This window comes from Cupriavidus sp. H39 (assembly GCF_050271075.1).
Lineage (GTDB): Bacteria > Pseudomonadota > Gammaproteobacteria > Burkholderiales > Burkholderiaceae > Cupriavidus > Cupriavidus necator_B.
Genome location: NZ_CP189848.1, coordinates 56,315 through 110,157 on the forward strand (window position 1 = coordinate 56,315; position 53,843 = coordinate 110,157).

General features: G+C 68.8%; 56 protein-coding genes, 1 tRNA gene and 2 riboswitches (2 of these 59 running past the window's edge). Of the genes, 25 read left to right on the forward strand and 32 right to left on the reverse strand.

Translation table 11 applies throughout. The features are described from left to right. From soxB to ACOCMH_RS15830, 17 genes are all read right to left on the reverse strand, one after another. Positions 1 to 699 carry the 5' portion of a thiosulfohydrolase SoxB gene (gene soxB / locus ACOCMH_RS15750; RefSeq protein WP_427311767.1) on the reverse strand. 1,023 nt of this gene lie to the left of the window's left edge, so the window shows 699 of its 1,722 coding nt (coding positions 1-699); the start codon lies at positions 697 to 699; the stop codon falls past the left edge of the window. Positions 700 to 756: 57 nt separating this feature from the next. Then, entirely contained in the window at positions 757 to 1,251 is a 495-nt protein-coding gene (locus ACOCMH_RS15755; protein ID WP_427311769.1) for a TlpA family protein disulfide reductase, read from the reverse strand. Between the two features lie 5 nt (positions 1,252 to 1,256). Further along, positions 1,257 to 1,919, reverse strand: coding sequence for a sulfur oxidation c-type cytochrome SoxX (gene soxX, locus ACOCMH_RS15760; RefSeq protein WP_427311771.1), 663 nt, complete (start codon positions 1,917 to 1,919; stop codon positions 1,257 to 1,259). Between the two features lie 19 nt (positions 1,920 to 1,938). After that, positions 1,939 to 2,775, reverse strand: a complete 837-nt coding sequence (soxA, locus tag ACOCMH_RS15765) for a sulfur oxidation c-type cytochrome SoxA (protein ID WP_427311772.1) — start codon at positions 2,773 to 2,775, stop codon at positions 1,939 to 1,941. An 86-nt stretch (positions 2,776 to 2,861) separates the two neighbouring features. Beyond that, positions 2,862 to 3,323, reverse strand: coding sequence for a DsrE family protein (locus tag ACOCMH_RS15770; RefSeq protein WP_427311774.1), 462 nt, complete (start codon positions 3,321 to 3,323; stop codon positions 2,862 to 2,864). 107 nt (positions 3,324 to 3,430) lie between these two features. Further along, on the reverse strand, positions 3,431 to 3,742 hold the full coding sequence (gene soxZ, locus ACOCMH_RS15775; RefSeq protein WP_171516174.1) for a thiosulfate oxidation carrier complex protein SoxZ: 312 nt from the start codon (positions 3,740 to 3,742) through the stop codon (positions 3,431 to 3,433). A 51-nt stretch (positions 3,743 to 3,793) separates the two neighbouring features. Further along, entirely contained in the window at positions 3,794 to 4,249 is a 456-nt protein-coding gene (gene soxY / locus ACOCMH_RS15780; RefSeq protein ID WP_018006136.1) for a thiosulfate oxidation carrier protein SoxY, read from the reverse strand. A gap of 156 nt (positions 4,250 to 4,405) precedes the next feature. Beyond that, positions 4,406 to 4,732: a c-type cytochrome gene (locus ACOCMH_RS15785; protein ID WP_116338130.1), complete on the reverse strand. Its 327-nt coding sequence runs from the start codon at positions 4,730 to 4,732 to the stop codon at positions 4,406 to 4,408. Positions 4,733 to 4,849: 117 nt separating this feature from the next. Beyond that, complete coding sequence (locus tag ACOCMH_RS15790) at positions 4,850 to 5,887, reverse strand: c-type cytochrome (protein WP_427311776.1); 1,038 nt, start codon at positions 5,885 to 5,887, stop codon at positions 4,850 to 4,852. Further along, positions 5,871 to 7,220: a sulfite dehydrogenase gene (gene soxC / locus ACOCMH_RS15795; protein WP_427311778.1), complete on the reverse strand. Its 1,350-nt coding sequence runs from the start codon at positions 7,218 to 7,220 to the stop codon at positions 5,871 to 5,873. Before soxC ends, ACOCMH_RS15790 begins: the two co-directional genes overlap by 17 nt. 113 nt (positions 7,221 to 7,333) lie before the next feature. Next, on the reverse strand, positions 7,334 to 7,753 hold the full coding sequence (locus tag ACOCMH_RS15800; protein WP_171516177.1) for an ArsR/SmtB family transcription factor: 420 nt from the start codon (positions 7,751 to 7,753) through the stop codon (positions 7,334 to 7,336). Positions 7,754 to 7,807: 54 nt separating this feature from the next. Next, positions 7,808 to 8,710: an EamA family transporter gene (locus tag ACOCMH_RS15805; protein ID WP_427311781.1), complete on the reverse strand. Its 903-nt coding sequence runs from the start codon at positions 8,708 to 8,710 to the stop codon at positions 7,808 to 7,810. 125 nt (positions 8,711 to 8,835) lie between these two features. Next, on the reverse strand, positions 8,836 to 10,101 hold the full coding sequence (locus tag ACOCMH_RS15810; protein WP_427311783.1) for an FCSD flavin-binding domain-containing protein: 1,266 nt from the start codon (positions 10,099 to 10,101) through the stop codon (positions 8,836 to 8,838). A gap of 11 nt (positions 10,102 to 10,112) precedes the next feature. Beyond that, positions 10,113 to 10,490, reverse strand: a complete 378-nt coding sequence (locus tag ACOCMH_RS15815; RefSeq protein WP_427311785.1) for a c-type cytochrome — start codon at positions 10,488 to 10,490, stop codon at positions 10,113 to 10,115. Positions 10,491 to 10,654: 164 nt separating this feature from the next. Beyond that, positions 10,655 to 11,521: a BON domain-containing protein gene (locus ACOCMH_RS15820; RefSeq protein WP_427311787.1), complete on the reverse strand. Its 867-nt coding sequence runs from the start codon at positions 11,519 to 11,521 to the stop codon at positions 10,655 to 10,657. A gap of 55 nt (positions 11,522 to 11,576) precedes the next feature. Further along, positions 11,577 to 12,164 (reverse strand): phosphoheptose isomerase, encoded by a 588-nt coding sequence (locus tag ACOCMH_RS15825; RefSeq protein ID WP_427311789.1) that lies wholly within the window; start codon positions 12,162 to 12,164, stop codon positions 11,577 to 11,579. A 61-nt stretch (positions 12,165 to 12,225) separates the two neighbouring features. Continuing rightward, the gene (locus ACOCMH_RS15830) at positions 12,226 to 12,618 is read right to left on the reverse strand and encodes a YraN family protein (RefSeq protein WP_427311791.1); all 393 of its coding nucleotides are present in this window, start codon (positions 12,616 to 12,618) and stop codon (positions 12,226 to 12,228) included. Positions 12,619 to 12,636: 18 nt separating this feature from the next. Here ACOCMH_RS15830 and rsmI point away from each other — a divergent pair, with 18 nt between their 5' ends. Further along, complete coding sequence (gene rsmI / locus ACOCMH_RS15835; protein WP_427311793.1) at positions 12,637 to 13,545, forward strand: 16S rRNA (cytidine(1402)-2'-O)-methyltransferase; 909 nt, start codon at positions 12,637 to 12,639, stop codon at positions 13,543 to 13,545. A 90-nt stretch (positions 13,546 to 13,635) separates the two neighbouring features. On the opposite strand, the gene ACOCMH_RS15840 is transcribed toward rsmI, so the two are convergent. Next, positions 13,636 to 14,394, reverse strand: a complete 759-nt coding sequence (locus tag ACOCMH_RS15840; RefSeq protein WP_427311795.1) for a septal ring lytic transglycosylase RlpA family protein — start codon at positions 14,392 to 14,394, stop codon at positions 13,636 to 13,638. 272 nt (positions 14,395 to 14,666) lie between these two features. Between ACOCMH_RS15840 and ACOCMH_RS15845 the strand changes: the two genes are divergently transcribed. The 3 genes from ACOCMH_RS15845 (at position 14,667) to ACOCMH_RS15855 (ending at position 16,412) form a co-directional block, all read left to right on the forward strand. Then, positions 14,667 to 15,317, forward strand: a complete 651-nt coding sequence (locus tag ACOCMH_RS15845; RefSeq protein ID WP_427311797.1) for an MBL fold metallo-hydrolase — start codon at positions 14,667 to 14,669, stop codon at positions 15,315 to 15,317. Positions 15,318 to 15,321: 4 nt separating this feature from the next. Further along, positions 15,322 to 15,978, forward strand: coding sequence for an exonuclease (locus ACOCMH_RS15850; RefSeq protein ID WP_427311799.1), 657 nt, complete (start codon positions 15,322 to 15,324; stop codon positions 15,976 to 15,978). Positions 15,979 to 16,184: 206 nt separating this feature from the next. Beyond that, positions 16,185 to 16,412, forward strand: coding sequence for a hypothetical protein (locus ACOCMH_RS15855; protein ID WP_427311801.1), 228 nt, complete (start codon positions 16,185 to 16,187; stop codon positions 16,410 to 16,412). 68 nt (positions 16,413 to 16,480) lie between these two features. On the opposite strand, the gene arsC is transcribed toward ACOCMH_RS15855, so the two are convergent. After that, entirely contained in the window at positions 16,481 to 16,840 is a 360-nt protein-coding gene (gene arsC, locus ACOCMH_RS15860) for an arsenate reductase (glutaredoxin) (protein ID WP_427311803.1), read from the reverse strand. A gap of 174 nt (positions 16,841 to 17,014) precedes the next feature. On the opposite strand from arsC, the gene ACOCMH_RS15865 reads away from it, so the two are divergent. From ACOCMH_RS15865 to ACOCMH_RS15875, 3 genes are all read left to right on the forward strand, one after another. Then, on the forward strand, positions 17,015 to 17,599 hold the full coding sequence (locus ACOCMH_RS15865) for an N-acetyltransferase family protein (RefSeq protein WP_427311804.1): 585 nt from the start codon (positions 17,015 to 17,017) through the stop codon (positions 17,597 to 17,599). Between the two features lie 97 nt (positions 17,600 to 17,696). Next, positions 17,697 to 17,981: a ribbon-helix-helix protein, CopG family gene (locus ACOCMH_RS15870; protein WP_427311806.1), complete on the forward strand. Its 285-nt coding sequence runs from the start codon at positions 17,697 to 17,699 to the stop codon at positions 17,979 to 17,981. Further along, positions 17,978 to 18,268, forward strand: a complete 291-nt coding sequence (locus ACOCMH_RS15875; RefSeq protein WP_427311808.1) for a type II toxin-antitoxin system RelE/ParE family toxin — start codon at positions 17,978 to 17,980, stop codon at positions 18,266 to 18,268. Before ACOCMH_RS15870 ends, ACOCMH_RS15875 begins: the two co-directional genes overlap by 4 nt. An 81-nt stretch (positions 18,269 to 18,349) precedes the next feature. On the opposite strand, the gene ACOCMH_RS15880 is transcribed toward ACOCMH_RS15875, so the two are convergent. Beyond that, complete coding sequence (locus tag ACOCMH_RS15880) at positions 18,350 to 19,618, reverse strand: M20/M25/M40 family metallo-hydrolase (protein WP_427311810.1); 1,269 nt, start codon at positions 19,616 to 19,618, stop codon at positions 18,350 to 18,352. A 53-nt stretch (positions 19,619 to 19,671) separates the two neighbouring features. Next, positions 19,672 to 20,928 (reverse strand): allantoate amidohydrolase, encoded by a 1,257-nt coding sequence (locus ACOCMH_RS15885; RefSeq protein WP_427311812.1) that lies wholly within the window; start codon positions 20,926 to 20,928, stop codon positions 19,672 to 19,674. A gap of 394 nt (positions 20,929 to 21,322) precedes the next feature. Here ACOCMH_RS15885 and ACOCMH_RS15890 point away from each other — a divergent pair, with 394 nt between their 5' ends. The 5 genes from ACOCMH_RS15890 to ACOCMH_RS15910 all read left to right on the forward strand — a co-directional run bounded on the left by ACOCMH_RS15890 (position 21,323) and on the right by ACOCMH_RS15910 (position 26,567). Then, positions 21,323 to 22,729 (forward strand): C4-dicarboxylate transporter DctA, encoded by a 1,407-nt coding sequence (locus ACOCMH_RS15890; protein WP_427311814.1) that lies wholly within the window; start codon positions 21,323 to 21,325, stop codon positions 22,727 to 22,729. A gap of 47 nt (positions 22,730 to 22,776) precedes the next feature. Then, complete coding sequence (locus ACOCMH_RS15895) at positions 22,777 to 23,469, forward strand: GntR family transcriptional regulator (protein ID WP_171516195.1); 693 nt, start codon at positions 22,777 to 22,779, stop codon at positions 23,467 to 23,469. A gap of 583 nt (positions 23,470 to 24,052) precedes the next feature. Next, a complete protein-coding gene (locus ACOCMH_RS15900) occupies positions 24,053 to 24,856 on the forward strand; it encodes an SDR family oxidoreductase (RefSeq protein WP_427311816.1) in 804 nt (267 codons plus the stop codon). Positions 24,857 to 24,910: 54 nt separating this feature from the next. After that, entirely contained in the window at positions 24,911 to 25,690 is a 780-nt protein-coding gene (locus tag ACOCMH_RS15905; RefSeq protein WP_427311818.1) for an enoyl-CoA hydratase-related protein, read from the forward strand. A gap of 40 nt (positions 25,691 to 25,730) precedes the next feature. Next, positions 25,731 to 26,567 carry a crotonase/enoyl-CoA hydratase family protein gene (locus tag ACOCMH_RS15910; RefSeq protein ID WP_427311820.1) on the forward strand — a complete coding sequence of 279 codons (837 nt, stop codon included), beginning with the start codon at positions 25,731 to 25,733 and terminating at the stop codon, positions 26,565 to 26,567. A 10-nt stretch (positions 26,568 to 26,577) separates the two neighbouring features. Here the strand turns inward: ACOCMH_RS15910 and ACOCMH_RS15915 are convergent, their stop codons facing one another. The 3 genes from ACOCMH_RS15915 to ACOCMH_RS15925 all read right to left on the reverse strand — a co-directional run bounded on the left by ACOCMH_RS15915 (position 26,578) and on the right by ACOCMH_RS15925 (position 28,731). Beyond that, positions 26,578 to 26,952 carry a DUF2784 domain-containing protein gene (locus tag ACOCMH_RS15915; RefSeq protein ID WP_427311822.1) on the reverse strand — a complete coding sequence of 125 codons (375 nt, stop codon included), beginning with the start codon at positions 26,950 to 26,952 and terminating at the stop codon, positions 26,578 to 26,580. Between the two features lie 14 nt (positions 26,953 to 26,966). Then, positions 26,967 to 27,887, reverse strand: coding sequence for a LysR family transcriptional regulator (locus ACOCMH_RS15920; protein ID WP_306854808.1), 921 nt, complete (start codon positions 27,885 to 27,887; stop codon positions 26,967 to 26,969). A 148-nt stretch (positions 27,888 to 28,035) separates the two neighbouring features. Next, on the reverse strand, positions 28,036 to 28,731 hold the full coding sequence (locus ACOCMH_RS15925) for a hypothetical protein (RefSeq protein WP_427311824.1): 696 nt from the start codon (positions 28,729 to 28,731) through the stop codon (positions 28,036 to 28,038). 284 nt (positions 28,732 to 29,015) lie between these two features. Between ACOCMH_RS15925 and gcl the strand changes: the two genes are divergently transcribed. From gcl to ACOCMH_RS15960, 7 genes are all read left to right on the forward strand, one after another. After that, positions 29,016 to 30,800: a glyoxylate carboligase gene (gcl, locus tag ACOCMH_RS15930; RefSeq protein WP_427311826.1), complete on the forward strand. Its 1,785-nt coding sequence runs from the start codon at positions 29,016 to 29,018 to the stop codon at positions 30,798 to 30,800. 88 nt (positions 30,801 to 30,888) lie between these two features. Continuing rightward, positions 30,889 to 31,671, forward strand: coding sequence for a hydroxypyruvate isomerase (gene hyi, locus ACOCMH_RS15935; protein WP_427311828.1), 783 nt, complete (start codon positions 30,889 to 30,891; stop codon positions 31,669 to 31,671). 266 nt (positions 31,672 to 31,937) lie between these two features. Continuing rightward, positions 31,938 to 32,858: a 2-hydroxy-3-oxopropionate reductase gene (locus tag ACOCMH_RS15940; RefSeq protein WP_171516202.1), complete on the forward strand. Its 921-nt coding sequence runs from the start codon at positions 31,938 to 31,940 to the stop codon at positions 32,856 to 32,858. 101 nt (positions 32,859 to 32,959) lie between these two features. Further along, positions 32,960 to 34,273, forward strand: a complete 1,314-nt coding sequence (locus ACOCMH_RS15945; RefSeq protein ID WP_427311830.1) for a glycerate kinase type-2 family protein — start codon at positions 32,960 to 32,962, stop codon at positions 34,271 to 34,273. 75 nt (positions 34,274 to 34,348) lie between these two features. Further along, positions 34,349 to 35,812, forward strand: coding sequence for a pyruvate kinase (pyk, locus tag ACOCMH_RS15950; protein WP_427311832.1), 1,464 nt, complete (start codon positions 34,349 to 34,351; stop codon positions 35,810 to 35,812). Between the two features lie 248 nt (positions 35,813 to 36,060). Beyond that, positions 36,061 to 36,927, forward strand: coding sequence for a KPN_02809 family neutral zinc metallopeptidase (ypfJ, locus tag ACOCMH_RS15955; protein WP_427311834.1), 867 nt, complete (start codon positions 36,061 to 36,063; stop codon positions 36,925 to 36,927). Between the two features lie 300 nt (positions 36,928 to 37,227). Then, complete coding sequence (locus tag ACOCMH_RS15960; RefSeq protein WP_427311836.1) at positions 37,228 to 40,374, forward strand: multidrug efflux RND transporter permease subunit; 3,147 nt, start codon at positions 37,228 to 37,230, stop codon at positions 40,372 to 40,374. A gap of 157 nt (positions 40,375 to 40,531) precedes the next feature. On the opposite strand, the gene ACOCMH_RS15965 is transcribed toward ACOCMH_RS15960, so the two are convergent. The 3 genes from ACOCMH_RS15965 to ACOCMH_RS15975 form a co-directional block, all read right to left on the reverse strand. Further along, positions 40,532 to 40,945 (reverse strand): hypothetical protein, encoded by a 414-nt coding sequence (locus ACOCMH_RS15965; protein WP_171516207.1) that lies wholly within the window; start codon positions 40,943 to 40,945, stop codon positions 40,532 to 40,534. A 261-nt stretch (positions 40,946 to 41,206) separates the two neighbouring features. After that, positions 41,207 to 41,623, reverse strand: coding sequence for a nucleoside diphosphate kinase regulator (gene rnk, locus ACOCMH_RS15970; protein ID WP_427311839.1), 417 nt, complete (start codon positions 41,621 to 41,623; stop codon positions 41,207 to 41,209). 492 nt (positions 41,624 to 42,115) lie between these two features. Beyond that, positions 42,116 to 42,595: a Cd(II)/Pb(II)-responsive transcriptional regulator gene (locus ACOCMH_RS15975; RefSeq protein WP_427311841.1), complete on the reverse strand. Its 480-nt coding sequence runs from the start codon at positions 42,593 to 42,595 to the stop codon at positions 42,116 to 42,118. 191 nt (positions 42,596 to 42,786) lie between these two features. Between ACOCMH_RS15975 and ACOCMH_RS15980 the strand changes: the two genes are divergently transcribed. Then, on the forward strand, positions 42,787 to 43,125 hold the full coding sequence (locus tag ACOCMH_RS15980) for a hypothetical protein (protein ID WP_427311843.1): 339 nt from the start codon (positions 42,787 to 42,789) through the stop codon (positions 43,123 to 43,125). A 125-nt stretch (positions 43,126 to 43,250) separates the two neighbouring features. Next, entirely contained in the window at positions 43,251 to 44,129 is an 879-nt protein-coding gene (gene htpX, locus ACOCMH_RS15985; RefSeq protein WP_427311845.1) for a protease HtpX, read from the forward strand. Positions 44,130 to 44,139: 10 nt separating this feature from the next. Here the strand turns inward: htpX and arfB are convergent, their stop codons facing one another. From arfB to ACOCMH_RS16000, 3 genes are all read right to left on the reverse strand, one after another. After that, complete coding sequence (gene arfB / locus ACOCMH_RS15990; RefSeq protein WP_427311847.1) at positions 44,140 to 44,544, reverse strand: alternative ribosome rescue aminoacyl-tRNA hydrolase ArfB; 405 nt, start codon at positions 44,542 to 44,544, stop codon at positions 44,140 to 44,142. Positions 44,545 to 44,572: 28 nt separating this feature from the next. Beyond that, positions 44,573 to 45,388 carry a MipA/OmpV family protein gene (locus tag ACOCMH_RS15995; RefSeq protein ID WP_427311849.1) on the reverse strand — a complete coding sequence of 272 codons (816 nt, stop codon included), beginning with the start codon at positions 45,386 to 45,388 and terminating at the stop codon, positions 44,573 to 44,575. A 162-nt stretch (positions 45,389 to 45,550) separates the two neighbouring features. Then, positions 45,551 to 45,626 (reverse strand) — tRNA-Arg (locus ACOCMH_RS16000). Positions 45,627 to 46,090: 464 nt separating this feature from the next. Here ACOCMH_RS16000 and ACOCMH_RS16005 point away from each other — a divergent pair. Further along, on the forward strand, positions 46,091 to 46,999 hold the full coding sequence (locus tag ACOCMH_RS16005) for a c-type cytochrome (RefSeq protein WP_427311851.1): 909 nt from the start codon (positions 46,091 to 46,093) through the stop codon (positions 46,997 to 46,999). 86 nt (positions 47,000 to 47,085) lie between these two features. On the opposite strand, the gene hemN is transcribed toward ACOCMH_RS16005, so the two are convergent. Then, the gene (gene hemN / locus ACOCMH_RS16010) at positions 47,086 to 48,543 is read right to left on the reverse strand and encodes an oxygen-independent coproporphyrinogen III oxidase (RefSeq protein WP_427311853.1); all 1,458 of its coding nucleotides are present in this window, start codon (positions 48,541 to 48,543) and stop codon (positions 47,086 to 47,088) included. A gap of 210 nt (positions 48,544 to 48,753) precedes the next feature. Between hemN and ACOCMH_RS16015 the strand changes: the two genes are divergently transcribed. Then, positions 48,754 to 49,881: an ABC transporter substrate-binding protein gene (locus ACOCMH_RS16015; protein ID WP_427311855.1), complete on the forward strand. Its 1,128-nt coding sequence runs from the start codon at positions 48,754 to 48,756 to the stop codon at positions 49,879 to 49,881. A gap of 22 nt (positions 49,882 to 49,903) precedes the next feature. On the opposite strand, the gene ACOCMH_RS16020 is transcribed toward ACOCMH_RS16015, so the two are convergent. After that, complete coding sequence (locus tag ACOCMH_RS16020; protein ID WP_427311857.1) at positions 49,904 to 52,009, reverse strand: UvrD-helicase domain-containing protein; 2,106 nt, start codon at positions 52,007 to 52,009, stop codon at positions 49,904 to 49,906. A gap of 286 nt (positions 52,010 to 52,295) precedes the next feature. Between ACOCMH_RS16020 and ACOCMH_RS16025 the strand changes: the two genes are divergently transcribed. Continuing rightward, on the forward strand, positions 52,296 to 52,523 hold the full coding sequence (locus ACOCMH_RS16025; protein WP_171516216.1) for a glycine zipper 2TM domain-containing protein: 228 nt from the start codon (positions 52,296 to 52,298) through the stop codon (positions 52,521 to 52,523). Positions 52,524 to 52,598: 75 nt separating this feature from the next. Then, a riboswitch (glycine riboswitch) is annotated at positions 52,599 to 52,685 on the forward strand. A 21-nt stretch (positions 52,686 to 52,706) separates the two neighbouring features. Further along, a riboswitch (glycine riboswitch) is annotated at positions 52,707 to 52,831 on the forward strand. 95 nt (positions 52,832 to 52,926) lie between these two features. Next, positions 52,927 to 53,843, forward strand: the 5' portion of a protein-coding gene (gene gcvT, locus ACOCMH_RS16030) for a glycine cleavage system aminomethyltransferase GcvT (protein WP_427311859.1). Its footprint extends 223 nt past the window's final position; only the first 917 of its 1,140 coding nucleotides appear in the window; the start codon lies at positions 52,927 to 52,929; the stop codon falls past the right edge of the window.

Consider the following 53,843-nt stretch of genomic DNA (forward strand, 5'->3'; position numbering starts at 1 on the left):
CGGGAAGGCCTGGCCGATGATCGCCACCGGCACGCCGTTGATCTCGCGGATCACGTACGGCTCGAACACCGGGTCGCCGAAGTCGTTGGTCTTGATGTTCTGCGCCAGGAAGGCGACCTTGCCCTTGAAGTCCTTGTCGACGATCTCCCTGACGCGCTCGGCGCCCAGCGTCATCTCCCAGTGTGGCGTCATCACGTCGACGCCCAGCGCCAGCGCGGCATCGACCATGTCCTGGCCCTTGGTCCACAGCGCGGTGGCCGAACCCTGCCAGGTATCACCGCCGTCGAGCAGCAACGCCCCCGGGCGGCCGGCCTTGAGCCGTTGCACCAGCGTGGCCAGGTGCGCAAACCCGCCGACCTTGCCATAGCGGCGTGCCGCCTCGTTGAAATCGAGGTAGGTCAACGCATGCGCCTGCGCGGTGCCGGGATGGATGCCGTAATGGCGCAGCAGCGCCTCGCCGACCAGGTGCGGCGGCTTGCCGGCATAGTCGCCGATGCCGAGGTTGACGTTGGGTTCGCGGAAGTACACCGGCCGCAGTTGCGCATGGCAGTCGGTGAAATGCAGCAGGTGGACGTTGCCGAAGCGCGGCAGGTCGTACATGGCCTCGGCGGCCTGCGCGGCGTGGGCATCCTGGTGGGGGAACGTCATGCCGCCGGCGCCGGCGATGGCCAGCACCTGCAGGAACTCGCGTCGGTTCATGTCTCTTCCTGTGGATAAGTGCGTGCCGGTGGGCGCGTGGCTGCCGGCATCGCAGGGCTATGGCTTCGCGTAACGCTCCAGCGCCGCTACCTCTTCTTCGAGCATTTCGCCCACTTCCTTCTGCACCACGCGGCCGCGGGCGTCGATCACGTACAGCTCCGGCAGCCCCTTGCGCTTGCCGAACACGGCCTGCAGCGCGGGCGAATCCATGGCCGCGGGGAAGGTGTAGCCGCGCTTCTGCATGTAATCGGCAGCCTCGCGCGGGTCCTTGTCGATGCTGATGGTCAGCACCTGCAGCGGCGTGCCGCGGGTGCGTTCGTAAAGCTTCTGCAGCCGCGGGTTCTGCATCGCGCAGAACGGACACCAGGTGGCCCAGTATTCGACCACCAGCGGCTTGCCGGCCAGCGCCGCCGCGCTCAGCGTGCGGCCGTCGAGGGTGCGTACCTCGGCCAGGCGCACGGTGTCGCCCACTTCCAGCGCGGCGGCGCCGGCCGCGGCCACGATCAGGGTCGCGCCCAGCAGCGTGCGCAGCAGCATGGCGGGCGCGCGCATCGGCGTTACTGGTTGACCGGCGAGGCCGGGTCGAGCAGCAGCGCCATCACGTCGCGGATCTGGGCCTCGGTCAGGATGCCCTTGTGGCCAAAGCGCGGCATGTTGGAGCAGGCGGCGTAGGCGCTGGAGTCCCAGATCTTGCCCCAGGTGTACTTGACGACGTCCTGCGAGTTGCCGCGCAGCTTGCCGTACTGGTACAGCGACGGACCGATATTGCCGAACGAGATCTCGGCCTTGGTCATCTGGTGGCAGGCGTAGCAGTTGCCGCCGTTGGTGCCGCCGACCTGGTCGGTGAACTGCATGCCGCGGCCGTTCTGGGCGACCTTCTCGCCCTCCTTCCAGTCGCCCAGCCACTGGTCGTCGGCGGGGTATTTGATCTGCTTCAGTTCCGCGGCCTCGATCTTCTTCGCTACCTTCGCCGGCACTTTGGTGCGGTCCGGGTACTGGCTGCAGGCCTGCTGCATGCCGTCCTGGTTCAACACGCCCTCGACCGTGACCGGGCCGCGCGAAGCGAACGAGTCTTCGATCAGGTGCTTCATGTCGGCGCCACTGACGGCGGCGGGCTTGCCCTTGGCGGGGCGGGCCTTGGTGCTGTCTTGCGCATAGGCGCCAGTTATCAGCAGGGCGGCCAGGGCCGCGACGGCCATTGCCTGTTTGTGTCGTTGCATGATGTCTCTCCCGTACTGGTCAGCGCTTCATCGCCGGGCCGTCGTAGGTGCCGCCGTTGGCGTTCTTCGCCAGGAACATGGTCAGCGCGGTGATCACGTCCGAGCCATAGGCGGGTTCGGGAAAGCGCTGCTGGCGCAGGCAGTCGTACAGCCGGTGCTGCATGGTGCGAACCTCGCCCTGCGACACGCGATAGGCGGGCCAGGTGGTGTAGGCCGCCTGCGCGCCCTTGTTGGTCAGCAGGTTGGGCAGGTCCTGCAGGCGGATGCGCTGGCCGTCCACCGCATGGCAGGTGGCGCAGGCAAAGTCATAGGCGCCGCCGCGGTAGAAGAACATCTTCTCGCCCAGCGCGTAGGTGCGCTTCTCTTCCGGATGGCTGAGCTGCACGTTCATCTTCACGCCGCGCGATTCGCCGGTCAGGTAGGCCACCAGCCGTTCGATCTCGGACGGCTTGCCCGACGACGAGAACGGGTTTTTGGTGGCCTCTTCCTTGCTCAGGCCTTGCAGCGACATGCGGCAGTAGGCCAGCCGCTGCTCCAGGTCCATCACCTTGTTGGTGTCCTTGAAGTAGCGCGGCAGTTCGGCGTAGGCGCCCTTGGTCACGCCCGGACCCTTGCCCAGGTCGCACTGTTCCAGCGAAGCGTTCCTGGGGCCGGCAGGCTTCTTCCACAGCTCTTCGCCGGCGGCTTCCCACAGCTCCGCGGGATTGCCTTCGGCCAGCATCTGGCGGTATTTGGCGATTTCGTCGGCGGTGCTGCCCTGCGCATGCACGGCGGCAGATCCGAGCGCCGCCGCCACCGCCGTGGTGGCGGCCACGGCCAGCGCGGCGCGCCGGCCCAGGCTTGGGATGGTGTTCATGGGGCTTCTCCTCGCGGCCTCGCCCGGGGCGGGCCGTTCTCTCTTGTATTGCCGAAGCTACGCTGCCCGGCTCAGGGCAGGTTATATCAAGGCTTGATATAAGCGTAGCCTTCTTCGGCCTGCAGACGCGCGATCTCGACCACGCCGGCCGGCACCACTTTCGCTTCCATCAACAGGCTCGATTCCGGGATCTTGCGCGCCGTCAGCGTATTGCGGCAGACGCGGAATTCCACTCCGGCCGAAGCCAGCGCGCCGACCGGTCCGTCAAAGGTGTTGCCGCGCGCATCCTTGGCGCCTTCGACCAGGAAATCGATGCCGTAGCCGAACGCCACCACCACGATCTTGGTGTCGGGGGCGCCGTTCAGGTGGTTGCGCAGGTTGCCCATTGCGCGTACCGCCTGGTCGACGCCTTCCGACAGCTGGTACACCACCTTCACGCGCCCGCCCTTGCCCGCGGCCCTGGCCGCCGGCGCCGCCTGGGCTGCCGCCTTGGCGTTCAGGCCGATGGCGGCCAGCGCCGCCGTTGCTCGAATGAATGCTCGCCGCATGTCGTTCCTTCCCGCCGGGCCAGTCCCGGCATCCGTCCCGAACCTTAGCAGAGGACGGGTTGCCGTGCCGGCGGCAGCCAGCCGGTACCAGGCGGAGCCGGGCGCGATCAGGCGATGGTGGCTTCGTCGGTGCGCTTGTCGCCCTTGTTGTCGACCCAAGTCACGGCGACCTTGTCGCCCTTGGCGCCGCCCTTGAACTTGAAGTTCAGGAACGGATCCTTGGACACCGCCGGGCCGAACTGGGCGCGGAACACTTCCTTGCCCTTGTACTGAGCGCTCACGGTCTGGATATGCCAGGCCGGGATGACCTTGCCGGACGCATCCTTGCGCTGGCCGGTCTCCATGTCGTGCTTCATCAGGATCTTTACATCAACCACGCCGCCGTTCTCGGTGGCGCGTACGCGCATCGGGTCTGCCATGTGTTTCTCCGGTTGCAGTGGGCGGAAATCTTGGTGACGTGGGGCGCGGCGTCAGCCGCCGCAGCCACCCAGCGTGACCTTGATTTCCTTCGATGCCACGTACCACTTGCCGCCGGCCTTGACCGCGGCGTGCACCACCGAGGTCTGGCCCATCTTCACGCGCGTGGAGACGAACGGCTCGGTGCCGGCCGGGATAATGAAGTCGGCGGCCAGGGTATTGGGGTTCTTTTCCACCAGGATCGCGATCTGCTCGGTATCCGGGAGGGTGCTGGTCACGGCCACCGGCACCACGGCGCCGTTCTCGGCGATATCGGGGGCGGTGAAGGTGATGGCGGTGCTTTTCTCGGTGCCGCTGCCGCCGAGGGCCTTGATCACGTCGGCAACGCTCTTGCCGTCAAAGGCGTTCTTGTTCCACTCGGCCGCCTGCGCTTCGCTGATCAGGCCGGTGGCGGCCATCAGCGACAGGACAGCGGTGACCCGCAGCACTTCTCGTCGTTTGGAATTCATTGCTTGCTCTCCGGCTACTCCGTTCCAGTCGGTCGTGGACCGTTTCAGGGGTGTTGCATGCGGCCGGTACATCGCCGGCCGCTGGTTGTCCCAGGCCGCGCGGCATTCACCGCCCGGCCCGGCGCATCGGCGGACTGCCCGCCCTGGCAGCCGGTCTTACTTGGCGGGGGCGCCTGCCAGCACCCACTCGACCACCGTCTTCAGGTCGGCGTCGCTGAGGGCAGCGTTGGCCGGCATCGGCACCGGACCCCACACGCCCGAGCCACCGTTCTTGACCTTCTTGGTCAGGGTCGCCAGGGCGTTCTTGTCGCCCTTGTACTTGGCCGCCACATCCTTGTAGGACGGGCCGACCAGCTTCTTGTCGACCTGGTGGCAACCCATGCAGGCGTTCTTGTTGGCGATCTCCTGTGCCTTGGCGGCATCGACCGCGTGGGCCGATGCGGCGGCGCCGAGCATCAGCGCTGCGATGACAAACTGCTTCATTGTTAAGCTCTCCAAGCTCTGTAAAGCCGTGGGGACGGCAAAGGCCGCGGGGCCGTGCTGCAATGGCCTTGCGGCACACACTGGCCGCCGCCCGGGGGCACTGCGGCGGCCAGTCCGTTATTTTGCCTCAAGAATCCAGCCCACCATGGCCTGGACGTCCGAATCCGGGATTTGCGGCTGCGGCGGCATCGGCACGGCGCCCCACGCGCCCTGCCCGCCCGCCTTGACCTTGCGCGCCAGCGCGGCGTGCGCATCCTGCCCCTTGTACTTGCCCGCGATGTCGGCGAAGGACGGCCCCACCAGCTTGCGGTCCATGGCGTGGCAGGCCACGCACTGGTACTGGCTGGCCAGCCGCGCGCCCGGCGCCGGCGCCGCCGGGGCGACCGATGCGCCGCTTCCGGTGGCTGCGCCGCCGGCCGCGATGCCGCGCACCGGGCCGAACGCCCGCTGCTGCTGCGCCAGGTCGCCGTGGGCGTCGCGGGCATGGTCCGGCATCGACGAGGCGATCGCGACCTGGTCCGCGCAGCGCGCCATGCAGGCGGTGTTGCGGGTATCCGGCCGGCCGCGCCCGGGCCACAGGCCGTGGTCGGTGGTCATGCCGGCGCGGTTGGGCATGCGCCGCTGGACCTCGGAGATATTGGCGTCGGACAGCGTAAAGTCAGCCGGGACGATCTCGCCCAGGTTGAGCAGGTAGGCGGTGACCGCATAGACCTCGTTCACGCTCAGGCTCTTGGGCGCGTTCCACGGCATGGCGCGGTGGATATAGTCCCACAGCGTGCTGACGGTGCTGACCTTCATCAGCGTGGTGCGGTAAGGCTGGTTGCCGGTCATGCCGGCGACGCGCCCGCGCCGGATATCCTCGGCGGTGGTGCCACCGACCAGCGGCGTGAACACCTCGTTGGATTCGCCGAAGTCGCCGTGGCACGACGCGCATTTGCCGTCCCAGACCTTCTGCCCCTGCGCCACCGTGCCGCTGCCCTTGGGCAGGCCCTGGAAGTCCGGGCGCACGTCGATGTCCCATGCCGCCACTTCCGCCGGCGTGGCGGTGCGGCCAAGTGCCGCACGCGCGTCGGCCGTGCCGGCCGCTGCCGGCGCGGCGCCGGCCACCAGCAGCAGCGCGGCGGCGGCGATCCTCAGGTCAACCCACATGGACATTGGTCACCTCGCCGCCCGCCGCCACCTGCCAGCTCTGGATTGCGTTGTTGTGATAGATCGAGCGCGTGCCGCGCACCGCGCGCAGCTGCCCCAGCCTGGGCTGCACGTAGCCGGTCTCGTCGATGGCGCGGCTCTGCAGGATGGCCGGGCTGCCGTCCCAGACCCAGTCCAGGTTGAAACGCGTCAGGCACTTGGACAGCACCGGCGCCTCCAGCCGCGCGGTGCGCCAGTTGCGCCCGCCATCGGTCGAAACATCGACACGCCGGATGCGGCCGCGCCCGGACCACGCCAGTCCACTGATGTTGTAGAAGCCCTTGCCCACCAGCTGCTGCCCGCCCGAGGGGGTGGTGATGACCGACTTGCACTCCTGGATCGAGGTGTACTGGCGCAGCTTGCCGTCGGGCATCATGTCGACGTAGTGGATGGTCTCGTCCTTGGCGTTCCACGGCTGGTCGCCCAGCTCCAGCCGGCGCAGCCACTTGACCCACGACACGCCCTGCACGCCCGGCACCACCAGCCGCAGCGGGTAGCCGTTCTCCGGGCGCAGCATCTCGCCGTTCATGCCCCAGGCCACGATGATCTCGTCGGCCAGTTCCATCGGGATGGTGCGCGTCATCGACGAGCCGTCGCCGCCTTCGGCCAGCAGGTAGCGGCCGCGGCGCAGGTCGGCGCCGGCGTCGTCCAGCAACACCCGCAGCGGCACGCCGGTGAATTCGCAGCACGACAGCATGCCGTGGGTGTACTGGACGGTCGGCACCGCCACGTTGCCCCACTCCATGCCGGTATTGGCGCCGCATTCGATGAAGTGCATGCGCGACACCGCCGGCAGGCGCATCAGGTCGTCCATGGTGTAGACCCGCGGCGTGCGCACCAGGCCATTGATCATCAGGCGGTGGCGGGCCGGGTCGAGATCGTGCCAGCCCTGGTGGTGGCGCTCGAAATGCAGGCCGTTGGGCGTGATGATGCCGAAGAAGCCCTGCAGCGGGGCGAACGCCACCGAGGCCGCCGACACCCGGGTCAGGCCTGGCGACTCGCGCCGCACCAGGCTTTTCTCATGAACCGAGGGCTGGCCGTAGGGGCGTGCCGCCACCGGCTGTCCCAGCGACGTGGCCCAGGGCTGGGGCTGCAGGATGGCCGGATCGCCGTCGGCGGCCAGCGCGTGCCGGCCTGCAGCGGCCGCGGCAATGCCCGCGGCGGCACCGAGGAAGCTCTTGCGCAGGAAGTCGCGGCGCGGCGCGTCCAGTCCGTGCCGGCCGATGTCCTGCTGCAGCGATGCGCTGACGAAGTGCTCGGGCGCGGGCACGATGCGCCCAGGCCGGTTCCGTTCCTGCAATGCGGTCTCCTCCGGCGCGCTCGCCACGGTCGGTCGGACCGGTCGGCGTGCCTGTTGTACGGGGCGCGGCAACCGGTGCGGCGCCTCCGTTCCTGCCGGAAGAGTGGTGGCGGCTAGCCTGCCGTGCGCCGCCTGCGCGCCGGAGCCTCCGGCGCGGGCTGTGCCATGAAGCGGTCGACCACGCCGGAGGGCAAGGCATTGTCCTCCAGCCGGCTCGCCACCTGCACGCAGACCGTGCGGCACAGCTCGATCACGCTTTCGTCCGCAATGGCGTAGAACACCAGGTTCGCCTCCTTGCGGCGCGACAGCACGCCCGAGCGGTACATCGCGTTGAGATGCCGCGACACATTGGTCTGCGACGATCCCACCGTCTCGACCACCGTGCTGACTGGCTTCTCGCCATCGCACAAGGCATGCAGGATCTTCAGCCGCGTCGGCTCCGCCAGCAGGCTGAAGTAACCCGATACCTTTTCGAACACGCGATCCAGCTCTTCCATGGCGTCCAATATATTCGTATATGCGTGAATGCGCATATAGTGTTTACCCATGGGCGCAGCACAGCATGCTGCGCCCCGCGGGGCGGCGGCTCAGCGGCGCGCCAGCGCCCTGCCCGCCCACAAGCGCTGGCCGAACACGTTGAGCAGCAGCCCGGCCATCACCACCGCCGCGCCGATCCACTGCGCCGCGGACAAGTCTTCGCCCAGCAGCGCGTGCGCCGACACCAGCCCGACCACTGGCACCAGCAGCGTCAGCGGCGCCACCTGGGTGGCCGGATAGCGCGTCAGCAGCCGGCCCCACATGGTGTAGCCGAACACCGTCGCCGCGAACGCCAGGTACGCCACCGCAAACACTGCCGTGCCCGACACCTGCGTCACGCTTTGCGCGATGCGCGCCGGGCCCTCCAGCCACAGCGACAGCAGCGCGAACGGCACGATCGGGACCAGCGCGCCCCAGATTACCAGCCCAAGCAGATCCACGGGGCCGATCTTCTTGCTGACGATATTGCCGCTGGCCCAGCAGAACGCCGCGCACAGGGTCAGCACAAAGCCCGCCACGCTCATCCCACCCGTTACGCCCGGTGCGCCAGCGGCGCCGGCGCCGATCAGCGCCAGCCCGCCGGCGGCGACCGCCATGCCGGCGAGGTTGTGCCAGCGCACCGGCTCGCCCAGCCACAGCGCGGCGATCGCCAGCGTGAAGAAGGCCTGCGACTGCAGCACCAGCGACGCCAGGCCGGCCGGCATGCCAACCGCCATGGCAGAGAACAGGAAGGCGAACTGCCCCAGGCTGATGGTGACGCCGTAGGCCAGCAGCAGCCGCCACGGCACGCGCGGGCGCGGCACGAAGAAGATGGCCGGGAACACCACCAGCAGGAAGCGCAGCGCACCCAGCAGCATCGGCGGCATGCCGGCCAGCCCGACCTTGATGACAACGAAGTTGACGCCCCAGACGCAGACGATGGCGAGGGCGAGGAGACGGTCTCTGGCTTGCATGGGGGTAGCCGGGCGCGAGCGCGCGGGAGGTCGATCGGGACGCCTAGGGTAGCAGCGCCGGTGCGCGCGGCATTGCACGTTCTTGCGGTTTTGTGCGGGCACGAAGCGCCCGCACAAAACCGCTGTCAGCCCAGCATCTCCGCCCAGATCCCCCTGGCCCAGGCCAGCGCGTAATCGCCCTCGAGCGCCGTCGGCGCCGGCGACAGCCCGCCCGAGCCCGGCACCGTGACCATGGTTTTCTGTGCCGCGTCGTAGCGATGCACGCTCGACACATGCACCGCCTCGCGGTCGGAGGTGAAGCTGTAGCAGGTGTTGTTGTACAGCGGCTCCGGGTCCGGCCCGCGGCCCGACAGCAGTGCAACCAGCGCCGCCGCCGCGACCTTGCCGTGCTGGTTGGCCATATGGCCGGACTTGGGCATCAGCGGCGCGATCTGGATAGCGTCGCCGATCACGTGGATATGGGCGGCGGCGCGCGACTCGAAGCTGAGGAAGTCCACCTCGCACCACTTGGCGTTGGCCGTGGCCAGCCCGGCCGACACCGCGATCGCGCCGGCCCGCTGCGGCGGCAGCACGTTGAGCACGTCGGCGCGCACATCGTCCTGCACCTCGAACTTGAGCGTGCGCGTGGCGGGATCGACATCGGCCACCTCGTGCTGCGGCCGGTATTCGACCATGCCCGGGTATTGCGTGGCCCAGGCCTGGCGGAACAGCGCCGCCTTCGAGGTGATGTCCGGGTTGGCGTCCAGGATCAGCACCTTGCTGCGCGGCTTGTGCTGCCTGAAGTAATGCGCCACCTGGCAGGCGCGCTCGTACGGCCCCGGCGGACAGCGGTACGGCGCCAGCGGCACGCTGATGGCATAGGTGCCGCCATCGGGCATCGCCTCCAGCTGGCGGCGCAGCGCGACGGTCTCCGGCCCCGCCTTCCAGGCATGCAGGATCTGGTCGCCACCGGGCCGCTTCAGCCCGGGCAGCGCCTCGCGCATCATCTCGACGCCCGGCGACAGCAGCAGTCGGTCATAGGGCAGCGCGCCGCCGCCCGCCAGGCGCACGGTGCGCCGGGCGGGGTCGATGGCGACCGCAGTGTCGCGCGCGAGCCGCACGCCGTGGCGGCGCGCCAGCGTGTCATAAGGCAGCGTCAGGTCGCCGAGCTGGCGGCTGCCGCCGATCACCAGGTTCGACAGCGGGCATGAGACAAAGGCAGGATTTGGTTCCACCAGCGTCACCTCGATGGCCTGCCCGCTCCATTCGCGCAGATAGCGGGCCGCCGTGGCCCCGCCATAGCCGCCGCCCACGACCACCACCCTGGCGCGGGCCGCGGCGCGCGCCGCGCGGATCCCGGCCGTACCCAGCACTGCGGCGCCCGCGGCGCCGAGGAAGCTTCGTCTCTGCATGGCTCTTCCTGTCAGCGCACGGCGGCAAACCAGGCCGCGATCGCGGCAATCTGGTCGTCGCTGTAACCCTTGGCAATCTGGTGCATCACGGTGGCCGGGCGCGTGCCTGCCTTGAAGGCCTGCATCTGCGCGGCAAGCTCCGCCTGCGGGCGGCCGGCCAGCGGCGGGATCGTGCTGCCCGACGGGGCCCGGCCGGACGGGCCGTGGCAGTTGGTGCAGGCGGCGGCCTGGCTGCGCGCGCGCAGCGCGGCATCGGTGGCCTGGGCAGGCGCCGCGGCTGGCGCAGCGCCGGGTTCGGTCGACTGCGCCGGCTGGGCGCACAGCATTGCTGCCAGCAGCGCCAGTCGCGGCGGCACACGCCAGGCAGGCCGGGGGATCGTCGTTGTCATGGTCTCGCTCCGTCTGGGGCCGGCGCCGCGTTGTCGCAAGTCAGCCAGCGTGGCAACCGTAGCACATCGGCCGGGCCGGTGTGCGTTGCAAACCGCAGAACGAAAAACGGCGCCCGCATGAGCGGACGCCGTCTTGACCGGGGCAGCAACAGCGACGGTGCGCTTCAGGGCAGATTGCGGCCGGGCGGCAGCGCCACCGGCGAAGAGACCGGCGCCGCGACCGGTGCCGCGGTGGGGGCGCCCGCGGTGCCGGCGGTACCCGGGGCCGCACTGGCCGGGGCATCGATCGGTCCGCCCACACCCGGCACCGACTGTACCGGCGCCGGCGTGCCGACGCTGCCGTCGAACGACGGGTTCTGCGAAGTCGAGGCCGTATCCAGGCGCGCGCGCTCGGCGTCGTTGACGTAGTCGAAGGCCTTGACCACCTTGGTCACGCCCGAGGCATTGCGCGCCACGTCGGTGGCCCGGTCGCCCTCGGCGCTGGTGACCACGCCCAGCAGGTAGACCACGCTTTTCTCCGTAGTGACCTTGATCGAGTTGGACGGCACGCCTTCGGCGGTCATCAGCAGGGTCTTGACCTTGCTGGTCAGGTAGGCGTCCTGGCTCTGGGTCATGAAACCGGGCGAGTTGACCACCTCCAGTTCATTGATCACCACGCGCGCATTCTGCAGGCCGCGCACGTACTGCTCGATCTGCTGCTTGACGCTGTCGTTCTTCGCTTCGCCGGTCAGCAGCACCTTGCGGTTGAAGACGGTCACGTTGACCCGGGCCTGACCGCTGAAGCGCGAGTTGATGGTGTTCTCGGCCTCGAGCTGCAGGCCGCGGTCGACGGTCTGGGTGGCGGCCGGGCGGCGGTCGGTGGCCATCGCCACGCCGGTGCCCATGGCGCCGGCGATCACCGGGAAGCAGCCGGCCAGCTGCGTGGCGCACACCAGCGCGGCCGCGGCCAGGCCGGCGCTGACCAGGGGACGGGAAGGATGGCGCGCGTCCGCGCCGTTCCGGGGAGCTTGCGTAGTGGGCAGGTGAGTCATGCGGTCCTTGCTGTGGCTGGATGTTGGAAATAAGGGGCGCGGCGGAGGCCTGGCATCAGGCTTCCCCGAGCAGGGCCTCGTCGATGCCGTTGCACAGGCAGTGCAGCGTCAGCAGGTGCACTTCCTGGATGCGCGCGGTGCGCTCGCTCGGCACGCACAGGTGGATGTCGAACTCATCGAGCAGGCCGGCGATGGCGCCGCCGCCCTTGCCGGTCAGGGCCACCACGGCCATTTCGCGCTGGCGCGCGGCAGCCACGGCGGCCATCACGTTGTCCGAATTGCCGGATGTGGAAATCGCCAGCAGGATGTCGCCGGGCTGGCCAAGCGCCTCGACCTGCTTGGAAAACACCTTGCTGAAGTCGTAGTCATTGCCGATCGCGGTCAGGATCGAGCTGTCGGTGCTTAGCGCAATCGCGGCCAGGCCGGGTCGTTCGCGCTCGAAGCGCCCGACCAGTTCGGCGGCGAAATGCTGCGCCTGCGCCGCTGAGCCGCCATTGCCGCAGGCCAGGATCTTGTTGCCGCTGGTCAGCGCGCCAACCATGCGTTCCACCGCGGCGTCGATATAGGGGGCCATTACCGCCGCGGCCTCTCGCTTCGCTTCGGCACTGTCTAGGAACTGTTGCTGAATACTGTCGATACTCATGGCTCTGGGGCCGGTTTGTTGCCATGGCGATCCGCAAATCGCCGCTCAGGTCTGCCGCGCATTATGACCCAGCCCCGGCGGCATCCGCGTCAAAGGCGTGCTGCAACCACTCCAGCCGGCCGGGTTCGAGCGCCACCACGTCAAAGCGGCATGGGGGCACCCGGGCCAGCGTGGCCAGGTAGTGCCCCGCGGCCAGCAGCACGCGCCGCTGCTTGGCCGGCGTGATGCTGGCCGCGGCGCCGCCGAAGCCACGCCCGCTGCGCTGGCGCACCTCGACGAACACCAGCGTGCCGTCCGGGGTGCGCATCACCAGGTCGATCTCGCCGCCTTTGCAGCGATAATTGCGGACCACGGGCTCCAGGCCCTGGCTGCGCAAGTGGGCCAGGGCCCGGTCCTCTGCCTGCGCCCCGCGTGCCTGACGGCTCGGCTCCTGCGTGGATTTGAATGATCGCATCAACGGAAGTTCTCAAGCATGAGTGACTGGATCTCCCTGGCGGCAAGCCAGTCGTACCCCGCTGGCACGCTGTATGTCGTGGCCACGCCCATCGGCAATGTCGCCGACCTGTCGCTGCGGGCGCTGCATGTGCTGGGGCTGGCCGACGCCGTAGCGTGTGAAGACACGCGCAACACCGGCCAGCTGCTGTCGCGCGTCGGCCTGCAGCGGCCGCTGGTGGCGGTGCACGAACACAACGAGCGCGAGGCCGCGGGCCGCATCGCCGAACGCCTGGCGGCGGGCGAGCGCATCGCCTACGTCTCGGACGCCGGCACGCCGGGTATTTCCGATCCCGGCGCACGGCTGGTCGAAGCGGTGCGCGCCGCCGGCCATCCGGTGGTGCCCCTGCCCGGTCCCAGTGCGGCGGTGGCGGCGCTGTCGGTGGCGGGCGACCTGCTCGATGCCGGCGCGGGCCGCTTCACCTTTGCCGGCTTCCTGCCCCCCAAGCCCAAGGCCCGCGCCGAGGCCATCGCCCGTCTGGCGGCGCTGGACCACGCTTGGGTCTGCTACGAGGCGCCGCATCGCATCGCCGACACGCTCGCCGCGCTCGCCGCGGGCCTGCCGGGCGAGCGGCGGCTGCTGGTCGGGCGCGAACTGACCAAGCTGTTCGAAGACATCGCCGTGTTGCCGGTGGCGCGGGCGCCGGCCTGGCTGGCGGCCGACCCAAACCGGGCCAAGGGGGAATTCGTGCTGGTGGTGGAAGGCGCCGGCAGCGCCGCCGCCGAGGGTGGCCTGCCGGATGCCGAAGCGCAGCGCGTGCTGTCGCTGCTGCTGGCCGAGCTGCCGGCCAAGCGCGCCGCCAAGCTGGCGGCTGCGATCACGGGCGCCGGCACCGACGCGCTGTATCAGCTGGCGCTGGCACAGCGCGCCGGCCACGCCGAAAGTTGATGCCGTGGCCCGCGCGCAAGCACGGGCCTGCAGGTGCGAATGTAATGAGGAGGTGTCAGCGCGCGGCGGCATGCGACGGCGCTGGCGCGGTCAGCGGCGCTTGCGCTTGACGGTCTTGCCGGTGGCCTTGGCCGACTTGGCGGGCGCCAGCGCACTGGCCAGTTCGGGCACCGACACGTCGTCATCGCCGCTGCCGTCGCCGGCCTCGGTGCCGCCGGCATCCACCTGCGGGCCCAGCGCGGCCACTTCGGTGCGGGTCAGGCGGCGGATCTCGACGTTGGTGGCGCCCCGCTCGACAAAGCCCAGGCGGCGGGCGGCGCCGAAGGACACATCCAGCACGCGATTGCCGTGGTATGGCCCGCGGTCATTGATGCGCAGCACCGCGACCTTGTTGTTGCGCAGGTTGCGCACCAGCACCCAGCTGTCCAGCGGCAGCGACGGATGCGCCGCGGTCATGGCGCGCATGTCGAAGCGTTCGCCGTTCGCGGTCTTGCGGCCATGGAAGCCCTTGCCGTACCACGAGGCCACGCCGCGCTGCTCGAACGTGCCGATGTCGGCGCGCAGGCCGTCGAGCGAATTGCCGCTGCGGCCTTCGTCCGGGTCATAGCCGAACAGGTTCCAGCTGCCGGTATCGGGCGAGCGCGCGGAGGGCTTGGCCTCCGCGCGTTCGGTCCTGGCGGACTTGCTGTTTTTGGCCGCGCGCGTGGGCACGGCATCGCCGGCGTCGTTGCTGGCGGTATCGCTTTCAGGCGGCGTGGCACAAGCGGCCAGCACCACGGCGCATGCGGTGCATGCGCCGAGCTTGGCCAGCCGTTGCCAGCGCTTGGTGAGAGCGGAGATTCGTAACATGGGCGGCAGTCTAACATTGACTGTTTGGGACTATCTCTTTCAATTTGTTACGAAATCTGTGCGATTTCGCACGATCGTGGCCTAATTGGCCTGAATCCCGCCTGTGGCAACGGATTCGGGGCGGCGGGGCCCGGCACTAGCCGGGTAATTCATTCATCACACCGATGGCGGCGGGGCGTGCCGAACACCCCTGGCGCTACAATGCTGGGCACTGCCACAGATAGCGCCGCCAAGACGCCCCCGCCGGTACGAGCCGGCCAGATGACACCCCCATGAAAGCCCTGCTCATTCCTGTCACGCCCTTCCAGCAGAACTGTTCACTGCTGATCGATGAAAGCACCGGCGTCGCCGCGGTCTGCGATCCCGGCGGCGATCTCGAGCGCATCCGCGCGGCGGTGAAAGAGCAAGGCGTCACGCTGGAAAAGATCTTCCTGACGCACGGCCACGTTGACCATTGCGCCGGCGCCGCGGCGCTGTCGCGCGAACTCGGCATCCCGATCGAGGGGCCGCACCAGGACGAGCGCTTCTGGATCGACCAGCTGCCCGAGCAGACCCGCCGCTTCGGCTTCGGCCACGCCGAGAGCTTCGAGCCTGACCGCTGGCTCGAAAACGGCGACACCGTGCAGTTCGGCAACGAAATCCTGGAGGTCTACCACTGCCCCGGCCATACCCCGGGCCACGTGGTGTTCTTCTCGCGCCCCAACCGGCTCGCCGTGGTCGGCGACGTGCTGTTCGCCGGGTCGATCGGCCGGACCGACTTCCCGCGCGGCAACCACGCCGACCTGGTCCGCTCGATCCGCACGCGGCTGTGGCCGCTGGGCGAGGACGTGACCTTTATCCCGGGCCACGGCCCGGTCTCGACCTTCGGCGAGGAGCGCCGCCACAACCCGTACGTCGCCGACCACCTGATCGACGCGGGCTGAAGCCATGGCCAAGCGACAGGCGCCCGACACCCGACCCGAAATCTACGTCAGCACCGACGTCGAGGCCGACGGCCCGATTCCCGGACCGCATTCGATGCTGTCTTTCGCCTCGGTGGCGATGCTGGCGGACAAGACCGTGCTGGGCACCTTCTCGGCCAACCTCGAGACGCTGCCCGGCGCCGCCGGCCACCCGGTGCAGATGCAGTGGTGGCAAACCCAGCCCGAAGCCTGGAGCGCCTGCCGGCGCGACCTGCAGCGCCCGGAAGAGGCCATGGTGCGCTATGTCGAATGGGTCGAGGCGCTGCCCGGCAAGCCGGTCTTCGTTGCCTTTCCCGCCGGCTTCGATTTCACCTGGATGTTCTGGTACATGATGCGCTTTGCCGGGCGTTCGCCGTTCGGCTGGGCCGCGCTCGACATCAAGACCCTGGGCTTTGCCCTGACCGGGCGGCCCTATCGCAAGACGGTCAAGGCGGCGTTCCCGGCGGGATGGATGGATCCGCTGCCGCACACCCACGTGGCGCTCGACGATGCGATGGAACAGGGTGCGCTGTTCTGCAACATGCTGGCCACGCTGCGCGAGCGCGAAGGCGCACTGGGTGCGGCGACGCCGGATACGGCAGCCGATGCAAGCGTGCCCTCACCTCCGGAAATTCAAGCCTGATCGCCTGCTGCGATGCGTCAAGCGCGGCGGCATGTCCCTTGCAGGCCGGCGCTCGCAACTGACGCCAGCCAGCCTATAGTAGAAGCGGATATGGCGTTACCGGGCGAAACGAGCCATGACTAACCGGCGCACTTGCGCAGCCACGCCATATTCCGCTTGAGCCATCTTGCCCGGACCGCGCGGCGCCTGCCGAGGAGGTGTCGATCATGCGTTTCCCTACCGACCTGCACTTGCGAGACCTGGCCGGCCGGATCCATTGGCCGCATGCCACGCGGGATGCCACCCCCATTACGCATCACCACTCCTCGGATGAGGACGCTGAAGTCGCCAAGGCCACGCTCTACGTCAGCACCGTGACGCTGGTAGTCCTGCTGGTGGTGCTGGCGGCCATCGCTTTCGGTCAGGAGGCCATGCACTGGCTGGGTGTTCATTAGACGACCCACCTGAAGCAGACTGCCTCGCAGGCCGGCCGGCCCCCACTCACGTGGGGGCCGGTTTTATTTCAGGCCAGCAGCGGCGCGACATTTTCGGGCGGGCGGCCGATCACGGCGCGGCGATTGCGCACCACCACCGGGCGCTGCAGCAGGATCGGGTTGTCGGCCACCGCGGCCAGCAGCTCGGCATCGGTCAGACCGGGGTCGGCCAGGCCCAGCTCGGCATAGGGCGCTTCGTTGTCGCGCAGCATCTCGCGCACCGGCACGCCCAGCAGGGTGTGCAACTGGCGCAGCGTCGACAGCGAGGGCGGATCCTTCAGGTACTCCACGATCTCCACCGGCTCGCCCAGCCGCCCGGCGGCGGCCTGAACCAGGGCAAGGGTCTCGCGCGACTTGGAGCAGCGGGGGTTGTGGTAGATGGTGATCATGGCAGGTCCTTTCTTGTCGAGGCCGCGCCCCATGGCCGGGCGCCGGCACTAATGGGGTGCAAATCAATCCGCACTATATACAAGACAGCGGCCGGCGCGCGCAGCATCATGCGGCGCCTGTCTCCGGCACGCATCCTGCGTGACACCGGGTTCTTGCCCCAGGCGCCATCGCCGATGACCTCCAATCCTGTTTCCGCCACCGAACCCCGCAGCGCTGGCGTGCCCCAGCGCTTCACGTTGCGTGACGCCACGCGCGCCGACGTGCCCGCCATCCACGCCATCTATGCCCACCATGTCCAGCACGGCCGAGCCTCGTTCGAAGAGGTGCCGCCGAGCGTCGACGAGATGCAGTTGCGCTTCGCCGAAGTGCACCGCAAGGGCCTGCCCTACCTGGTCGCCGAGCGCGACGGCGCGGTGCTGGGCTACGCCTATGCCTCAGCCTATCGCGCGCGTAGCGCCTATCGCTTTGCCATCGAAGACTCGATCTACATCGACCACCGGCGCGTCGGCGAAGGCCTGGGCCAGGCGCTGCTGGCCGAGCTGATCGCACGCTGCGAGACCGGCCCCTGGCGCCAGATGGTCGCCGTCATCGCGTGCACCGCCGGCGGCGAAGGCGCGGGCTCGCTGGCCTTGCACGAACGGCTGGGCTTCCGCACCGTCGGCCGGCTGGAGGCGGTGGGGTTCAAGCATGGGCAGTGGATCGATACGGTGCTGATGCAGCGGATACTCGGCGCGGGTGCGACGTCGCTGCCGGCCTAGGCGGAATTGGCTTTCCCAAGTTCAGAGGTGTCTCATAGGCATGCGGGTGTCCAGGTATCGACAATGCCTATACTTTGTCATCACAAGGACACCGGACATGCTTGTGTCGGAAGAAGCCGAACTCACGTTCACGCTGGACACCCAGCTGCATGACGCATTGATTGCCGAAGCCAGCGCCCGGGGAAGCACGCCCTCGGAAATCCTCCGGGACCTGGTGCGCGAATACCTCGATCGCAACGGCAAGAAGCGCGACTACGAGGCTTTCCTGCACAGCAAGGCTGAAGCCTCCCGTGCATCGCTGCGCGACCTGGGTGGCATCCCTGCAGAACAGATTGAAGCGGAGTTCGCAGCCTGGCGCGCTGCGGCCCAGCGGCGAGCTTGAGGGTTGTCTGGACAGCACTGGCCCGGCGCGATCGCACACTAATTTTCGAGTTCATTGCCCAGGATGACGTCGAAGCCGCTGCTCGCATGGATGAACGATTTCTCCAGGCAGCGGAGCGCTTGTGCGCGTTCCCCGTGTTGGCGCCGGCCGGCTGCGTGCAAGGCACCCGCGAATTGGTGGTTCACGAACACTATCGCCTGATTTACGAGGTCGAGCGCGATACGGTGCTGGTGCTCGCATTGGTCCATACGTCGCGCTGCTGGCCGCCGCTCGAAGCGCGGACGTGATCGGATCGGCCAACAAAAAAAACGCCACGGATCTCTCCGTGGCGTCTCTCCAGCAAAGCCAGGCGCCTGCGGCGCGCAGCCTTACTTCATCAAGTCCGACAGCGCCAGCGCCACCACCTTGGTCGCACGGTTCAGGTCGTTCAGGCGCAGGTTCTCGTCCGAGTTGTGGCCGCGCGCTTCCATCAGCGTGCGCGGACCGGCGCCGTACAGCACGGTGGGGATGCCGCGCTTGGTGTAGTGGCGGGCGTCGGTGTAGAGCGGCACGCCTTGCACCGGGATCTCCACGCCGAAGACGGATTCGGCGCGGCTCTTCAGGGCGCCGATCAGCTTTTCCACGCCCGGCAGTTCGGACAGCGGCTCGGCCAGGATGATGCGCTCGACCTTCACTTCGATGCCCGGGCGGTCCTTGGCGGCCTTCTCGACCACGGCGCGGATCTCGCCTTCGGCGTCGAAGCCGATCTCCTCGGGGATCATGCGGCGATCGACGCGGAAGGTCACCAGGTCAGGCACCACGTTGGTGTTGATGCCGCCCTTGATCAGGCCGACGTTCAGCGTGGCGGTGTCGATGCCCGGCACCTTGGACTTGCGCGTCGCCAGTTCGGCGCGCAGGCCGTAGATCGCCTGCAGGATATGGGTGGCGGCTTCGATGGCGTCGACGCCGGTGTGCGGCATGGCGGCGTGGCCCTGCTTGCCCTTGACCGTCACTTCGACGTGCAGGCAACCGTTGTGCGACGAGGTGATGCCGTACGAGAAGCCCGCCGAGATGGCGTAGTCAGCCTTGCTCAGGTTGTTGTCCAGCAGGTACTTCGGGCCGATGTCGCCGCCGGTTTCCTCGTCATAGGTGAACTGCAGCTCGACCGCGCCGTTGATCTTCGCGCCCTGCTTCTCGGCTTCCATCAGCGCCAGCACGGCGTAGGTGTAGGTGGCGAAGTCCGACTTGGACACCGCCACGCCGCGGCCGTACATGACCGGGCCGTGCTCGCTGTCGGCAATCTCGCCGCCGTACGGGTCCTTGGTCCAGCCCAGGCCGGGGGGCACCACGTCGCCGTGGGCGTTCATGGCGATGGTCGGGCCGCCCGTGCCGAACTGCTTGCGCACGATCAGGTTGGTGGCGCTGATCATGCCGGCGGCCTTCACCAGCTCGTCAGGCACCTTGTGCGCCTCCACCGTGAAGCCCAGGCCCTCCAGCAGTTCCTTGGCGCGCTTGCCGTGCGCGTCGCAATCGCCGGCCGGGTTGTCCGAAGGCACCTTGACCAGTTCGGCCAGGAAGGCTTCCTGTTGCGGACGGTGCTGGTCAATGAACTGCGTCAGCGTGGTGTCGATGGGGTTCATATTGTCTCGTGCGGTCATGACTGGTTCTCGTAACTTCTGAGGGAGGTTCGGGTGGGGTTTCCGGGGGCTGGTTACTGCGGCAGCCGGAAGTGCTCGACGAAATCGCTGAACACGCGCGCGGACAGTGCGGCATCCTCGGCGGTCATGGTTTCGGTGGGATGGTGGCTGATGCCGCCGTTGCCGCAGCGCACGAACAGCATGGCGACATCGGCGATGGCGGCAATGGCCATGGCGTCGTGGCCGGCGCCCGACGGCAGGTGGCGCACCGGCACGCCCTGGCGGGCAATGGCGGCGGCCCATTGCTCTTGCAGCCACGGGGCGCACGGCACGCTCTTCGCCTCGTGGGTCTTGCGGATCTGGGAGCGCACGTTGCGGCGCGCGCAGACGCGCTCGATCTCGGCCAGCACGTCATTGACGGCGGCCTCACGCTCGGCGTCGTCGCCGGCGCGGATGTCGATCGAGAACACCGCGCGGCCCGGGACCACGTTGGTGGCGCCGTTGGGGACGTTGAACTGGCCCACGGTGCCGACCAGGCCCGGCTTGCCGCCGCAGCGCTGTTCGATATACAGGCCGATTTCCGCGCCAGCCATGGCGGCGTCGCGGCGCATGTCCATCGGCACGGTGCCGGCATGGCCGGCCAGGCCTTCCAGCTCGACGATGAAGCGGGTCGCGCCGGAGATCGCCGTGACCACGCCCACCGGCAGTCCTTCGTTGAGCAGCACCGGGCCCTGTTCGATATGCACCTCGATAAAGGCGGCCACCTTGCTGCGGTCGCGCCTGGCGGCGGGCAGCTGGGCGGCGTCGAAGCCCGCTGCGCGCATCACCTCGCGCATGGTCTTGCCGCTGTCGTCAACGTTGTCCAGCACGTTGTTGTCGAAGGTGCCCGCGATGGCGCGGCTGCCCAGCAGCGTGGCCTTGAAGCGCACGCCCTCTTCCTCGGCGAAGCCGACGACCTCGAGCGCAAACGGGAAGCGCTTGCCCTGCCGGTTCCATTCCGCCACGCAAGCGATCGGCAGGATCACGCCCAGGTTGCCGTCATAGCGGCCGGCGTCGCGCACGGTGTCGAAGTGCGAGCCCGTGAGCAGCGCCGGCGCGTCGGGCGTGGTGCCCTCGTAGCGGCCGATCACATTGCCGGCGGCATCGCGCCGCACCGTCATGCCGGCCTGCTGCATCCACTCGGTCAGCTGAGCCGCGGCGCCGTGGTGGGCATCGGTCAGGTAGGTGCGGGTGAGCATGCCGGGCTGCTCGGTGTGGGCGGCCAGGGCGTCGGCCCAGGCCATGATGCGCGTGCCAGTCTCTGCGGCGGACGGCGACGGATTTGCTGCCATGCGTGTCTCCTGCTGGAAGTGCGTGAAAGCCGCGGCGGCGTGGCTGGCGGGTGCCAGTGCGGGCGGGACGCCCATGGCCGAAGCTCTATTCTGTGCGATTCATGGTAGCACAGTGAATTCAAAAATTGCATACAAAAATGATATGCACTATATTCGGTTCCACGTTCAGACAATGCGCTGCGGACAATCCGGTCCGGACAACGGATTGCGTGGATTCCGCCCCAACAGGGGGGCAGTCCGCGCGGTGGCGCGCTCCCCACCCGGGAGCCTTGCCTCAGAACGTAAGGCCGGCAGCCCACCCAGCCATCAGAGCAGTACGGGGCCGCCGGTGATTCCTGGATCGAAATGGGCCAGCCCGTGCACTTGCACAGGACCGGCCCGCACGGAGACAACCATGCAGCACGCAGTTCCCTCGCAGCACCGCCCGGGCGCACCACGCCTGCACACCCGCTTTACCCGCTCGCTGTTCGGGCAGGTGCTGATCGCACTGGTGATCGGGACGGCACTCGGCCTCGCCTTCCCCGAATTCGCCGCCAAGCTCAAGCCGCTCGGCGACGCCTTTATCAAGCTGATCAAGATGCTGATCGGCCCGATCGTGTTCTGCGTGGTGGTGGCCGGCATCTGCGGCGCCGGCGAGCTGAAGAAGGTCGGCCGCGTCGGCATCAAGGCGGTGGTGTACTTCGAGATCGTCACCACCATCGCGCTGGCGCTGGGCATCGTGCTGGCCTACGTGTTCCAGCCGGGCGTGGGCATGAACGTCGATCCCCGTTCGCTCGACGCCTCGGCCATCGCCGGCTTTATCGACAATGCCACCAAGGTCAAGGACCAGGGCACGGTCGACTTCCTGCTCAAGCTGATCCCCAATACCGTGTTCGGCGCCTTCGCCAACGGCGACGTGCTGCAGGTGCTGCTGGTGTCGATCCTGTTCGGCTGCGCGCTGTCGCTGGTGGGCGAGCCCGGCCGGCCGCTGGTCAGCCTGATCGATACCTTCTCGCACACGCTGTTCAAGATGATGGGCTTCATCATCAAGCTGGCGCCGGTCGGGGTGCTGGGCGCGGTGGCCTTTACCGTGGGCAAGTACGGCATCGGCTCGCTCAAGCAGCTGGGCTTCCTGGTGTTCCTGTTCTACGGCGCGGTGACCCTGTTCGTGCTGGTGGTGCTGGGCACGATCATGCGCGTGTGCGGCTTCTCGGTGATCAAGCTGATCCGCTACCTGCGCGCCGAATTGCTGGTGGTGCTGGGAACGGCTTCGTCGGACAGCGTGCTGCCACAGGTGATGAAGAAGCTGGAATTCATGGGCATCAAGAAGTCGGTGGTGGGCCTGGTGATCCCGACCGGCTACTCGTTCAACCTGGACGCGTTCTCGATCTACCTGACGCTGGCCGCGGTCTTTATCGCACAGGCCACCAACACCCCGCTGGCGCTGCCCGACCTGCTCGGCATCCTGGCGGTGGCGCTGATCACCTCCAAGGGCGCGCACGGCATTCCCGGCTCGGCCATCGTGATCCTGGCCGCGACGCTGTCGGCCCACCCCGCCATCCCGGCAATCGGTCTGGTGCTGGTGCTGTCGGTGGACTGGTTTATCGGCATCGCGCGTGCGCTGGGCAACCTGATCGGCAACTGCGTCGCCACCGTGGTGGTGGCCGCGTGGGAGAAGGACATCGACCGCGCACGGGCCCATGGCGTGCTGAACGGCACCATCGAGGCGTCGGACCTGGACGCGGGCCTGGCGGCCATGGCGCAGGACGGCGCTGCCGCCGGCTCCGGGGTTGCGGTCCCGGGCCCGGTCGCGGGGCGCTAGAATCACGCATCTCCCCAACCGCGCAGCCTCTGCGCAAGTGCGCTGCCATGCCCGAGCATATCGATCCTGACATGACCGCCGAAGCGATTGCCGAAGACATTGTCGCGGCCATCGTTTCGCACCGCCTGCCGCCCGGCACCAAGCTGCGCGAGGAGGCGTTGGCCAGCGTCTACCGCGTCAGCCGCACCAAGGTGCGCGCGGCGCTGTTGATGCTGTCCAAGGACAAGGTCATCCAGATCGTGCCGGACAAGGGCGCCTTCGTGGCCAAGCCCAGCGCCGAGGAGGCGCGCGAGGTGTTCGCGGTGCGCCGCATCCTGGAGGCCGCGCTGGCGCGCGAGTTTGTCGCCAAGGCCACCGCCGCCGACTACAAGCGCATCGACCGCCACCTGGCGGCCGAGCGCAAGTCGCTGGCGGGCAACGATGCGCAGGTGCGCACCCGGCTGCTGGGCGACTTCCATATCGTGCTGGCCGAGGTGGTTGGCAACGGCGTGCTGACCGAAATGATGCGCGAGCTGTCGACGCGCAGCGCGGTCATCACCATGCTGTACCAGTCGCGCCGCGACGCCGCCTGCTCGTCGGACGAGCACCGCGAGTTCATCGAGGCTGCCCGTGCCGGCGATGTCGAGCGCGCCGTCGCGCTGATGGTGGACCACCTGGGCCACGTGGAAGGCGCGTTGCATTTCGAGGAAACCGCGCCGGTGGCGCGCGGCAAGGACCTGGTTACGGCGCTGCTGGCATAACGCCCACGTTGCCGCCCTGCCGATCCCGCCCGGGCCCTGCAGCGACCGGCTTGACGTGAGTCAAAGCACCCCTGGGCGCCCGCGGGCACACTTCATCTCGCCATGAAGACGCGGGGGCGCACTTCATGAGCAACTTGCCTGCCGGCACCTCATCGTCGGCAGGCTGCCCGCACGCTGCAACGGTGTGCGGGCTTTCTTTTTTCTGAGGACTGGCTTCCGCGCCGCGGAATCGCGTGTTCCCCCGCGGCCCTTCACCCGCGCCGTCCGCACCGGTTTTTCCCTTTCCCGACAGCGGGTTGCGACACTCGGAGCCATGCTTGCGGCGCCCTCCGTGGCCGCGCCGTGCGCGTCGCCACTTGCCTTGCGTGCCCGCCATGCGTGAAAACGAATCGCGCCTTCGGGTTAGGATGCCGGAGGCCCCGCCAGAGGCCAGCACCGGCCCGCAACGCTGCGCGGGCGGCCGCGCACCATAACAATCACAGGGAGACGCCATGCGCCATCGCGCGATACCTGCCGTGCCGCTGCGCCGCCGGCGCTAGCGCTTGCCTGCTCCGCCCTGCTCCCCCATCGAAAAGGACTTCCCATGCCCAGTGCCTTCCGCCCCGACGCCTTTGCCGGCAAGACCGTATTCGTCGCCGGCGCCTCGTCCGGCATCAACCTTGGCATCGCGCACGGCTTTGCGCGGGCCGGCGCGCGGCTGGCGCTGATCAGCCGCACCGCGGAGCGGATCCAGGCCGCCGCCGAAACCATCACTGCGGCCGGCGGCACCGCCATCGGCATGGCCGCCGACGTGCGCGACTACGCCGCGGTCGAAGCCGCCTTCACCCGCGCGCAGGACGAACTGGGCCCGATCGACGTGGTCATTTCCGGCGCCGCCGGTAACTTCCTGGCGCCCGTGGTCGGCATGTCGGCCAATGCCTTCAAGACCGTGGTCGATATCGACCTGCTCGGCACCTTCAACGTGTTCCGCGCCAGCTTCGACCACCTCAACAAGCCCGGCGCGTCGCTGATCGCGATCACCGCGCCGCAGGCGGTCAACGCGATGATGTTCCAGGCCCATGCGTGCGCGGCCAAGGCCGGCATCAACATGCTGATCAAGTGCCTGGCGATGGAATGGGGGCCGGCGGGGGTACGCGTGAACGGCATCTCGCCCGGCCCCATCGCCGACACCGAAGGCATGGCGCGGCTGGCGCCGACGCCCGAGATGGAGGCCCGCTACAAGGCGCGCCTGGCGCTGCGCGACTACGGCACCAAGGACGACATTGCCGACGCCGCGATGTACCTGAGCAGCGACAACGCCCACTACGTCACCGGCACCATCCTCGACTGCGACGGCGGCAGCAAGCTGGGCGACGCCTCGGCCGACGCGCTGAAGCGGCCCCAATAGACCGCCCGCACCCGATATCCGCAGCCGCAACGACCCAGAAACCAGGAGAACCCCATGACGGCATCCGTCCTTTATCAAGCCAGCGAAGGCGTGGCCACGCTGACCCTGAACCGCCCGGACGTGCTCAATGCACTGAACGCCGACATCCTGCGCGAACTGCGCGAGTCAGTGGACCGCGCGGCGGCCGACACCGAAGTGCGCGCCGTGCTGCTGACCGGCGCCGGCCGCGGCTTCTGTGCCGGCGCCGACCTGGCGGCGCGCCAGGGCGGCGGCGTGTCCGATTCCGGCACGCTGCTGCGCGAGCGCTACCACCCGATCATCATGGCGCTGCGCGAGATGCCCAAGCCCGTCATCACCGCGGTCAACGGCGTGGCCGCCGGTGCCGGCATGAGCCTGGCGCTGGCGGCCGACGTGGTGCTGGCGGCGCGCTCGGCCAGCTTCCTGCAGGCGTTCTCCAAGATCGGCCTGATCCCGGATGCCGGCAGCACCTACTTCCTGCCGCGCTATGCCGGCGAGATGCGCGCCCGCGCGCTGGCCATCCTGGCCGAGAAGATCGACGCGGAAGAAGCCCACCGCATCGGCCTGGTGTGGAAGATCCATGAGGACGCCGCGCTGCAGGACGAGGCCGGCAAGCTGGCCCGCCACCTGGCCACCATGCCGACCCTGGCCTACGGCATGATCAAGGAGGCCCTCAACCAGAGCCTCGGCAACGACCTGGCCGCGCAGCTCGAGGTGGAAGCCACGCTGCAGTCGCGCGCCAGCCGCAGCGAAGACTGCAAGGAAGGCGTGGCCGCCTTCGTCGAGAAGCGCAAGCCGCAGTTCAAGGGCCGCTAAGCGCGGCACCCGCGCACCACCACTTCCAGGGAGCCCGCGCATGAGCGCCAGCAGCAATGAACGTATCCTCGTGACGATCGAAGACGGCGTCGCCGACGTCCGCCTGAACCGCCCCGACAAGATGAACGCGCTCGACCAGGCCATGTTCGACGCCCTGATCGAGACCGGCGAACAGCTGGCGCGCCTGCCCGACCTGCGCGCGGTGGTGCTGTCCGGCGAAGGGCGCGCCTTCTGCGCGGGCCTGGACATGGGCCGCATGGCTGGCATGTTGTCGGACGACGCGGGCGCGTCGCACCAGGACAGCATCGGCGCGGGCCGGCTCGGCCAGCGCACCCACGGCATCTCGAACGGCCCGCAGCACGCCTGCATGGTCTGGCGCCAGCTGCCGGTGCCGGTGTTCGCCGCGGTGCACGGCGTGGCCTTCGGCGGCGGGCTGCAAGTGGCGCTGGGTGCCGATGTCCGCTACCTCGCGCCGGATACCAAGGTGTCCGTGATGGAGCTGAAGTGGGGGCTGGTGCCCGACATGGCGGGCATGGTGCTGACGCGCGGGCTGGTGCGTCCCGATGTGCTGCGCGAGCTGATCTACAGCGCGCGCGTGCTGAGCGGCACCGAGGCGTGCGAGCTGGGGCTGGGCACCTACCTCGCCGACGCCCCCCGCGCCGCGGCGCTCGAGGCCGCGCGCCAGGTGGCGCAGAAAAACCCGCACGCGATCCGTGCCGCCAAGCGCCTGATGGCGGTGGCGGAGCACGGCGACCACGCCGCCATCCTGCAGGCCGAGTCCGACGAGCAGGACCGGCTGGTGGGCTCGCCCAACCAGCGCGAGGCGGTGCTGGCCAACCTGCAGAAGCGCGCGCCGCGCTTCGAGCCGGCGGGCTGAAGCCGGCAGCTCAGCGGCGGCGCCGGCGCCACCGTGCCCAGACCAGCGCATAGACCGCCACGTTGATGCCCAGCACCGCCAGGCCCAGCCACAGCTGCACCGCTGGCGTGAGCCCGGCCGGGTAGATCAGCGGCAGCAGGTAACGTTCGACGAAGCCGCCGCTGTATCGTGCCTCGCCGGCGGCGTGGCGCAGCGCATTCTCCAGCGGCGTCAGCGGACAGATCCAGCCAGCCCATTCGATCAGCACGCCCCACGCCGCGGCCGGCAGGTGCAGCCAAGCGACGCGTGGCCAGCGCAGTGCGAGCAGGCCGCCCGCCACCACGAACAAAATGAACAGCCCGTGCGCGATCACGACGAGGTCGGCCAGCCAGGCGGCACCGGGCATCGCGGGCGGCGGCCTCAGTTGCCGCCCGCCGTGTCCATCCAGTAGCCCGGGCGCGCGAACTGCGCCTTCAGGTGCTCGATGAAGAAGCGGATCTTGGCCGGCACCGGGCGCTGCTGCGGGTACACCGCGAGAATGTCGTAAGCCGGCAGCGCGTATTCATCCAGCACCGTGATCAGCTCGCCGCTCTCCAGCTGCGGCAGGATCTCCCAGGTGGAACGCCAGCCCAGGCCCAGGCCCTCGCCGGTCCAGCGGTGCAGCAGTTCGCCGTCGTTGCAGTCGAGGTTGCCGTTGACACGCACGGTCACGGTCTTGCCGTTCTGGCTGAAGTACCAGCCGCGCTGCTGGCCGCCCTGCAGGTTGAACGCCAGGCAGTTGTGCTGGGCCAGGTCGTCCAGCGTCTGCGGCACGCCGTATCTGGCAAAGTACGCCGGCGTGCCGCACACCACGCGCTTGTTCGACGCCAGCTTGATCGCGACAAAGTTCGGATCGATGGCGCCGCCGATGCGGATGCCGACGTCATAGCCTTCGCGCACCAGGTCGACCACGCGGTCGGTCAGGTTGAAGGAGATCTGCACCTCCGGATTGCTGGCCAGGAACGCCGGCGCGTGCGGCGCCACGTGCTTGCGCCCGAACGCCGCCGGCGCCGACACGATCAGGTGGCCGGTGGCCTTGTGCTTGCCCTCGGCAATCAGCATCTCGGCGCGGTCGAGGTCGGCCAGCGCCTTCTTGCACTGCTCCATGAACACCGCGCCCTGCTCGGTCACGGCGATGCGGCGCGTGGAGCGGTGCAGCAGCTTGACGCCGATGCGGGCTTCGAGCGCGTTGATGCGGCGGCCGATCATCACCGGCGTGACGTTCTGCGTCAGCGCGGCGGCGGCCATGCTGCCGTGCTCCACCACGGCGATAAAGGCTTCGATTTGCTTGAGTTTGTCCATCGGATATTCGTCTCCCGGGCGCCATTGTGCGGCATCGCCGGGGTTGTGGCATCCCTGCGCGGCTGATGGGCCGGATCGAGGGCAGCGCATAAGGGCCCCCGCCGGGGCCCGCCACGGGCACGCGGTCGCGGCCCGCGCAGAGCGGCCGTCAGCCTGCGCCAGCCGTACGCTTGCTGATTTGCGCGTTCATCTCGGCGGCCTCGTCCAGCACATGGGCCAGGCGCCGCAGCGGCCGGCTGCATTGCAGGTGCAGGTACAGGTAGCAGGCGGCGCCGGTCACGACCATCACGCCGTAGAGCCACAGCAGCGTGCCGGCCAGGGCTTGCTGGCGCGGCAGCGCAGCGATCACCGCGGCGGCCGGCGCCAGTGCCAGCAGGACCGCCAGGGTACGCGCCGCACCCTCCCACAGCCGCAGCTGCAACGCCACGCGCCGCTGGCGCGCCTGCAGCTGCGGCGGCGGGATGCGCGCCAGCCGGCGCAGCAGCGCGTCTTCGGCGGCGCTGTCGCGGTCCAGTTCGGCCGCCTGCCAGCGCAGCGGATGGCGCAGCCGCGCCAGCACGGTGCCGGCGCGGGCCAGCCCCGCGCCGACATAGCAGGCGGCCGCCAACGCCAGCAGGGCTTCGAAGCCGCGCAGCGACCAGAGTGGCACCGGCTGCCCGAACCCGAGGCGCCAGACAGCCAGCCCGGCGCCGCTCAGCAGGGTCGCGGCCAGCATGGCGATGAAGCCGACCCACAACGCGCGCCCGAGCCGGCGATCCCGCGCCGCGGGGCCGGCGGCCGGCGCAGGCTCCGCGGCGGCCAGCGCTTCTAGCAGTTCGTAGGTGGACGGCAGCCTGGAATACATGGTCGGCCCGGATGGCTTGGAATGCCGCCATTTTGCCGCAGCGCGCCGCTGCGGCCCGCGGGCGTGGCGGCGTACCCAGTGCTGCGCGGCGTGTCCGTACCGTCACACCACATATCCAATTGCCCGCGCAGGCGCACGCTCGCTGACCGTCCGACCAGCCTTCCAAGCCGATATTGCGTACCTCAGGTATCGAATCAACTGATCGCGCTTCTGTTTATCCCAACCGGCCTGCGGGAATAGGATCAACTCCAACGAAATTTCCCACCATTACCGGAGACAAGATCATGGCAAAGATGAGAGCAATCGACGCGGCAATCGCCGTGCTGGAGAAGGAAGGCGTGACCACCGCGTTCGGCGTGCCGGGCGCGGCCATCAACCCCTTCTACTCGGCGATGCGCAAGTCGGGCAACATCAACCACGTGCTGGCCCGCCACGTCGAGGGCGCCTCGCACATGGCCGAAGGCTACACCCGTGCCGAGCCGGGCAACATCGGCGTCTGCGTCGGCACCTCGGGCCCCGCCGGCACCGACATGATCACCGGCCTGTACTCGGCCTGGGCGGATTCGATCCCCATCCTCTGCATCACCGGCCAGGCCCCGCGCGCGCGCCTGTACAAGGAAGACTTCCAGGCCGTCGACATCGAGTCGATCGCCAAGCCCGTGACCAAGTGGGCCGTGACCGTGCGCGAGCCGGCGCTGGTGCCGCAGGTGTTCCAGCAGGCTTTCCACATCATGCGTTCGGGCCGCCCGGGCCCGGTGCTGGTCGATCTGCCGTTCGACGTGCAGGTGGCCGAGATCGAATTCGATATCGACACCTACCAGTCGCTGCAACCGTACAAGCCGGCTGCCTCGCGCGCCCAGATCGAGAAGGCAATCTCGATGCTGAACGCAGCCGAGCGCCCGCTGATCGTCTGTGGCGGCGGCGTGATCAACGCTGACGCGTCCGACCTGCTGGTCGAGTTCGCCGAACTGGTCAACGTGCCGGTGGTGCCGACGCTGATGGGCTGGGGCGTGCTCGCCGACGACCACCCGCTGCAAGCCGGCATGGTCGGCCTGCAGACCTCGCACCGCTATGGCAACGCCACGCTGCTGGCTTCGGACTTCGTGATGGGCATCGGCAACCGCTGGGCCAACCGCCACACCGGCAGCGTCGACGTCTACACCAAGGGCCGCAAGTTCGTGCACGTCGATATCGAGCCGACCCAGATCGGCCGCGTGTTCGGTCCGGACCTGGGCATCGTCTCGGACGCCAAGGCCGCGCTGGAGCTGTTCGTCGAAGTCGCCCGCGAAATGAAGATGGCCGGCCGCCTGCCGTGCCGCAAGAGCTGGGTTGCCGACGTGCAGAAGCGCCGCCGCACCATGCAGCGCAAGAGCGATTTCGACAACGTGCCGGTCAAGCCGCAGCGCGTGTACCGCGAGATGAACCAGTACTTCCCGCGCGACGTCCGCTACGTCAGCACCATCGGCCTGTCGCAGATCGCCGCGGCGCAGTTCCTGTCGGTCAACGAGCCGCGCCACTGGATCAACTGCGGCCAGGCCGGCCCGCTGGGCTGGACCATCCCGGCCGCGATCGGCGTGAAGACCGCCTCGCCGGACTCGGACGTGGTGGCAATCTCGGGCGACTACGACTTCCAATTCATGATCGAAGAACTGGCCGTGGCCGCGCAGTTCAAGGTGCCGTACATCCACGTGGTGGTGAACAACTCCTACCTCGGCCTGATCCGCCAGGCGCAGCGCGGCTTCGAGATGGACTACTGCGTGCAGCTCGCGTTCGACAACGTCAACTCGCCCGAGCTGAACGGCTACGGTGTCGACCACGTCAAGGTGGTCGAGGGCCTGGGCTGCAAGGCGATCCGCGTGTTCAAGCCGGAAGATATCGCCCCGGCCTTCGCCGAGGCGCGCGACCTGATGGCCGAGTTCTCGGTGCCGGTGGTGGTCGAGGTGATCCTGGAGCGCGTGACCAATATCGCGATGGGTACCGAGATCGACAACATCAACGAGTTCGAGCCGATCGAAGACATCGAGGACGCCGACGAAGCGATCCTGAACGAAGAAGTGGAAACGGCGTAAGACGCGCCCCGCCCCTTGCAGGACCAGATCGCCATCCCCGCGCCAGCGCGGATGGCGCACAAAAAACCAAGTCACAGGAGATGACAAAATGACCAAACTTGCGGCCAACCTCACCATGCTGTTCAACGAAGCGGGCTTTCTCGACCGCTTCGAAGCCGCCGCGCGCGCGGGCTTCCGCGGCGTGGAATTCCTGTTTCCCTATGCGTTCCACGCGGACCAGATTGCTGACCGCCTGAACCGCTTCCAGCTCGATCTGGTGCTGCACAACCTGCCCGCCGGCAAGTGGGACGCGGGCGAGCGCGGCATTGCCTGCCACCCGGACCGCGTCGGCGAATTCCAGGACGGCGTGGGCGAGGCCGTCAAGTACGCCAAGGTGCTGGGCGTGCGCCAGCTGAACTGCCTGGTCGGTATCCTGCCGCAGAACGTCAAGCGCGAGCAGGCGCAGGAAACGCTGGTGGAAAACCTGCGCTTTGCCGCCGGCGCGCTGGCCGCCGAGCAGATCGACCTGCTCATCGAGCCGATCAACACCTTCGACATCCCCGGTTTCTTCCTGTCGCGCACGCAGCAGGCGCTGGACCTGATCACCCAGGTCAACGCGCCCAACCTGTACGTGCAGTACGACATCTATCACATGCAGCGGATGGAAGGCGAGATCGCCAACACCATCAAGGCCAACCTGCCGAAGATCAAGCACATCCAGCTGGCCGACAACCCGGGCCGCAATGAACCGGGCACGGGCGAACTGAACTACCAGTACCTGTTCAAGTTCCTCGATGAAATCGGCTACACCGGCTGGATCGGCTGCGAGTACAAGCCGAAGACCACCACCGAGGCCGGCCTGGGCTGGCGCGCCGCGCACGGCGTGCAGTAACTACCCGGCTTTTCAATACCCGCTTGTTTGCTCCCCTCTCCCGCTAGCGGGAGAGGGGCGGGGGTGAGGGCGGGTGCTTCAACGGGCGTTGTGCTGGAAAAAACCGCAGGCCCCGCTTGATGTGGCACCTAACTAGCCCACCCCTCACCCCGCCCTCTCCCCATGAGGGGAGAGGGAGAACACCTTGCTGAGGCCAGTTCGGGCGGCTTGGGAGCACCCAACACCGCTGGCTTCGTTTTAGTTTTTCAATCTAAGGAGACATCAACATGGCAACCACTCGCAACGTCGGCTTCATCGGCCTGGGCATCATGGGCGCGCCGATGGCGGGCCACCTGCGCGCCGCTGGCCACACACTGTTCGTGCATGACGTCAACCCCGCCCCGCAGGCGCTGGTCGATGCAGGCGTGACCGTCTGCACCAGCGCCGAGGAAGTCGCCAAGCGTGCCGACATCATCATCGTCATGGTGCCGGACACCCCGCACGTGGAAGCGGTGCTGTTCAGCGAAAAGGGCGTTGCTGCCGCGTTCAAGGCCGCCGGCAAGGAAGCCAGCTACAGCAAGATCGTGGTCGACATGAGCTCGATCTCGCCGATCGCCACCAAGGACTTCGCCGCGCGCATCAACAAGCTGGGCGCTTCGTACCTGGACGCGCCGGTGTCGGGCGGGGAAGTGGGCGCCAAGGCGGCATCGTTGACGATCATGGTCGGCGGTCCGCAAGAGGCCTTCGACCAGGTCAAGCCGCTGTTCGAGCTGATGGGCAAGAACATCACGCTGGTGGGCGGCAACGGCGACGGCCAGACCACCAAGGTGGCCAACCAGATCATCGTCGCGCTGAACATCCAGGCCGTGTCCGAGGCGCTGCTGTTCGCCTCCAAGGCTGGTGCCGATCCGGCCAAGGTGCGCGAGGCGCTGATGGGCGGCTTCGCCGCCTCGCGCATCCTGGAAGTGCACGGCGACCGCATGGTCAAGCGCACCTTCGACCCGGGCTTCCGCATCGAACTGCACCAGAAGGACCTGAACCTGGCGCTGCAGGGTGCCAAGGCGCTGGGCGTGGCGTTGCCCAACACCGCCACCGCGCAGGAGCTGTTCAATACCTGCGCCGCCAACGGCCTGGGCAAGCAGGATCACTCGGCCCTGTGCCGCGCGATCGAGATCATGTCTAACCACCAGATCGCCAACGCCAAGTAAGTAGCAACGCTGTCGTCCCCGCCCCGCGGGGACGACACGCTTTGAAGTCCCCGATTCGTACCCGCAGTACCCCGCGTACCTGTCAGCACCCAGGAATCTTCATGCTCGTCACCGAACCCCAAGCCGCCCTGCTGTCGCCCCAGCGCACGGCAGCCAACGCTGAACCGCGCGCGCTGCTGCGCGACCTGTTCGATACCGCGGTCGCCGCCGTCAGCGCCAGCCATTGCCTGCCGCCACACCTGCCGGCACCGCCCCGGGGCCGCACCGTGGTGATCGGCGCCGGCAAGGCCGCCGCGGCCATGGCGCAGGCGGTCGAGGCGAACTGGCCAGGCGAGCTGTCCGGACTGGTGGTGACGCGCTACGGCCATGGCGCCGATTGCCAGCGCATCGAAGTGGTCGAAGCCGCCCACCCCGTACCCGACGAAGCCGGCGCGCGCGCCGCGCAGCGCATGGTGGAACTGGTGCAGGGGCTGACTGCCGACGACCTGGTGCTGTGCCTGATCTCCGGCGGCGGTTCCGCGCTGCTGGCCGCGCCCGCGCCGGGCCTGACGCTGGCCGACAAGCAAGCCGTGAACAAGGCGCTGCTCAAGAGCGGCGCCAGCATCGGCGAGATGAACTGCGTGCGCAAGCACCTGTCGGCGCTCAAGGGCGGCCGCCTGGCGCTGCATTGCGCACCGGCGCGCGTGGAAACGCTGCTGATTTCCGACATTCCCGGCGATGACCCGACCCTGATCGCCAGCGGCCCGACGCTGCCCGACGCGACCACCTGCGCCGATGCGCTGGCGGTCATCGCCAAGTACGGCATCGACGTGTCGGCCAACGTGCGCGCGCACCTTGAGAGCGGCGCCGGCGAAACCCCCAAGCCCGGCGATGCCCGCTTCAACGGCCACCGCAGCGTGACGCTGGCCACCGCGCAGCAATCGCTGGAAGCCGCCGCGGCGCGTGCGCGCGAACTGGGCTTCGCGGCCCATATCCTTTCGGACTGCATCGAAGGCGAAGCGCGCGAAGTCGCCGAAGTGCATGCCGCCATCGCGCGCCAGGTCGCGCAGCGCGGCCAGCCGTTCAGCAAGCCCTGCGTGATCCTGTCCGGCGGCGAGACCACCGTGACCGTGCGCGGCAAGGGCCGTGGCGGGCGCAATGCCGAATTCCTGCTGTCGCTGGCGGTCGCGCTCGACGGCCTGCCCGGCGTGCACGCGATCGCCTGCGACACCGATGGCATCGACGGCTCGGAAGACAACGCCGGCGCCCTGCTGTCGCCCGACACGCTGACCCGCGCCGCCGCGCGCGGGCTGCATGCGCGCGCGCACCTGGAGAACAACGATGGCTACGGCTTCTTCGCCGGCCTGGACGACCTGATCGTCACCGGCCCGACCCGCACCAACGTAAACGACTTCCGCGCGATCCTGATCGTCTGACGATCGCCGCCAACGTAGTACCAATTGACTCGCGGCGCCGACGCGCCGCAACCCGAGAATGGAAGAGGAGACATCATGAGACGCCAGCGCAAAGCGAAGATCGTGGCCACGCTCGGCCCCGCCAGCACCGACATCGCGGTAATCCGCGCGCTGTTCGAGGCCGGCGCGGACGTGTTCCGGCTGAACTTCAGCCACGGTACCCACGACGACCACCGCGCGCGCTACGACGCGGTGCGCCAGGTCGAGGCCGAGACCGGCCGCCCCATCGCCGTGCTGGCCGACCTGCAAGGTCCGAAGCTGCGCATCGGCACCTTCGCCGCCGGCAAGGTCGCGGTGCGCACCGGCGATGTGTTCGTGCTCGACAGCGATCCGACGCCGGGCGACGGCACCCGCGTCTACCTGCCCCACCCGGAGCTGTTCCAGGCCGCGCAGCCGGGCCAGTCGCTGCTGATCGACGACGGCAAGGTGCGCCTGGCGATCGAGTCGGTCACCACCGGCACCATCACCACGCGCGTCGCCAATAACGGCTCGCTGTCCGACCGCAAGGGCGTGAACGTGCCCGACGCGGTCATCCCCATCCCCGCGCTGACCGAGAAGGACCGCAAGGACCTGGACTTCGCGCTGTCGCTGGGCGCTGACTGGATCGGCCTGTCGTTCGTGCAGCGCCCGTCCGACATCGTCGAGGCGCGCGAGATCGTCGGCACCCGCGCCGGCATCCTGTCGAAGATCGAGAAACCGGCCGCGCTGCAGCAGCTGGAAGAAATCGTGCGGGTGTCCGATTCGGTCATGGTGGCGCGCGGCGACCTTGGCGTGGAACTGCCGCCCGAGCGCGTGCCCGGCGTGCAGAAGCGCATCCTGCGCGTGTGCCGCCAGCTGGGCAAGCCGGTGGTGATCGCCACGCAGATGCTGGAATCGATGATCGACTCGCCGGTGCCGACGCGTGCCGAGGCGTCGGACGTGGCCAACGCCATCTATGAAGGCGCCGATGCGGTGATGCTGTCGGCCGAGTCGGCCAATGGCCGCTACCCGGTGCCGGCGGTGTCGATGATGAACCGCATCGTCACCGAGGCGGAACGCGATCCGCTGTACCGCAACCTGCTCGACGCGCAGCACGAGACCCCGCTGAACACGCGCCAGGATGCCATTTGCGCCGCGCTGCGCGAAGTCACGCAGATCATCGGCGCGGCGGCAACGGTGACCTACACCTCGTCGGGCGCCACCGCGCTGCGCGCCGCGCGCGAGCGGCCCTGCGCGCCCATCGTCAGCATCACGCCCAACCTTGAGATCGCGCGCCGGCTGGCAATTGCGTGGGGCATCCACTCCACCGTGAGCCCGGACGTGCAGAGCGTCGACGAAATGGTCGAGGCCGCCACGCGCGCGGCCGTCGCCGAAGGCTATGCCGCGCCGGGTGACCAGATCACCATTGCCGCGGGGATGCCGTTCGGACAGGGCGGCACCACCAACCTGCTGCGCGTGGCCGAAGTGGGTGCCGGCGCGCTGGCCGCCGCGCCGGCGGCACGCGAGGCCGCGCTGGCCTGAGCGCGCGCGCGTTCCCGCTCGGGGACGTCCATGCCATGACGGAACCGGGTGCAACCCGGTTTCTTTGCCATTGCCGCACACCGCCCGCATTGCCCGTCTCCAGGGCGAGTGGGCGGTGTTTTTTTTTGGCCCGCCGGCGCGCGGGGCCGGCCCGGCGCGACGCCCCGGGGGCCAGCGGGGAAGCGCGGATTGCTATACTGAATTCCATCTTTCCCTGTCCACTTCCCCACGCCCCCCCCGGAGCCCCCATGCGCCTAGATGACGACGCCGAAAGCCAGCACGTTGAAGACCGCCGCGGTGGATTCGGCGGCCTTGGCGGCAAGTCGATCGGCATCGGCACGGTCATCATCGCGCTGGCGGCGTCGTACTTCTTCGGCATCGACCCGATGCTGATCATGCAGGGCGCGTCGGTGCTGCAGGGCTCCGGTCCGCAGCAACAGCAGCAGGCCAACCGCCCGCCCGCGACCGACCAGATGACCGTGTTCACGCGCAAGGTGCTGGGCAATACCGAGCGCACCTGGCAACACATTTTCGAAACCCAGCTGAACCGCCGTTATGCGCCGCCGACGCTGGTACTGTTCTCCGGCGCCACCCCGACCGCGTGCGGCACCGGCCAGTCGGCGATGGGCCCGTTCTATTGCCCCGGCGACCAGAAGGTCTATATCGACCTGGCCTTCTATGATGAATTGCGCCAGCGCTTCGGCGCCGGCGGCGACTTTGCCCAGGCCTATGTGATCGCGCACGAGATCGGCCACCATGTGCAGAACCTGCTCGGCGTTTCGGACAAGGTGGACAACGCGCGCCGCCGCATGGGCGAGGCGCAGGCCAACCAGCTGTCAGTGCGCGTCGAGCTGCAGGCCGACTGCCTGGCCGGCGTGTGGGCAGCCACCGCGCAGCGCGCCAACCAGCAACTGCTGGAACCCGGGGATATCGAGGAAGGCCTGAAGGCCGCCGCCGCCGTGGGCGACGACCGGCTGCAGCGCCGGTCGCAGGGCTATGTCGTGCCGGAAGCGTTTACCCATGGCTCGAGCGAGCAGCGCGTGCGCTGGCTGCGCCGCGGCCTCGAGTCCGGCGACATCCGCAAGTGCGACGCCTTCGCCGCGCGCGACCTGTAGGCGCCCTCGCCTCCCCCAACCTCCGTGGGGGGCGGGAATGTGACGTTTGCGTTGTCCAGGTCCGCTTCCCTGTCTATAATCGCCGGCAAGGCCGCAGTATGACGGCCGGTCGCCGGCGTTGATCGTTGCCGATCCTTCCCGCCGCAGCGCCGGCTCCCTTCCCGCCGGACCCCGTACCTCGGTACGCACCACTTGCCGCAGTCTTGGCGGCGTCTCCGCACCCAAGCCGTTCCGTTCCAACCGCACCGGAGCCGCGGCCGATCTGCACTTGCCGTGCGCCCGTGCCAGCCCTGACCTGACATGGCGTCGTTTTTCCTGAAGCGCCCGGCGTTCGCCTGGGTGCTGGCCATCCTGACCGTAGTGGCGGGCCTGGTGGCCCTGAACCGCATCCCCATCGCCCAGTACCCGGCGGTGGCGCCGCCCACGGTGATCATCTATGCCGATTACCCCGGCGCGTCCGCGCGCACGGTCGAGGATCGCGTCACCGCGGTGCTGGAGCAGCAGATGCACGGCATCCCCGGCCTGCTCTATCTCGATTCCAGCAGCGAGGGCGGCACCGCCACGGTGACGCTGGGCTTCCGCCAGGGCACCGACCCGCAACTGGCGCAGGTCAACGTGCGCAACCGCGTGGCCCAGGCCGAGCCGCTGCTGCCCGAAGCGGTGCGCCGCGGCGGGGTCTATGTCGACCAAGCCAGCAGCAGCGCCTTCATGTATGTGTCGCTGGTCTCGGACAGCGGCCAGCTGGACGAGACCGCGCTGGGCGACTTTGCCGCAGGCTCGGTGCTGCCGCTGCTGCGCCGCCTGCCTGGCATCGGCAAGGCGGAGCCATACGGCGCCGAGTACGCCCTGCGGATCTGGTTCGACCCCGACAAGCTGCACGCCTTCAACCTGACCACGGCCGAGGTCGAAGCCGCCATCCGCGCGCGCAACGGAAACGTGACGCCCGGCCAGCTGGGTGGCGCGCCCGCCGTGCCGGGCCAGCCGTTCCAGGCCATCGTGCGCCCGCCCGCGCCGATGCGCGATGCGCAGGCGTTCGGGCGCATCGTGGTGCGCGCCGCCACCGACGGCTCGGCGGTGCTGTTGCGCGACGTGGCGCGGGTGGAACTGGCCGCCAGCGACTACCGCTATGGCTCCACGCTGAACACGCGCAATGCCGCGTCGATCGGCCTGAAGCTGGCCGATGGCGCCAACGTGCTGCAGACCTCGCGCACCGTGCGCGCCGCGCTGGATGCCGCCAGCAAAGGCTTCCCGGGCGACGTGCGCTATGAGATCTCGTACGACGGCGCCACCTTCGTCAAGGCGTCGATTTCGCGCGTGGTGCTGACCCTGGTCGAGGCCACGGTACTGGTATTCCTGATCCTGTACCTGTTCCTCGGCAACCTGCGCGCCACGCTGATCCCGTGCATCGTGGTGCCGGTGTCGCTGCTGGGCACGGTCGCTTGCCTGTACGCGCTGGGCCTGTCGCTGAACGTGATCACGCTGTTCGGCGTGGTGCTGGCAATCGGCATCCTGGTCGACGACGCCATCGTCGTGGTGGAAAACGTCGAGCGCATCATGCGCGCCGATGGCGTGGGCGCGATGCAGGCCGCGGCGCGCTCGATGCGCGAAGTCTCCGGCGCGCTGGTCGCGGTGACGCTGGTGCTGTGCGCGGTGTTCGTGCCGATGGCGTTCTTCGGCAGCGCGGTGGGCGTGATCTACCGGCACTTCGCCGTGACGCTGGCGGTATCGATCGCGTTCTCGCTGTTCTTTGCGCTGACGCTGGCGCCGGCGATGTGCGCCAGCCTGCTGCGCCACAGCGCGGCGCCGGCGCGCGGGCCGCTGGCGTGGTTCGATGCGCGCTTCGCCGCGTTCACCGGCCGCTATGCCGGCTGGGTCCAGGCGCTGCAGCGCCGGCGGCTGCGCTGGCTGGCGGTGTACCTGGCGCTGACGCTGGCGTGCGGTTATGCGCTGTGGAAAATGCCGAGCGGCTTCCTGCCGGAAGAGGATACCGGCGAGATCGTGGTCGATGTCGAGCTGCCTGCCGGCAGCACGCAGGCCGACACGCGCCGCCTCGTCGCCAGCCTGGAGCAGTGGATGCGCGAGCAGCGCTACCCGGTGCACTCGAGCTTTGCGGTGCTGGGCTGGTCCAGCGGCGGCAGTGGCGAGCAGCGCGCCAGCCTGTTTATCGGGCTGGCCGACTGGCACGCGCGCGGGCGCGAGCACACCGCGCCGGCGGTGCTGGAGCGGCTCTCGGCCGGCCTGGAAAGCTGGCCCGGCCGTGGCGCCGCGCAACTGTTCGCCTACAACAGCTCGGCGCTGCCGGAACTGGGCAGCATCGGCGGCCTGGACCTGCGCCTGGTAGCGCGCCAGCCAGTGGGGCGCGAGGCGCTCTTCGCCGCGCGCGACAAGCTGATCGAGCGCGCCCGGCAGGACCCGGTGCTGGGCGAGGTGCGGGCCACCACCGGCCAGCCCGTGCCGGCGCTCGACCTGAACATCGACTACCGCAAGGCCGAGGCCTTCGGCGTCGATGCCGAAGCCGTGCACCACACGCTGTCGGCGGCGCTGGGCTCGCGCTATATCGATGAAGTGGCGCGCGAAGGCCGCGTGCGGCGCGTGATCCTGCAGGCCGACGCCCCGTTCCGCATGCAGCCCGAACAGCTGGCGCGCGTGCATGTGCGCAATGCGCAGGGGACGATGGTATCGCTGGCCGCCTTCGCGACGCTGGAATGGGGGCGCGGCGAGGTCACGCTGGAACGCTTCGACGGCTTCAGCTCGGTGCGCATCAATGCCGAAGTGGCGCCGGGCTACACCACCGGCGCGGCGATGACGCGGCTGGCCGAACTGGTGCGCGAGCTGGGGCCCGAATACGACGTGCGCTGGACCGGCCGCGCCTATGAGCAGGAACAGACCGGCACGCAGGCGCCGTGGCTGTTTGCGCTGTCGTTGCTGTTCATCTTCCTGTGCCTGGTGGCGCTGTATGAAAGCTGGACCTTGCCGCTGGCGGTGATCGCGATCGTGCCCACCGGCCTGATGGGCGCGGCGGCCGCGATCTGGCTGCGCGGCATGCCCAACGACGTCTACTTCAAGGTGGGCGTGGTGGTGATCATGGGGCTGGCGGCCAAGAACGCGATCCTGATCGTCGAATATGCCGAGCAGCTGCGGCGCGGCGCCGGCGGCGCCATGGACGGGGTGGAAGCTGCCACGCGCGCGGCGCGCCAGCGCCTGCGGCCGGTGGTGATGACCTCGCTGGCGTTCGTGCTGGGCGTGGTGCCGCTGGCCATCAGCACCGGCCCCGGCGCGGGTGCGCAGCAGGCGGTCGGCACCGGCGTGCTGGGCGGCATGCTGGGCGCGACGGTGCTGGGCACGCTGGCGGTGCCGCTGCTGTACGCGGCCATCGCGCGCCGCTTGCCGCGCGCGCGGCCGGCACCGGAACACGAGGCAACGGCGATGCCGCCGCCCTCGGCATAGCCGCCTTCAGGCGGATGCCGATGCGGCAGCGGCGTCACGGAATAGAAAAACGCCTGCCAGGCGAAGAGAGAAGGAGGAGGAGGTCGGCCGGGCAGGCGGGAGAGAAAACTTGCGGCCACCGCAGTGGCCGCGCGAGGTCTTGAGGCAGACCCCGGTATCAGACGCGATAGCCGTACAGCGAGCCGTCGCCGGTGCGCGAATTGTCGAGCGCGCGCTCGGCCACGTCACCCGTGAACGTGTGCGTGCCTTCACTGAAGGTATCGAACTTGCCCTGCTTCGAGATCTCGCCGCTGAAGCTGTGCGCCCCTTCGCTGAAGCTGTCGAACTTGCCATCGCGGCGCGAACCTTCGGAGTACGGATCGAAGCGGCCGGTGCGGGCGCCGTCGGTATAGGTGTCGAACTTGCCTTGCTTGGCGCCGTCCGTATACACGTCGTACTTGCCGACCCGCAGCGCGTCGGCATACACATCAAACTTGCCAACCTTGCTGGCAGCGGGGGCAGCCATCGCTGCAGCGGACGCGGCTACCGCCGCGAACACCAGCGCGCCGCCAAGGATACGTCTGGCGATCATTTGGGACTCCTTCAACTGATTTCGTCGTTCTTTCTTGTAAGGTCCGGGATGAGACTCCGGCCGCCCTGCAATCTATGTTGCGATGCGAGCACGGACTGAAGATTAGTCACAGCCCGCGCCAGCAGAAATACCGCTGCGACGAATGGTGCGTTGCGAGTCGTGAAACGACCGGCTTGCCGACGAATGGTGTCCACGGATCGCCGGCGATACGCCGCCGCGCGCGCGTGCGCGTGGCGGCGGCGGCACCCGCGGGGCCGGCGTTCAGAGCGTGTACTGGCCGCTGGCTTCGGGCTGGAACGCGATCTCGGCCACGCTTACCTGCTGTTCGCGGCCATCGGGCAGGCGGTAGCTGACGGTCTGGCCGGCGCGCGCGCCCAGCAGCGCCTGCCCCACCGGCGACAGCACCGAGAGCCGGCCGGCGTCGAAGTCGGCCGCGTCGGGGTACACCAGGGTCCAGTGGCGCGGCGCCTGCTCGCCGGGCAGCGTGCACACCACGCGGGTGTTCATGGTGACCACATCGGTCGGAATCTCCTCGGGCGCGACGACGGTGGCGCGCGCCAGCAGGCTGTCGAGCATGTCCTCGAGCTGGGCGGAGCCGGCGCGGCTGGCGATGCGCTCCAGGCGGGTGACGTCGAGTTCGGTCAGGTACAGGGTGGCGGTCTGGGTGGTGGCCGTCATGGCGGGTCCTCCGGGCAGTCGTGGGTGGGCGCGGCCGGCCGGTATGGCGGGCGGCGGCGGTCAGGTCTTGCGGGTTGGCTTGCCGCGCAGCGGCGCGGGCATCAACGGATCGGCAAAAGCGTTGCGGCGATCGCCGGCAACAACGGAAACGCTGGCTCGGGCCCGGTTCGGCCCGGGCCCCGCTTGGGGAGACGAATCAGGCTGGGAACCGGGCGGAATCAGGCGGTGCGCTGATCCGGCGGGGAGACATCGCGCGCTTCGCGCGCTGGGGCAGGCTGGGGGCCATGGCAACCGCGGACGGGCGTGCGCGGCCGGTCCGCATCGGGCGGACAGGCGCATCGGGCATCGGCGTCAGGCGATCAGTCATGGTCATGCGGAAAATCAGGTCCGTCGCAGCGGAGGGTTCGGCAGGCTGGCTGCCGTCAGGCCTGTGCACCGTGCTGGTGCGGACCCGGGAACAGGCATCGTAGCATAGTGGCACGGGCGCGGTCGTCACCCGTTGGCGGCATGCCCGGCTTGCGCGGCGCCTTCGTGCGCGCCATCCTGCCCGGCGGCATGGCATTCGCAACCGGCCCCGGCGGCGGCCTGCTGCAGATTCTGCAGGATGCCGCATTCGCTGGCCGGCTGATGATGGCGGCAGGTCTCGCGCAGCGCCCGCAGCTGGCCCTCCAGCGCCTCGAGCGCCACACGTTGGGCATGGATCTGCGCGATCTGGCGGTCCAGTAGCGTGTTGATATCGTCACAGTCGCGCGACGGGTTGCGCTCGAACTCGCGCAGTCGCCGTACGTCGGACAAGCTCATTCCGAGCGAACGGCAATGACGCACGAAATTCAGCTGCACCAGGTGCCCGTCGTCATAGCGTCGATAGCCGTTGGCCTCGCGCCGGGGCGCGTCGAGCAGCCCTTCGCGCTCGTAATAGCGGATGGTCTCGACATCGCAGCCGCTGGACCGTGAGAGTTCGCCGATACGCATCGCTGATCCTCGCCATACCCTGTAACAACTACAGGGTAGGGGTAGTTTAGTCCAGTCTCACACATCCTGCAGGCGTCGACGTTCGGCCGGTGGACGGGCAAGTGCGGCCATGCGGCATCCTGTAGAATTCCTTCCTCTTTCATCGATAAGCCGTCCCTCTCGTGCGCGCCCTGCGGCTGCTCCTGCTGGTCATGATGCTGGCCTCCCTGCCCCTGCCGGGTGGGGCGGCGACGTTCGCGCACGCGGTGGCGACCACCGCCGAAGTCGCGGCCGCACCAGCCATCGCCCTCAACGCAGACGACGCTGCCGACGTGGCCGCGGCGGGCAACCCCGCCAGCGATTCCTTGCCGGTCCCCGAAGCCGCCGAGCCGCAGTGGCAGCCTGGCGCCGACCTGGCTGAACAGCTGCTGCCCCCGCCGCCCTTGCGCCTGGCCGCCGCGGCCGGCCGCAGCGGGCCGCCGCGCTATGCCGGCGCCGTGCTGCCCGAACCAGACCTGCCACGGCTGCCGCGCCCGCCGCGCGCCGCCTGATCTTCCCGGCGCGGCCCGGCCGCGCCCGCCTGAACCCGCGTGCCGCGCCCTAGCGTGCGGCGCGCGCCTGCGGTCCGACCGCATCCTTGCGCTGCCATGCGCTACACCTACTGCTCCCCACTCACATGAAACGCGTACTGCTTTTCCTGGCGACCAACCTCGCCGTCATGCTTGTCCTCAGCATCACCGCCAGCGTGCTCGGGGTAAACCGCTTCCTGACCGCCAACGGGCTCAACCTTGGCATGCTGCTGGCCTTTGCCGCGCTGATGGGCTTCGGCGGCGCCTTTATCTCGCTGCTGATGTCCAAGACCATTGCCAAGTGGTCGACCGGCGCGCAGGTCATCACCCACCCCAGCACCAGCACCGAGCTGTGGCTGGTGCAGACCGTCGAAAAGCTGGCGCAGCGCGCCGGCCTGCCGATGCCGGAAGTGGCCATCTACGAAGGCGAACCCAATGCCTTCGCCACCGGGTCGACCAAAAACAGCTCGCTGGTGGCGGTGTCCACCGGCCTGCTGCAATCGATGTCGCACGAAGAGGTGGAGGCCGTGCTGGCACACGAAGTGGCGCACGTCGCCAACGGCGACATGGTCACGCTGACGCTGATCCAGGGCGTGGTCAACACCTTCGTGATCTTCCTGGCGCGCGTGGTCGGCTACTTCGTCGATTCGATGCTGCGCAAGAACGATGAGGAGTCGAGCGGCCCCGGCATCGGCTACATGGTCACGGTGATCGTGTGCGAGATCGTGTTCGGCATCCTGGCCAGCATCATCGTGGCCTGGTTCTCGCGCCGCCGCGAGTTCCGCGCCGATGCCGGCGCCGCCGGCATGATGGGCACGCCCACGCCGATGGTGGCGGCCCTGCGCCGCCTGGGCGGGCTCGATCCGGACGGACTGCCGCAGAACCTGCAGGCGATGGGCATCGCCGGCGGCAAGTCGTGGATGGCGCTGTTCTCGAGCCACCCGCCGATCGAGCAGCGCATCGCCGCGCTGCAGTCGGCGCGCTGACGCCAGCGGCTCAGTCGAACACCCGGCCGCGCAGCGACTTGACCTGGCTGCGCTGGCTCTTGCCCTCCAGCCGGCGCTGGCGCGACGCCAGCGTCGGCCGCGTCGGCCGGCGCACGCGCGGCGGCGTGGCCACGCTGCGCACCAGCTCGTGCAGGCGCCGCACCGCCTCGTCGCGGTTCTGGTCGAGGCTGCGGAACTGCTGCGCCTTGATCACCACCACGCCGTCGCGCGTGATGCGATGGTCGTGCAGCGCCAGCAGCCGTTCCTTGTGGTCGGGCGGGAGCGACGACGCGCGCACGTCATAGCGCAAGTGCACGGCATTGGACACCTTGTTGATGTTCTGGCCGCCCGCCCCCTGCGCCCGGATCGCGGTGATCAGGTATTCGTGATGGGGGATGGCTAGGTCGTCGGTCATGGTCCGATCATAGCAAGCACCGCCGGTGCTAGCGCCAGGTATAAGCGAGGCCGACGCCGTAGGTGATCTGGTTGCGGGTGCCGCGCTGGGTCACGATCGGGCTGTCGGCGGCATCGCCGGTCAGGCGCTGGCCATACACCATGGCGCCGCCATACCAGTTCTTGTCGAACTGCCAGATCATCGCCAGCCAGCCGGTGAACTGCTCCAGGCCGCCGCCAGGGCTGTAGGCCGGCAGCCCGCTGGCGACCGCGTCGGATTGGGTCACGCCGAAATAGGTGCGGTTGAAGCTGCCGCTGACCCAGGTCGCGCCAAGCCCGGCGCCCGCGTACAGGCGCGGGTGCAGCGGCACCCACAGCGAACCCGTTGCCGCCACGCGCGCCCCGCCATAGACGATGCCGGCATTGGTCATCACGTTGATGCCGCCGCGCAGCCGCCACGGGATGCGCCCCTGGTTCAGGTATTCGTAGCCGATGAAACCGCCGGCCTCGACCGTGGTGTCGATCTCGTGCAGGCGCGACACCACCGGGTCGTCCACGTTATTGCGGCCCAGCCGCAAGCCCACCGCCGGCCCCCACTGGAACCCGGTCAGCCCGCCGAAATTGAACTGGGCATAAGGTCCGTACCATTCCAGCAGGCGTCCTCCCGGCGTGACATAGCGCACGCCGGGCACCACACCGATCATGCGGTCCTTGCCGCCGGCAAATTCCGTGGTGGAACCGACGCCCAGGCCGGCCATATTGGGCAAGGAGCCGGGCAGGTCCAGCGGTGTGGCAACGGCTGCCGCGCCTGCGCCGGCGAACGCCAGTCCTGCCAGCCCGCGAAGGATGTTCTTTGGAATCGCCATGACTCTCGGCGGAACGGCGCCGGTGACGCGCCAGACTCGGTGGAGTGTGTGAATCTATCAGCACCGTCGAGCGGCACCGCCAAACGCGTGCTGAAAGTTTTCATCGCGCGAATTAAGGCTTCCCCGCCGGGGCGGTCGTTGCATGGCACATCGGAGGAAATTTGGCGCGCCCGGCTGGGATCGAACCAGCAACCCCTGCCTTCGGAGGGCAGTACTCTATCCATTGAGCTACGGGCGCGCGGGACGGTTTTGCAACCGGTTTTGCGGGTACAGCGGTTGCGGCGGGCGAATGCCGCCGCAGGAAAGTCGCATAGGATACCGCTTTTGCCGGGCGCCGTCCATGCGGGGCCGCCACGGGCGTCAGGGAACGTCTCGCAACCGCCGCTTTTTGGCACTGGCAGGGGGGCTTTGGCGCTATAATCACGAGCTATTTGCGTCAAATCGTGCCCGTCGCGCCGCCGGCGCAACGAGTCGACCGGGGTCAAATCCGCGCGGCTGGTTGTGGGCGACAATCGGGCCCCGGCCCGGGAGACAGTCCGAGGTACGCAAATGGCAACAGACCCAAGTCAGGCAAGGGCCGCAGGGGAGCGCGGGCGGTCCGGATGGGGCCGGATAGTGGTCAGCGAAAGGCCACGCCAGGGCCAGAAAAAGCAAGCCGAGCGTAAGCGGCCAGAAGGTTTCCTGCAAAACTGAGAGTTCTGTATGAGCGACGTCCACAACGAACACCCCGAACACGAGTCTCCCATCAAAACCCCGAAGCAGTTGATCGCAGTCGTGATCGCGGCGTTCCTGGTGCCGATCATCGTGATCATCCTGCTGGTCAACTTCGTCGGACACGGCTCGACCGAAAGCGCCGGCGCGGTCACCACCGCCGAAGCCGTCAACGACCGCATCAAGCCGGTCGCCTCGCTCGAAATCAAGGATCCGAACGCGCCGCGCGTGTTCAAGACCGGCGAACAGGTCTACAAGGAAATCTGCGCCGCCTGCCACGCCACCGGCGCGGCGGGTGCGCCCAAGTACGGTAACGCCGGCGACTGGTCCGCGCGCATCGGCCAGGGCTTCGAAGGCCTGATGAAGTCGGTGCTCCATGGCAAGGGCGCGATGCCGCCGCGCGCCGGCAGCACCCCGGACGACTACACCGATTACGAACTGTCCCGCGCCGTGGTCTACATGGCCGACGCCGGTGGTGCCAAGTTCCCCGAGCCGGCTGCCCCGGCCGCTGCCGCACCCGCCACCGCCGCAGCCTCTGAAGCCGCCGCGCCGGCTGCTGCGGCGGCGCCGGCCCCTGCCGCTGCGGCTGCTCCGGCCGCCGCTGCCGCCCCGGCACCCGCAGCGGCTGCCGCCGCACCGGCCGCGCCTGCAGCGGCCTCGGCCGAAGTGGGCAAGAAGGTCTACGAGCAAGTCTGCGCCGCCTGCCACGCCGCCGGCGTGGCCGGTGCGCCCAAGTTCGGCGACAAGGCCGCCTGGGCCCCGCGCCTGAAGGAAGGCATGGATGCGGTCCACAACTTTGCGCTCAAGGGCAAGGGCGTGATGCCGCCCAAGGGCGGCTATGCCGGCCCCGACGCCGATGTGATCGCCGCCTCGGACTACATGGCCAACGCCGCCAAGTAAGCCGGCTCCCGTCGCAAGAAAACCGCGCATTTTGCGCGGTTTTTTTTCGTGCTCGTGTCAGCCGTGTCCGGGCGGATCGTTGCGCGTTACACCACGCGCGAGTAGCGCGGCACGATGCGGATCGGCTGGGCGCCGTCGTTGGCGGCACGGGCACCGTTGTCGAGCGGCCGCGCGGCGTCGTCGCGCAGGTAGCGGTCGAACACCATCGCCACGCGGCGCACCAGCAGCCGGCCCAGCGGCGTCACGGTAATGCGGCCGGGCTCGCAGCGCACCAGCCCGTCCGCGGACAGGCGGCCCAGCTCGGCCAGCTCCGCGGCGAAGGTCAGGTTGAAATCGATGCCGTGCCGCGCCTCGATGCCGGCAAGGTCGAGCACGCCATGGCACATCAGGTCGCCGATGATCTCGCGCCGCAAGTGGTCGTCGGCCGTCATCGCCAGGCCGCGCGCCAGCGGCAGGCGGCCCTGGTCGAGCGCGCCGTAGTAGTCGTCGAGCGTGCGCGCGTTCTGCACGTAGCGTCCGGCGATCGCGCCGATCGCCGAGATGCCGAGCCCCACCTGGTCGTAGCCGGCGTGCGTCGAATAGCCCTGGAAGTTGCGCTGCAGCCGGCCCTCGCGCTGGGCCACGGCGAGGTCGTCGTCGGGCAGCGCGAAATGGTCCATGCCGATATAGACATAGCCCTCGGCGGTCAGCCTCTCGATGGTCGAGACCAGGATGTCGAGCTTCTCGCCGGCCGGCGGCAACGCCGTTTCGTCGATACGGCGCTGGGGCTTGAACACATGCGGCAGGTGGGCGTAGCTGTAGACCGAAAGCCGGTGGGGTCGCAGCGCCAGCACCTGGTCGATGGTGCGGCCAAAGCGCGCCGCGGTCTGGTGCGGCAGGCCGTAGATCAGGTCCAGGCTGACCGAGCGGAAGCCCAGCGCGCGCGCGGCATCGACCACGGCGCGGGTCTCCTCGAACGGCTGGATGCGGTGGATGGCCTGCTGCACCTCGGGGTCGAAATCCTGCACGCCCAGGCTGACGCGGTTGAAGCCCAGTTCGGCCAGCAGCGCCATGCGGTCCTGGTCGACGCGGCGCGGGTCGATCTCGATCGAGTGCTCGCCCTCGGCCGCCAGCGTGAAGTGCGTGTTCAGCAAGGCCATCACCCGGCGCATTTCTTCCGGGTTCAGGAAGGTCGGCGTGCCGCCGCCCCAGTGCGACTGGAGCACCTGCCGGCGCGTGCCCAGGCGCCCGGCCACCAGCGCCATCTCGCGGCCCAGGTAGGTGACGTAGCGCGCGCTGCGGCCGTGGTCGCGGGTGATGATCTTGTTGCAGCCGCAGTAGTAGCAGATGTTCTCGCAGAACGGGATATGCAGGTACAGCGACAACGGCGCCGGCGCGTCGGCGCGGCAGGCGTCCAGCGCATCGTGGTACAGCGACAGGTCGGGACCGTTGTGGAACCGGTCCGCGGTCGGGTAGGAGGTATAGCGCGGACCGTTGCCGTCGATGCGCCCGGCCAGCGCGCGGAAGTCGGAGAGGGCGCCGCGGTCGAGCGCGGGGGGAGTCATGGCAGACGGGTTCATGGGGGCGCGGGGGAATGGGTGTGTGACACGTCATCGTAGGACCGTGCCGGCGCCAGGGGCTTGACCGCCGTCAAGCGGGAGCCGGGGCCGCTAGTATCGCGCCCCGCCAACCTGCGCGCGTGCGTCACATTGGCGTCACGGGTGACGGGTACGCTGCGCGCCACCGCGCCCGCGCAATCCCTCCCTTTCCTGGCCATGTCACTTTCCCGCCGATCCCCAACGCCCGCGCCGTACCCAGTGCTGCGCGGCCAACTGCCGGCACCCGCCGGCCGGCGCCGGCTGCTTGCCGCGACCGGCATGGCGCTGGCCCTGCCTGCGCTTCCCGCCCTGGCGCAGGCGCCGCGCACGGTGGTGGTCGGGCATCTGCTCGACCGCAACGGCGCGCAATCCGACCTGGCGCGTGACTACCTGGCCGGCGCCAAGGTCATGTTCGATGCCGTCAACGCCGGCGGCGGCCCGGTGCGCATCCTGCATGTCGTGCGCGATGCGGATCCGGATCTGCGCCGCGCGCTGGCGCAGGCGGTGTCGCTCGCCGATACCGAGCATGCCGGGCTGCTGTTCGGCCCCGGCGACCGCTTGCTGCCCGCACTGGCGTCATCCGCCGAACTGGCCCGGCGCGGCATGCAGATCGTGGCGCCGCTGTCGGGGCTGGCGCTGGCCGCCGACAATGTCTGGTTCACGCGGGCCGACTACCAGGCTGAACTCGACGCCGCCGCGCAGCAGTTGCGTGGCTACGGACTGACGCGCCTCGCGCTGGCCGTGGCACCGGTTTTTGCCGTCTCGTCGCTGGCCCGGCTGGAGGCGCAGGCCGGCACCCGCGCGGTGCTGCTGGAAGGCACCGGCGCAGCCGCGGCCCGGCGCATTGCGGCGACGCGTCCGGGCGCGGTGATCGTCGCCGGCGACACCCTGGCCTATGCCGAACTGGGCCGGGAGCTGGCGGCCCAGGGTTGGTACGGGTTCCTGGTCGGCCTGTCCTCGGTCAGCGCCAATGCCGCGCGCGAGATCCTGGGCCGCGGCTACGCCGGCGGCCTGGTGCTGACCCAGGTGGCGCCGGGCCCGCAGCAGGCCACGTTGCGGGTGGTGAAGGAACACGTGGCGCGCATGAAGCAGTACCTCGACGAGCCGCCGTCGCCGGCGACGCTGGCCGGCTATATCGGCGCCGCCTGGCTGGCGCGGGCCCTGCAGGGGGTGCGCGCGGGCGGCCCGGCCGAACTGCGGCGGGCGCTGCAGGGGCGCTTCGACGTGGGTGACTTCACCCTCGACTTCACGCGCGGGCAGCGCGGCTCGCAGTACGTCACGCTGGCCGTGTCAGGCGCGAAGTAGCGTTCGACCGCGCCGGAACGGCTCAGCCTGCGACTGCCTTGCCGCCATTGCCGAGCAGCGCCTTGAGCGCGCCGAGGCGGTCCTTGGGGCTCATCGCCGGAGTCGCGTCGACCGGCGCGGGTGCCTCTTCCAGCTTCATCTCGCCGATAAAGCGCGACGGCTGGCACGAATAGGTTTCTCGCGCGCGCTTGCGCTTTTTGCACCAGCTGACATGCAGGCTGCGCTGCGCGCGCGTAATGCCCACGTACATCAGGCGCCGTTCTTCCTCGATCTTTTCGTCGCTCATGTCCTCGTCCTCGCGGCAGTGGGGCAGGATGCCCTCTTCCACGCCGACCAGGAACACATGCGGATACTCCAGCCCCTTGGACGCATGCAGCGTGGACAGCCGCACCGCGTCGGGATCTTCCTCGCGGCCTTCGAGCATGCTCATCAGCGCCACGGTCTGCGTCAGTTCGAGCAGGTTCTTGCCTTCGCTGCCGAACCCGTCGGCAGTGTCGAAGCCGGTGGCTGCCTCGCCCTCCGTCCCCTCGGGCTTGGTGCCCTTGCGCTTGAGCCAGTCGAGGAATTCCAGGGTATTGGTCCAGCGCGACTGCGCCTGCCGTTCGTCAAAACTGTCGTACAGGTAGGCCTCGTAGTGGATGCCTGCCATCAGGTCGTCGAGCACCTCGGTGGCCGGGTCCTTCGCGGCACGGTCGGCCAGCCGCACCATCGATTCGCAGAACACGCGCAGCGGTTCGAGCTGGCGCGGCTGCAGCTTGCCCTCGATGCCGCCCATCATGGCCGCCTCGAACAGCGACACCTTGGCCTGGCCGGCAAACGTGCCCAGCACTTCCAGCGTGGTGTTGCCGACGCCGCGGCGCGGCGTGGTGATGGCGCGGATAAAGGCGGGATCGTCGTCGGGATTGGCGATCAGGCGCAGATAGGCGCAGATGTCCTTGATCTCGGCCTTGTCGAAGAAGCTCTGGCCGCCCGACAGCACGTAGGGGATGCGCTCGCGCCGCAGGATCTGCTCGAACAGCCGCGCCTGGTGGTTGCCGCGGTACAGGATGGCGTAGTCGCGGAACTGCGCGCGGCGCTCGAACTTGTGCGCGGACAGGCGGAACACTACCGACTCGGCCTCGTGCTCCTCGTCGTTCATCGGGTGGATGGCGATCGGGTCGCCCATGCCGTGCTCGCTCCACAGCTTCTTGTCGAACAGCTTGGGATTGTTAGCGATGACGGCGTTGGCCGCTTCCAGGATGCGCACGGTGGAGCGGTAGTTCTGCTCCAGCTTGATCACCTTCAGGTCCGGGAAGTCGGTCTGCAGCCCGCGCAGGTTGTCCAGCGTGGCGCCGCGCCAGCCGTAGATGGCCTGGTCGTCGTCGCCCACCGCGGTGAACGCCGGCGCGCGCAGGTGCGAGCCGCCCGCGAGCAGCTTGAGCAGCTGGTACTGGCAGGCGTTGGTGTCCTGGTATTCGTCGACCAGGAAGTAGCGCAGGCGGTTCTGCCACTTGAGCCGGACCGCTTCATTGCGCGCGAACAGCTCCGCGGGCAGGCGGATCAGGTCGTCGAAATCCACGGCCTGGTACGCGTTCAGCGTGGCGACGTAGTTGCGGTAGACCAGCGCGGCCTGGTGTTCGTCGGCATTACCGGAGACCGCGGCCTGCGCGATCGCGGCCTCGGGGTCGACCATGCCGTTCTTCCACAGCGAGATCGTGCTTTGCACGCCGCGGATCAGCTTCTTGTCGGTGGTGCCCAGCTGTTCCTGGATCAGGCCGAAGCAGTCGTCCGAATCCATGATCGAAAACTGCGGCTTCAGGCCGACGTGCTCGGCTTCCATGCGCAGGATCTGCACGCCCAGCGAATGGAAGGTACAGACCGTCAGCTGCCTGAGCGGGATGCGCTTGCCCTCGCGCGTGGTCTTGCCCTCCATCAGCTTGGCGATGCGCTCCTGCATTTCCTTGGCCGCCTTGTTGGTAAACGTGACGGCGGCGATATGGCGCGGCTCGAAGCCCTTGTCCTCGATCAGATGCGCGATCTTCTGCGTGATCACCCGGGTCTTGCCGGAGCCCGCGCCGGCCAGCACCAGGCAAGGCCCGTCCAGGTAGCGGACGGCTTCGGATTGGGCGGGGTTCAGGCCATGGGTCATGCGGGAAGGCGCTTTGGGGGCGGCAAGGGATTCGATCGGAAAGGGCGGCGAGGCAGGCGGGGCGCGCCGCATCCCGTCAACAGGACCGGCGGCAAAGCTGCCGATGTTAACACGCACGCGGTGGCAGGTCAGTCAGCGTAATCCGCGTGCGCAGGGCTGTTTGTGTCACCGGCGTAACACTTCGTAAAGCCCGGAGCCGATTGCGCAATACGACGCTCTAACAAGTGTGTCCCTCGGCCTGTCGGAGGACTTGGGCATGCATAAATCATCACATCGGAGCCAAACCATGAAATCCCTGCAAGCTTTGACCAAGGTGACCCTGATCGGCATGACGGTCGCGGCCTTTGCCGGTTGCGCGGACATGACCCCGAAGCAGCGTAATACCGCCATTGGCGCGGGTGCCGGCGCCGTCGGCGGCGCCGTCCTTACGGACGGCAGCGCGCTGGGTACGCTGGGAGGCGCCGCGGTGGGCGGCGTCATCGGCAACGTGGTCACCGACGACAAGAAGAAGTAAATCCGGCCACGCAGCACCGGGTACGGCAGGCTCCGGCGGTGGTTTGACAAAGGCCGGGGCCTCCCGTACATTGCGCGCATCCGACCGGGAGAGCGCGCAGAACTGCGCCGCCGAAGGGGTATCACCCGAAAACTCTCAGGCACCACGGACCGGTCGGATCGGCATGCAACATGCACACGATGCATGCCGCACTCTGGAGAGCGGCACCCGCCATTCGTGGCGAGCGTGCCCACCGAAGGGGCGCGCGAGGATGGGATCGACCCGGTCCGCCTCGTAATCTCTCAGGTATCGAGGACAGAGGGGTCATCCGCTGCAGCGGATTGCCTGGCATCACGGCCAGGTGATCGTTGCGGCGGATGACCCTTTTTTGTTTTCGCCAACCGAGACTGCCCCCGAGGATCCCATGACGCTCCAGGCCACGCCCCTCAACGCTATCCACCGCGCCCTCGGCGCCCGCATGGTCGACTTCGGCGGCTGGGACATGCCGGTCAACTACGGCTCCCAGATCGAAGAGCACAACGCCGTGCGCACCGATGCCGGCATGTTCGACGTCTCGCACATGTGCGTGGTCGATCTCGCCGGCCCCAATACCCGCAGCTTCCTGCGCGGCCTGCTGGCCAACAACGTCGACAAGCTGCAGACCCCCGGCAAGGCGCTCTATTCGTGCATGCTCGACGAGAACGGCGGCGTCATCGACGACCTGATCGTTTATTTCTTCGCCGAGGACCGTTTCCGCCTGGTGGTCAACGCCGGCACCGCGGTGGGCGACATCGACTGGATCCGCGCCCGCAACGACGCCACGGGCAGCGGCGTGACCATCACCCCGCGCCGTGAAGACGTCGCGCCGGAAGGCGTGCAGCCGCTGGCGATCGTCGCGGTGCAAGGGCCCAACGCCCGCGCCAGGGTGTGGAGCACCTTCCCCTCGACCCAGCCTTCCGATGCGCTCAAGCCTTTCAACGCCGTGGTGGTGCAGGACCCCGCCCTGGGCGAAGTGATGGTGGCGCGCACCGGCTACACCGGCGAAGACGGCTTCGAGCTGGTGCTGCCGGCAGCCAGCGTCGCCGGCCTGTGGGAAAAACTGAATGCCGCGGGCGTGCGCCCGGCCGGCCTGGGCGCGCGCGACACGCTGCGCCTGGAAGCGGGCATGAACCTGTATGGCCAGGACATGGATATCAACGTCTCGCCGCTGGACGCGGGCCTGGCGTGGACCGTCGACCTGCAGAGCGAGCGTGACTTCACCGGCAAGGCGGCGCTGGCCGCCAACGGCCAGCAGCAACAGTTCCTCGGCCTGATCCTGCGTCCGACGGAAGGAAAAGCGGG

Bases quoted from the DNA above. Each gene is read 5' to 3' on its own strand.
- ACOCMH_RS15855 (WP_427311801.1), top strand. From the start codon at position 16,185: ATGCGTTTCCCTACCGACCTGCACTTGCGAGACCTGGCCGGCCGGATC.
- ACOCMH_RS16005 (WP_427311851.1), top strand. From the start codon at position 46,091: ATGAGCGACGTCCACAACGAACACCCCGAACACGAGTCTCCCATCAAA.
- ACOCMH_RS15975 (WP_427311841.1), bottom strand. From the start codon at position 42,595: ATGCGTATCGGCGAACTCTCACGGTCCAGCGGCTGCGATGTCGAGACC.
- rnk (WP_427311839.1), bottom strand. From the start codon at position 41,623: ATGACGGCCACCACCCAGACCGCCACCCTGTACCTGACCGAACTCGAC.
- ACOCMH_RS15900 (WP_427311816.1), top strand. From the start codon at position 24,053: ATGCCCAGTGCCTTCCGCCCCGACGCCTTTGCCGGCAAGACCGTATTC.
- ACOCMH_RS15865 (WP_427311804.1), top strand. From the start codon at position 17,015: ATGACCTCCAATCCTGTTTCCGCCACCGAACCCCGCAGCGCTGGCGTG.
- ACOCMH_RS15905 (WP_427311818.1), top strand. From the start codon at position 24,911: ATGACGGCATCCGTCCTTTATCAAGCCAGCGAAGGCGTGGCCACGCTG.
- hemN (WP_427311853.1), bottom strand. From the start codon at position 48,543: ATGACTCCCCCCGCGCTCGACCGCGGCGCCCTCTCCGACTTCCGCGCG.
- ACOCMH_RS15825 (WP_427311789.1), bottom strand. From the start codon at position 12,164: ATGAGTATCGACAGTATTCAGCAACAGTTCCTAGACAGTGCCGAAGCG.
- soxX (WP_427311771.1), bottom strand. From the start codon at position 1,919: ATGCAACGACACAAACAGGCAATGGCCGTCGCGGCCCTGGCCGCCCTG.
- ACOCMH_RS15840 (WP_427311795.1), bottom strand. From the start codon at position 14,394: ATGTTACGAATCTCCGCTCTCACCAAGCGCTGGCAACGGCTGGCCAAG.
- pyk (WP_427311832.1), top strand. From the start codon at position 34,349: ATGAGACGCCAGCGCAAAGCGAAGATCGTGGCCACGCTCGGCCCCGCC.
- hyi (WP_427311828.1), top strand. From the start codon at position 30,889: ATGACCAAACTTGCGGCCAACCTCACCATGCTGTTCAACGAAGCGGGC.
- ACOCMH_RS15945 (WP_427311830.1), top strand. From the start codon at position 32,960: ATGCTCGTCACCGAACCCCAAGCCGCCCTGCTGTCGCCCCAGCGCACG.
- ACOCMH_RS15885 (WP_427311812.1), bottom strand. From the start codon at position 20,928: ATGGCAGCAAATCCGTCGCCGTCCGCCGCAGAGACTGGCACGCGCATC.
- soxY (WP_018006136.1), bottom strand. From the start codon at position 4,249: ATGAATTCCAAACGACGAGAAGTGCTGCGGGTCACCGCTGTCCTGTCG.
- ACOCMH_RS15890 (WP_427311814.1), top strand. From the start codon at position 21,323: ATGCAGCACGCAGTTCCCTCGCAGCACCGCCCGGGCGCACCACGCCTG.
- soxA (WP_427311772.1), bottom strand. From the start codon at position 2,775: ATGAACACCATCCCAAGCCTGGGCCGGCGCGCCGCGCTGGCCGTGGCC.
- ACOCMH_RS15925 (WP_427311824.1), bottom strand. From the start codon at position 28,731: ATGTATTCCAGGCTGCCGTCCACCTACGAACTGCTAGAAGCGCTGGCC.
- ACOCMH_RS15845 (WP_427311797.1), top strand. From the start codon at position 14,667: ATGAAAGCCCTGCTCATTCCTGTCACGCCCTTCCAGCAGAACTGTTCA.
- arfB (WP_427311847.1), bottom strand. From the start codon at position 44,544: ATGACCGACGACCTAGCCATCCCCCATCACGAATACCTGATCACCGCG.
- ACOCMH_RS15770 (WP_427311774.1), bottom strand. From the start codon at position 3,323: ATGCGGCGAGCATTCATTCGAGCAACGGCGGCGCTGGCCGCCATCGGC.
- ACOCMH_RS15940 (WP_171516202.1), top strand. From the start codon at position 31,938: ATGGCAACCACTCGCAACGTCGGCTTCATCGGCCTGGGCATCATGGGC.
- ACOCMH_RS15965 (WP_171516207.1), bottom strand. From the start codon at position 40,945: ATGATCGCCAGACGTATCCTTGGCGGCGCGCTGGTGTTCGCGGCGGTA.
- arsC (WP_427311803.1), bottom strand. From the start codon at position 16,840: ATGATCACCATCTACCACAACCCCCGCTGCTCCAAGTCGCGCGAGACC.
- ACOCMH_RS15755 (WP_427311769.1), bottom strand. From the start codon at position 1,251: ATGCGCGCGCCCGCCATGCTGCTGCGCACGCTGCTGGGCGCGACCCTG.
- ACOCMH_RS15870 (WP_427311806.1), top strand. From the start codon at position 17,697: ATGCTTGTGTCGGAAGAAGCCGAACTCACGTTCACGCTGGACACCCAG.
- gcl (WP_427311826.1), top strand. From the start codon at position 29,016: ATGGCAAAGATGAGAGCAATCGACGCGGCAATCGCCGTGCTGGAGAAG.
- ACOCMH_RS15800 (WP_171516177.1), bottom strand. From the start codon at position 7,753: ATGCGCATTCACGCATATACGAATATATTGGACGCCATGGAAGAGCTG.
- ACOCMH_RS15790 (WP_427311776.1), bottom strand. From the start codon at position 5,887: ATGTCCATGTGGGTTGACCTGAGGATCGCCGCCGCCGCGCTGCTGCTG.
- ACOCMH_RS15805 (WP_427311781.1), bottom strand. From the start codon at position 8,710: ATGCAAGCCAGAGACCGTCTCCTCGCCCTCGCCATCGTCTGCGTCTGG.
- ACOCMH_RS15960 (WP_427311836.1), top strand. From the start codon at position 37,228: ATGGCGTCGTTTTTCCTGAAGCGCCCGGCGTTCGCCTGGGTGCTGGCC.
- ACOCMH_RS15920 (WP_306854808.1), bottom strand. From the start codon at position 27,887: ATGGACAAACTCAAGCAAATCGAAGCCTTTATCGCCGTGGTGGAGCAC.
- htpX (WP_427311845.1), top strand. From the start codon at position 43,251: ATGAAACGCGTACTGCTTTTCCTGGCGACCAACCTCGCCGTCATGCTT.
- ACOCMH_RS15980 (WP_427311843.1), top strand. From the start codon at position 42,787: ATGATGCTGGCCTCCCTGCCCCTGCCGGGTGGGGCGGCGACGTTCGCG.
- ACOCMH_RS15895 (WP_171516195.1), top strand. From the start codon at position 22,777: ATGCCCGAGCATATCGATCCTGACATGACCGCCGAAGCGATTGCCGAA.
- ACOCMH_RS15910 (WP_427311820.1), top strand. From the start codon at position 25,731: ATGAGCGCCAGCAGCAATGAACGTATCCTCGTGACGATCGAAGACGGC.
- ACOCMH_RS15830 (WP_427311791.1), bottom strand. From the start codon at position 12,618: ATGCGATCATTCAAATCCACGCAGGAGCCGAGCCGTCAGGCACGCGGG.
- ACOCMH_RS16025 (WP_171516216.1), top strand. From the start codon at position 52,296: ATGAAATCCCTGCAAGCTTTGACCAAGGTGACCCTGATCGGCATGACG.
- ypfJ (WP_427311834.1), top strand. From the start codon at position 36,061: ATGCGCCTAGATGACGACGCCGAAAGCCAGCACGTTGAAGACCGCCGC.
- ACOCMH_RS15915 (WP_427311822.1), bottom strand. From the start codon at position 26,952: ATGCCCGGTGCCGCCTGGCTGGCCGACCTCGTCGTGATCGCGCACGGG.
- ACOCMH_RS16020 (WP_427311857.1), bottom strand. From the start codon at position 52,009: ATGACCCATGGCCTGAACCCCGCCCAATCCGAAGCCGTCCGCTACCTG.
- ACOCMH_RS15785 (WP_116338130.1), bottom strand. From the start codon at position 4,732: ATGAAGCAGTTTGTCATCGCAGCGCTGATGCTCGGCGCCGCCGCATCG.
- soxZ (WP_171516174.1), bottom strand. From the start codon at position 3,742: ATGGCAGACCCGATGCGCGTACGCGCCACCGAGAACGGCGGCGTGGTT.
- rsmI (WP_427311793.1), top strand. From the start codon at position 12,637: ATGAGTGACTGGATCTCCCTGGCGGCAAGCCAGTCGTACCCCGCTGGC.
- ACOCMH_RS16015 (WP_427311855.1), top strand. From the start codon at position 48,754: ATGTCACTTTCCCGCCGATCCCCAACGCCCGCGCCGTACCCAGTGCTG.
- ACOCMH_RS15820 (WP_427311787.1), bottom strand. From the start codon at position 11,521: ATGACTCACCTGCCCACTACGCAAGCTCCCCGGAACGGCGCGGACGCG.
- ACOCMH_RS15815 (WP_427311785.1), bottom strand. From the start codon at position 10,490: ATGACAACGACGATCCCCCGGCCTGCCTGGCGTGTGCCGCCGCGACTG.
- ACOCMH_RS15850 (WP_427311799.1), top strand. From the start codon at position 15,322: ATGGCCAAGCGACAGGCGCCCGACACCCGACCCGAAATCTACGTCAGC.
- ACOCMH_RS15880 (WP_427311810.1), bottom strand. From the start codon at position 19,618: ATGACCGCACGAGACAATATGAACCCCATCGACACCACGCTGACGCAG.
- ACOCMH_RS15810 (WP_427311783.1), bottom strand. From the start codon at position 10,101: ATGCAGAGACGAAGCTTCCTCGGCGCCGCGGGCGCCGCAGTGCTGGGT.
- ACOCMH_RS15995 (WP_427311849.1), bottom strand. From the start codon at position 45,388: ATGGCGATTCCAAAGAACATCCTTCGCGGGCTGGCAGGACTGGCGTTC.